The organism is Halorubrum californiense DSM 19288, assembly GCF_000336875.1.
In the GTDB taxonomy this organism is placed as follows: Archaea; Halobacteriota; Halobacteria; order Halobacteriales; family Haloferacaceae; genus Halorubrum; species Halorubrum californiense.
Genome location: NZ_AOJK01000040.1, coordinates 1 through 56621 on the forward strand (window position 1 = coordinate 1; position 56621 = coordinate 56621).

A 56621-nucleotide genomic window follows, 5' to 3' on the forward strand; every position below is an offset into this window, starting at 1 on the left:
CGACGACGAAAGTGCTGTCACCGTCATCTGGGCAAGTCCACTCCCGAGTGATATGGAGAAGTCACTGGAAGAGGTTCGACCTGATTTGGTCTCGACCGGATTTACTGGAAGTACGCTCGTTGATGGCCGGATAGACGACGAAGTTGACAAAAAGGAAGATCGAACAATCAATCCCGGAGAGAGTCTTCACATCGGCGCGGTCGTTGACACGCGCGAACGTACTATTGAAGAAGAGCCGATACCCGATCAATTGGATGGAACAGTTAGCATATTCGCAGACACAGAGAGTCCAAATGGCTGAGATTCTACTCTCATTAATTTACTCACAAACATATTCTATCGGAGAGTTCAGGGCTTGGCAGGAATGATCCAACTCTTGCGCTACATACAGTCTTTGTATCTCGCACAGCGTTCTTGACAAGTATGTATGTGATTGAGTGTGCCTATCGGTAAGTGAGTCACCTGTACTGANGCTACATACAGTCTTTGTATCTCGCACAGCGTTCTTGACAAGTATGTATGTGATTGAGTGTGCCTATCGGTAAGTGAGTCACCTGTACTGACCACATCCGATGAGAATGTACCACTTTCTAAGGATTTCAACAGAGCCGGCGGATTTTTGAGGTAAAAAACGAGTGATAAGTAGGTATCGCTCGCTGTCAGTCGCGCTTTCGTCTCACGCCAAGAACGAACAGGAGCAACGCAAGCAGTGACGCAACGTAGCCGAAGCCGGGCGTTGAGTTGTTGGTCCCGTCTGAACCGCCACCAATGGTCAACGTGGCGGTCTGACTGTCGTTCTCGGTGAAGACGCCGTGTTCGTACTCGTCCGTTTCGAGATTCAGCGTCTCAATATCGGCAAACTCAACGGTTGTGGTCTCGCCGGGCGCGAGGAGAACGCTCTGGTTGGCCATGACGGCTCCACCAATGCGGTACTCGACAGATTGTGTGCCCTCAGTGTCACCGACGTTCTCGATCGTTGCGGTGACTGTGAGCGCGTCGCCGGCCGAAATCGTGACGTCCTGCGGGTCTAACTCGGAGACGACGAACGACGGCGCGCCGGTGTCGCTGTCACCACCAGAGCCGTCGCCGCCGTCAGCTCCGCCGCCATCGGAGCCGTCACCACCGTCTGACCCGCCACCGTCTGACCCGCCGCCATCAGACCCGCCGCCATCAGACCCGCCACCGTCTGACCCGCCACCGGAACCACTGCCGCCAGCCCCGTCACCGCCGTCGGTCCCACCGTCCCCATCGCCCGGAGGCCCGTCGAACGTCTCGTCGGAGAATGTCAAGTTTAGTTCGATGACCCCGCTCTGACCGCTCAGTTCGTACGGACTGCCAACTGCTTCAGGACCGTCCGGGCTCGCTATCCGAAAGTGAATCTCATCACCGGCAGCGGAGTTCACGGTGAGTTTGTCATCGAAGGCGCCAGGTCCNGCTTCAGGACCGTCCGGGCTCGCTATCCGAAAGTGAATCTCATCACCGGCAGCGGAGTTCACGGTGAGTTTGTCATCGAAGGCGCCAGGTCCACCGTACTGCCCCGCTTCACTGATCGTCATCCTGTCTTCGACGCTCCCGTTGACGACTGCGTACACTTCTGTACCTGCCGGTGCGGGAGTGTCTGCGTTGTCTGTGATCTGGCCGTAGAAATTGACGGGCTCTCCGGGCGCGCTCTCCTGTGCGCTGACGACACCAGCACCAACACTACCAGAACAGAGCACCAGCGTTGTGATCAGTAGTACACCAAGTGTTTTCGACGCGTCATGAATGCGTGTAGAAGCCATGACAAGTTCTCGGTGATATGTTGCGTATCGCTGTCATATGAGTATTTTGTTGCTTGATCTATTGTGAACTAAACATGCGTTGGCTCTCCTATAGAGCGGCATGGAACACTCTACAGTTGTCTGTAGACTCGCCCGCAGACGCGAGTGAGCAGCCAGAGACTGTCTGGGGAGCCGGCCCGTCGTAGTTCCTCAGAGAACCTGAGACGCTTTGTTTCAGCGAGGGAGATTATCGAGATCAGAGCTCTTCGGTTGAATGACGCTGAGGTCTTGGGGGACAGCAAGAGCCTATATTTGTCTCGCGGTGAGAAGTACTGACATCCCCTGATGAAAGCGTATCCGTCACCGCCGCAGCTCGACGACGCCCCTGAAGCGTTGCTGTCGCGCGGACACCTCTGGCTCCGTGAGCACGTTGTCGGGCCGCAGGTGCGATTTACGATGGAGCCGTCTGGGCTGTTGATCTTTGGAGACCGAGAGCAGGTCTTCGACGATGTCCCTCCGGAATACCGGCATACCCTTCGACACATTCGAGCGGAGTTCGACCGCGACGCGTTTCACAGCGCTGTCGAGGACCCGTCAACGTACGTCTTCTTCGGCGTGGCACCGTGTCACGTCGGTGTTGCGTACGACTGGGAGCGACTGCCGCCGTTTCTTGGCCATGCCATCTGGAACGAAGCCAACGAGCGATTCATCCCTAGTGACAGGGCCGACAAAGTGTTTGAGCGCCTCAATCTCACGCCAGTGAACACGTTTCAAAAAGAGGTGAACGTCCGTGATTTCTCTCCCGAGCAGTTTGAGATGCCTGATTCGGCGTGGTATGACGGCCCGGCCGCAGGGGTTCGGATTGAGAACCGCAGTGGTGGGAGCGCACTCTTGACCGAGTTCACTGTTGGTGAACAACCGACTGAGCAACTCGCTCACGATGAGCCGTCAGCGGTTGCCAGCGAACTCGTGACCGACACACGGGTCAACCGAGCTGTCGAAGCTGTTGAAGCGGCAGGAAACACAGTCACGACTGCCGACGTTCAAGTTCGTATCTTCGAGATGATCGTCAGAGAGGAGTACGTCCGTCTTGACCAGAGTGGCATCGACGTAGAGACGCTGCGGTCCGCAGTCGGGTCGGTTGTCGCTCAGAGACTCCGTGACGACGTGGTGAACTCAGAGGATAGGTTTTGAAATCTGTGAGTACCGGTGACAGCAGTGGGTTTAATCGACGAAACCATATGACAGTCACTAAGACATGTAGATTATGCTGTGTTGAATAGCGATCTGATCGGCTAATATCGCGGAGTAGAAGGACGAAGCCGAGGAAATCGATTCTGTCCATGGAAGTCGATATCCTCGACTTCGTTGAGCAGTGTNGCCCGCTGGAAACACGTTGTGCTACACTGTTTTCGGCTCGAAGACGGCCACAGCTACCGTGAAACGCCGAATCGGCTGAAGTACATGGCCGAGGTTCGCAACGTCCTCGGGTTAAATCGAGACGATCTCCCAGACTACAGCACGATCTACAAATCGTTCGATCGGCTGGAAATGTGGGTGTGGCGGGCGCTGCTGCGCGTTTCCGCGCAGCAGCACCCGCAGTCTGGCCACGCCGCTCTCGACAGCACGTTCTTCGATCGGCGACGTGCGTCGTCGTACTTTCGCCAGCGGGCAGGCCGGACGATACAGACGCTGAAAGTGACGACATTAACTGATATGGAATCGCTTGCTGTTCTTGATATTCATATCGCAGCTTGGTGGAAGCATGACACGAAGACCGGACCGCAGGTCGTCCGCCGAAACGCGGACGACCTGCAGTCCGTCGCCGCCGACAACGGCTTCCAAGACTGGCATACCGAGTACGAAATCGCCGCACATGGCGTTGAGTACCTTGTTCATTACCGCGGGTCGTCAGCCAAAGCAGCCGCGAACAACGCGCTCAACCGAGCAAACGACTACTCTCAGCGCTGGATGGCGGAAACATCGTATTCGACAACGAAGCGCTCGCTCGGCGACGCCGTGCGAGCGCTGGGCTGGTATCGGCAGTTCCGGGAAATCGTCTTGATGTTCGCCATCACCAACATAGAACCACTGTGTGAACCGCTGTAACCGTGACTCAGCATCTATTCAACACAGCAGTTCCTTCAACTCTTGAGAGAAAGCTCTATCTTACGCTTAGTTCGACCGTAGCCATCACGCAGTATCCCGCCGTCCATGAATTAGGGTTAGCCGATCATGCTTGCCGTTGTGGCGAGTGTGAGTATGGGTCTGTCTGAGGTGGAGCTAAACTGACCAGCAATGTGCGATATATATTCACTCTATCGCAACTGCTAACGAGGCCTCATAATCTAAATTACAACTGAGTGGTTTCTACAATATTCCCACACCACTTCTACTTACTGAGAGTCTACATTCTTCTGATAGAGGTGATTTACGTGCTGACTCCGGAGGAACCCGTCTCGTTGTAAGTCTAATAGGTAATCCTCAGCCTCTTGAGGATCCTCTGGTATGCTATCTTCAATCTCGTTGAGATAATCTGATAGTTCGTATAATTCACCCACGCCCCAGTCAAGCGTTGAATCCACCTCGAGATACATATTATAACTGTCAAATGTGTGTCGGCGGACTGCTTTATTTATCCCGTTCTCGATAACCCATTGGACTAATGATTCGGCATCAGTTGTTCCATTTATAATTTGGGAATAGGTGAATGCGACAGAAATGATAGGATTTCATTATTGTGTGCCATGACGCGCTTTCGCACCATCACAGCTCTCAACAAAGTTGATGATGTGTTTCAGTTGTTGAATCGCAGCAATAATTCTTAGTGTTATAAGAACCGATCGCCGACGATGCGTGGGTCCCTCGTTAGCCGACTGGTACTAGCCCTCTTCGTTTTGAGTAGCACAGCCGCGGTCGTGGCAACCGCCACTGGCCCGGCTATCCAACTATCGTCAGTAACAGTAACACCAGACGATCCAACTACCGACGAACAAGTCACAATCGAAGCTACCATCTCAAATCTCGAAAATAGTGACTCTATTGTCGAGGTCACGGATCTCTATGTCCGATCGATAGGGACTACACAAGAGTTTGACCGCATCGAGAACATTGGATCAATCTCTCCTGGTGGGTCCCTATCTGTCCCAATCTCAGCAACGTTTGAGACACCTGGTCAAAAACAGCTGGCAGTCAACCTTGTTGTACGGGATACCAGTGGCGAGTATCACTCGTACACCTACCCAGTTTATATTGAGGTGTCTGAACCGAAGGTGAAAGCTGATCTGTCAGCGACAGTTTCACAAAACGATTCTGAGACGGTCGAGGTTTCGCTGACAAACTTTGGCAACACTAACCTCACCGATGTCGAGGTTACTGCCACAGCTAATGATAACGTCCTTGACCGCAACTTTGTCCGTGACGTGTCGCCTGAGTCCAACCGAGTTACCGCCTTCGACACGAGCGGCGTTGTATCAGATACGGTCGAGTTTACCGCGACGTATGACGCTGCTGGCGGCAATTACTCTACCTCGCTTGTCACCAACATCAACGAAGAGACTCAAGTTCCCGGTGAAATTCGACTCACCGCGGTTGAGGTCTCACGTGTCGGTTCCGGGGTAATGATCGAAGGTGACGCTGCGAATCTCGGCGGCACCGATGCTGATTCTGTACTCGTCCAGATCGACGATACTGCTGATGTCCAACCCGTGTCCCCGTCGGGTGAGTACTTCGTTGGTGGCGTTGAGGCCAGCGAGTTCGCCACATTTGAACTCACCGCAGAGACCGAGTCAAACGCTTCGTCGATTCCCGTCGCCATCACGTATATCGTTGATAACGAGCGTGTGACGACGACACAGAGGGTTGACTTGACGGCTGCCGCCATGTCTGCGGGCAGCAGCTCGGCGCCTGGTGACAGCGTTGCTTCCGGTGCCGACGCGTCCGGCCCCCGTTCCGGATCCGCTGGCTCCGGAGGACTTCCACTCCGGCTTATTGCTGGCGGTATCGCAGTTATCACCATTCTCCTCGCCGGTGTAGCCTACAGGTGGCGCAGCCGATGAGTGTCATTGTACTTGAGGATGCGATAAAGCGGTACCACACCGGCGGAGAAATCATTGAGGCGCTGGATAGTGTCAACTTCCGTGCTGACCGCGGCGAGATGGTTACAATCATCGGTCCCTCTGGCTCGGGCAAGAGTACGTTGCTGAATATGATTGGGTTGCTCGATACGCCGACAGCTGGACGTGTCCGGCTTAATGGGCGTGATGTCACAGACTTTTCTACGGATGAACTGACCGAAGAACGCCGATCTGACATCGGATTCGTCTTCCAAGATTATCACCTGCTTCCGATGCTCACAGCAACCGAAAACGTGGAACTGCCAACAATGTGGGACACCGAGGTTGATAGACGTGACCGGGCTGTTGAATTGCTCAACCGAGTTGGACTTAGTGACCGACTGACACACAAGCCTCCTCAACTGTCCGGTGGCCAACGCCAACGGGTCGCCATTGCGCGTGCACTAGTCAACGAACCGGACGTTCTTCTTGCGGACGAGCCGACTGGTAACCTCGATCAAGACACCGGTGCGACAATCTTAGATGAATTAACGAGGCTCAAAGAAAGCGAGAACATCGCTATTGTAGCAGTCACTCACGACGAGCAGTTAGTCGAGTACTCTGACCGGGTTGTTGAGTTGGTTGACGGGACTATCAATACATGAGCAGACGACATCCTCTACGACGATTTCCCAGCGCATTGATGGCATGGCGGAATCTTGGCCGTAATCGGGTTCGGACCGCTCTCGCGACACTCGGCATTCTGATTGGAGTCGTTGCGATCGCATCGTTAGGAATGGCTACGGCCGCAATCCAACAACAAGCTACCGCAAATCTTGAGGGGTTATCGAACGAGGTGACAGTCTCTGCAGGGCCGGACAACCCCAATGACGGAATCTCTGCCGACCAAGTAGACGATATTGAGCGGCTCGCAGGTGATGCGACGGTGGTACCCGAGCGGAGCAATGTGACAACACTCTCCGCTCGGAATGGAGCTGAAACACGCGTTAGCGTAACCGCATTAACGAAGGCAGATGCGATGTATAATGTCTCCCGAGGGAGCATCTCAAACCGCCTCCGGTCAGGGGCGTTACTCTCCCAGGCGGATGCCAGACGGCTTGGGATCGAGATTGGTGATCCGGTTACCTACGACGGGAAAATTTATCGCGTCCAAGGAATCCTCTCGTCATCCCAAGGTATCGGCGGTCAGCAGCGAGTACTCGTGCTACCGCTCTCGGCAATGGATAATCAGAATTATTATGATTCGGTAACTGTTTTGGCGGAACCTGGACAATCAGTGGAGGCTCTTACAGCCAACATCGAATCGTCATTCAATACTGCTGACGAGGATATCGTTCGTGTTCGCAACTTTGCGTTTGTACAGCAGAACGTTGGATCATTTCTGAGTACGCTCCGACTCGGGCTCCTTGGCATTGGGTCAATTTCGTTGGTGGTTGCGAGCGTCGCGATTCTCAATGTAATGCTGATGAGTACCGTCGAACGGCGGGGAGAAATTGGTGTTCTCAGAGCTGTCGGCATAACCCGTGGCGAAGTCCTTCGAATGATCCTCACTGAAGCGGTGTTCCTCGGGGTAATTGGCGGCGTGTTGGGAGTCGTCGTTTCCGCCGGTGTCGGAGTGATACTATTTGAATTCTTGCTGGGGAGCCCACTAAGCGCCTTCCGCTGGCAAAGTGTACAGTACCTCCTGTATGGGATGGTGTTTGCGGTTGCTGCAAGTTCGATTAGTGGGTTGTATCCAGCATGGAAAGCAGCAAATGAACGACCCGTTGAGGCACTTCGAGATTGATCTCACGTATTGAATCCCAACCTAATCGAGACTTCCATGGTCCGCTGAAAGTGGTCTAAACGACATCCGGAACCGTTCGGAACACTCGGAGGTCGTATTATATCACTACGCCGTGACCGACCAGAACGTGATACGCGACGGAACGGTGTTCGACGACGATCACCTCCCCTCCACCATTGTCGGCCGGAATCGACNGCGCTCGCACCGATTCAGGACGGCTTTCGCGCCGAGAACTGCTTCCTGTTCGGTCCCTCCGGCGTCGGGAAGACGACGGTCGCGAAGGCGGCCGTGCGCGAGCCCCGACGGGAAGTCCTCGAAGTCCCGTACGCCTACGTGAACTGCTGGCAGGACTACACGCGGAACGCAGTCCTCGAACAGATCTCCCGCGACCTCGTCGGCGCCGCGCTCCCGCGGNTACGTGAACTGCTGGCAGGACTACACGCGGAACGCAGTCCTCGAACAGATCTCCCGCGACCTCGTCGGCGCCGCGCTCCCGCGGTCCGCTTCGACGGGGCGACTCATCGATCGCATCACGACCGACCTCAACGGTCCCGGCGTGGTCATCCTCGACGAGGTCGACCAGCTGCGAGAGAACAAGGTCCTCTACGAACTCCACGAGATCCGCGGGCTCTCATGGATCGGCATCGCGAACCGAGAGGTCGACCTCCTCGCGGACCTCGACGAGCGAGTCACCTCACGGATCAGCGTCGCCTACCACGTGAACTTCGACTCCTACGGGGAAGACACAATCACGGAGATCCTCTCTCGACGGGCTCGCGAGGGGCTCGGTCCCGGCGCCGTCGATGAGGACGTGCTTCGACGCATCGCGCGCCTCTCCGAAGGAGACGCGCGGCAGGCGACCGCCGGGCTGCGGGTCGCGGCCCGAATGGCTTCTCGCGAGGGATTGTCCGCGATCCCGGGGCGACTCGTCGAGGACGCGGTCGCCGACGCGGAGCGNCTGCGGGTCGCGGCCCGAATGGCTTCTCGCGAGGGATTGTCCGCGATCCCGGGGCGACTCGTCGAGGACGCGGTCGCCGACGCGGAGCGTGAGGTGCGGCAGAAGACGATCTCGAAGCTGAACACGCACCGGCGGGCGCTGTACGAGGTCCTCGCCGAGGAAGACGGGCTCATACAGAAGGAGCTGTACGCGCGCTATCAGGAGACGCACGACGACCCCGTGACGCTGCGATACCTCCGGGAGAACCACCTACCGAAGCTGGAACACTACAACCTCGTCGACGTCGAGCAGGACCNCCTCCGGGAGAACCACCTACCGAAGCTGGAACACTACAACCTCGTCGACGTCGAGCAGGACCGCGGATCGAAGCGGTACCACCTCGTCGGCGTCGGTCACACTGCGCCGACGCCACAGTCCTGAATAGGCGCGTTCGTCGCCGCCTCCAACAGTAGTGTGTAAGCACACTAGGTTTATTGATGGTGATCTCGTACTTCCGAGCATGAGTAGCGAGAGCGTTGATTCCGAAAGCAAGGTCTCGGGAAACCAGGCGAATATTCCCGCGCACATCCGTCGAGAGATGGAGATCGACGACGGTGACAAGCTCCGCTGGCAGATCGAGGACGACGGGACGCTCCGCGTGCGGGTCGTCCAACAGCGCAGCGGGACGTTCAGCGACTTCGACGGGTACGACGGCGACCGGGAGACCGACGTCGAGAGCGAACACGACGCGTGGGGCGTCGACCCCGAGTAGATGCCCCGGGCACTCGTCGACACGAGCGTTCTCTTCGCGGCGGCGTACCGTCGAGACAGCGCGCACGAGGACGCACTCCCGATCCTCAGGGGGATCGATACCGCGAACCTCCCGGAAGCGGTGATTCTAGACTACGTACTCGCGGAGACGCTCAACGGCCTGACGACGCACGCGGGCCACGACGCCGCCGTCGACTTCCTCGGCCGAGTAGAGGAGAACACGCGGCTCCACGTCGAGTCGCTGACGGCGGACGCGTTCGCGACGGCGAAGGGCCTCTTCCGACAGCACGAGCGGTTCTCGTTCGTCGACGCCTGTATCGTCGCGTACATGCAGGTCGAGGGGCTCGGGTACCTCTACGCGTTCGACGACGATTTCGACGCCGCCGAGGACGTGTACCGCCTCGACGTCGCGACCGATCCGTACCAACCGGACTGAGCGAGACGCGGCCCGCGTTCGGGGAGATAGTCACGAGGAGCCGGCGAGTTCCGGTCCGGACGGGGTGGACCGTTCGGAACACCGTCCGGAACGGAGCGGTCCTCGCTGCGTCCCGCGATCGTAGCGCGTCAGGAACCATCCGGAACCCCCCGGGTCAGGCTAAACCACAGCCGACGACCAGCACAGGGTATGGCGTCGAAACAGCCGGCCCACGACGGTAGCGCACAGACGAAAGAATTCAATGTCGACCTCGTCGCCGAAAGCATCCGCGGCTACCGCAGTCCCCGTCACGCGCTCGCGGCGGTCAGCGTCGACGCGCCAGTCCGCCGCGCTCGACTTCTACGAGGACCGGGAGTACGAACGGACGGCGACGTCGACGGCGGGTGCGTACGAGCTGGTCCACTTCGAGAAGGATCTCTGAGCGCCGGTCGCCCGTAGCCAGCCATTTGTGAGCCGACCGAGAGGGTGGCGTATGGACCGATTGGTCTGCTACGACTGCGGCGAGACGGCCGCCGGCGGCGCGGCCCGCTGCGCGTGCGGCGAGCCGCTCTGGTTCGACACCGACGGCGGCGCGTTCTCGTGGCCCGACGCGAGCGGCGGCGACAACGACGACGCCGACGACGGCGTCCGGCTGGGACGAGACTCCCTCTGGCGCTACGAGTCTGTGCTCCCAGCGTCGGTGCCGACCGGATTCGCCGCCGCCGCCGGCGGTACGCCGCTGTTTCGTGCGCCGTCGATCGAACCGCCGGATGGCCCGGGGATCCATCTCAAGGTCGAGGGGACCAACCCGACGGGGAGTTTCAAAGACCGGGGAACGGCCGTCGGGATTGGTCGCCTCGACGGGCCGGTCGGGACCGTCTCGCACGGCAACATGGCGCTGAGCGTCGCCGCGCACGCCGCCGCGGCGGGCCGGGAAGCGGTCATCCTCGTGGCGGAGGACACCCCGGACTCGCGGCTCGCGATGATCGCCCAACACGACCCCCACCTGTTCCGGGTCCGCGGCGAGTACGGGAAGCTCTACGAGGACGCGCTCGAACGCGACCTCGGCGTCGCGTTCCTCAACTCCGACGCCCCGCTTCGGGTCGCCGGACAGAAGACGGTCGCGTACGAGATCTGCGAGGCGTTCGCCCCGGACGCCCCCGACGCGATCCTCTTGCCGGTCAGCAGCGGCGGGCAGGCGAGCGGGGTCTGGAAGGCGCTCCGAGAGCTTGACGCGGCGGGACTGCTCCCGTCGGTCCCGCGGATCTACCTCGCGCAGGCCGCTCGCTGTGACCCCATCGCGCGGGCGTACCGACGGGGGGACTCGCGCGTTGAGGCCGTCGAGGGCGAGCCGACGGCGGCCGTCTCGATCAACAACGCCGACCCGCCGAGCGGGAACCGGGCGCTGGCGGCCGCGCGAGCGACGGACGGCGGCGTCGTCTCCGTCTCGGAGGAGTCGATGCTGGCCGAGACGGACCGGCTCGCGGCCGACGCCGGGGTTTCCGTCGAGCCGTCGTGCGCCGTGGCTACGGCCGCCGTGCGCGACCTCGCCGCGTCTGGCGAGTTCGGCCCCGAGGACGACGTGGCCGTGATACTCACCGGATCGGGGTACAAGTACGGGCCGAGCGAGGTCGACGCCTCCTCTGTTCGGGAGGTCGACCGGACCGATGTCCCGGACGCGGTCCGCGAGGTAGTTCCGTGATCGGGCGGGCGTTTCGATGCTGCGCGGAAGGGCGGGTCGCGTTCAGTCCGCCTGCCGGTCGGCGGCGTCGTATCGCCGGACCAGCGCGCCGACGTACCAGAACTTCAGTCCCATCGCGAGCGTTCCGGCGAGGCCGGCCCGGACGGGTCGCCGGCGATACGCGGCGACGAACGCGTACACCGAGACGGGGACGTTGAGCAGATTGAGCCAGTTCGGGTACGAGTGGTCGAAGACGCCCGCCTTCCGTTCGCGCGTCCACCAGCGTTCGGCCAGTACCACGCGGGTCATCCACGCGTCGTCGTCGTCCGGCGGGGCGAACAGAATCGGGTTCACCGCGGTGAACAGGAGCGCGACGCCCGCGAGTCGCCACCTCCGGTGATAGACGGCGAAGAGGAGCGCCGGCAGCAGGGCCGTGCGACTCCAACCGCTCTTCGGATTGGAGTGGCGGCGCCAGAACCGCTCTTCGAAATCGTCCGGCAGGGTGGGGGTCATGTCTGAACGTCTATCTGAGTGATCAAATAGCTTCGTTCGAGTCAGGAGGTGTCGACGCATACTTTTCGGCGGCCGCGTGGACGCCGCGCTCGGCCTCGTGTGCGATCCCGACGAGGTCTCGACCCTCCTCGAATCTGAATAGATTCTCAGCCATTTTCGCGCTGTGGACACCGGATCGTCGAAGTTGTAGCTCTTCAGCGAGGTTCACGAATACGTCGCGGCGCCGAATCCGCTCACCCGAGTCCGTCGTGGCCATATCTGTAGCACTGGCAGCCAACGTTAAGAACGTGAGCCATGGCCATCGAGTGAAACTGGAAGTAAACAGGCAGGCGATTCGACAGTTGTGTCCAGACTGAGGGAAATCGAATCTTCGGCGAGAATCTGACCGAATAGTTCCTGTCCGAATTTTATTTTTCTCCGTGGAACCGTTTCGATGTTGGCTGACTTTCGCGTGATGACCCTCCTCAACGTCGTCCATACTTCACCGCTCACCAAATCGCACTAACCCCGAATCTCTCGTATCGAATTCCCGCAACGTTCCCGACCACAGCAGTTTACACGCAGGTCGCCGACGGCCGGGTATGGATCCCTTCGACAACGGGGGTAGCTGTACGAACGGCCACTACTTCGCGTCGCCGGAGCAGGCGGGCGACGGGACCTGCTACTGCCCGAAGTGTAACGCCAAGAACGTCGCGCCGGGGACGGACGGCGTCGAGGACGGCGGCCGCTGCCGCAAGGGTCACTACTTCGAGGCGCCGACGCGGCTGGGCCACGGGGCGTTCGCCTGCCCGGCCTGCGAGTCGACGGACATCGACCCGAGCGACGGCGGGTTCGCGGACGGCGGGCGCTGCGACAGCGGCCACGAGTTCCGCGTTCCGGACCGGACCGACGACGGCGTGTTCCGCTGCCGCGAGTGCGGCACCCTCGATCTGGAGCCGAACTGACCGCACGACGGCGCGAACGGTGCGAGGTTACGGGGCCGCCTGCTTCGTCGAGACCAGTTCGATCACGTCGCGGTGGGAGAGTTCTCTGTCGGTCCCGACCTGCCGGCCGCTCCGGCAGTCGGTGCCGTGGAGGAGCCCCTCGCCGATGTCCGAGTGGATGTGGTACGCGAAGTCCTCCGTGGTCGACCCCTCCGGGAGGATGAAGCAGTCGCGGAACACGCCCTTCTCGTCTTTGCTCCCGTTCGCGGAGCCGGGGAAGACGGCGATACAGCCCAACACGTCGAAGACTGCGGCTTCGAGCGCGCCCTGAACGCCGGTTCCCTCATACTCCTCGACGAACTCGCCGATCTGGTCGAGACCGGCCTTCTGCTCGCCGGAGACGTCGCCGACGACCTCGAAGTCGCTCTCGCCGGGCGTGTAGTCGACGACGCCCCCTTCGTCGGCGTTCTTCAGCGCCTTCTCCGCGTGAGCGCTCGCGGGCATGAACGAGAGGCGGTCGTAGTCGGGGTCGGTCGTGATCTCCTCCCAGTTGGCCTGCGCCTCGGGCGTGTCCATCTTGTTCGCGGCGATCACCATCGGCTTCGTCCGCTTCCGGATCTCGCGGGCTAACTCGATCCGGTCCGTCTCCTCCCACGTCTCCGGGTCGAGTTCGAGGTCCTGCGCGAGGATGGTCCGTTTCATCCGGTCCTTGTCGATGCCGAACGCCGACATCTGGTCGGCGAGCTCCTCCTCGATGGCCGCGTCGGCGCCGTGGTACCGCGTCTCGAACTTCTCCAGCCCCTTTTCCAGCACGTCGAGGTACCACGCGTCGAGCTCCTCCTCCAAGAAGTCGATGTCCTCGCGCGGGTCGTGGCCCTCGGTCGCCTCGCCCTCGATGTCCGTCTTCCCCGAGAAGTCGACGACGTGGATCAGCACGTCGGTCTCGTTGAGGTCGGTGAGGAACTGGTTGCCGAGCCCGCGCCCCTCGTGGGCGCCCGGGACGAGCCCGGCGACGTCGACCAGCTTCACGGGGACGAACCGCGTCCCCTCGCGGCAGACGCCGACGCTCGGCGTACACGTCTCGTCGAACTCGGGCGCGGCGCAGTCGACGCGGACGTACGCCTCGCCGACGGTCGGGTCGATGGTGGTGAACGGGTACGCGCCCTCCGGCACGTCGTTCATCGTCGCGGCGTTGAAGAACGTCGACTTCCCCACGGAGGGCTTGCCGACGAGACCGATCCGGTAGCTCATTACCAGTACTGCGCGATCCGCGGTGAAAAGCGATGCGAGACGCCGCGTGACGTGGGAAGCGGTGACGAGGGGCGAAAGCTCGGGGGCCGGTCAGGCGTCGCCCTCGGACTACCCGGAGGGCCAGTCAGGCGTCGCCGTCGGACTGCCCCGGCTCCCCGAGCGCCTCGATCGGGAGGACGTTCTGGAGCGCGGCGTGCGCGTCGGCGGCGCTCGCGAACGTCTCTTGGTCGACGTCGGCGAGGAGGTCGCCGAGGTCGGCGTCGCCGTCGGCGAACAGCACCGTCGTGCCCGCGAACGACTCGGCGAGCGCCTCGCGGTCGGCGGGGTACGCGTGGTCTTCGAGCGTCGGTTCGAGCCGTGAGAGGTTGATCTCTTCGGACATACCGTCCTACTGGCGGGACGAAGCATAAACGCGCGCTCGGCCCGGGCGCCGCCGGACGGCGGCGAGAAACCGGCAAGAACAAAGGGTTATCCGTCCCGAGAGTCATGATACACGTGAACATGCCCCTATACGACCGGATCCTGGTCCCGACCGACGGCTCCTCGGAGGGGGAGCTGGCGGTGTGTCACGCGCTCGACCTCGCCGCGGTCCACGGGGCCTCGGTCCGCGCGATCTACGTGGTCGACACCGCGCGGTACGCCGGGATGCCGATGGAGACGACGTGGGAGGGCGTCGGCGACCTGCTGTACGACGACGCGGAGACGGCGCTCGAAACGGTTGAGAAGCTGGCGGCGGACCGCGACGTCGACGTCGAGACCGCCGTCGTCGAGGGGTCGCCGAGCCGCGAGATCATCACCCACGCCGAGGAGGCGGACTGCGACCTCGCCGTGATGGGGACCCACGGGCGCGGCGGCATCGACCGACTGCTCCTCGGCAGCGTCGCCGAGAAGGTCGTCCGCGGCTCGTCGGTCCCGGTGTTGACGGTCCGGATCGGCGACGAGGAGGCCGCCGCGAGCGCGGCCGAGTCCGCGAGCGCGAGCGGCGCCGCGGGCGGCGAGGAGTCCGCGACGGCGGGCGGGACCGACGCCGACGGCCCGGTGTCCGACGCGACGGAGACCGGGTAGGCGGACGCTGCACTCCGGGCTCGACGGGCGGACTCACTCGGCCGGTCGGACTCACTCCGCGTCGCGGAGGTGTTCGCAGTCGCCCGCGTGGACGCGCCGCCGTCCCCCGTCGGTATCGATCAGGAGCGCGCCCGGATCCGCGACGTCGACCGCGGTCCCCTCCACCACGCCGTCTCCGGTATCGACGCGGACGCGTCGCCCGAGCGTGCTCGCCCGCTCGCGCCACGCCGAGAGGACTTCGTCGAGCGCCGCCGGCGACGCCGTCAGTTCCGCGTAGCGTTCGAGCAGCGTCGCGGCGAAGCGGCGCCGGTCGACCGGTGAGCCGCGCTCGGCCGACAGCGACGTCGCGCCCGCTGGCAGCGTCTCGGGGTCGAGGTTGGCGTTGACCCCGACGCCGACGACGAGCCAGCCGACGCGGTCGGCCTCGCCCTCCATCTCCGTGAGGATCCCCGCCAGCTTCCGGCCGCCGCGGCCGGTCGAGTCCGAGTCGTCCGCGCCCGCGGCGCTCTCCTCCGGCTCGACGAGCACGTCGTTCGGCCACTTGATCTTCGCGTCCACGCCCGCCTCGCGGGCGGCGTCGGTCGTCGCCACCGCGGCCGCGAGGGTGTACAGCGGCGCCCGCGCGGTCGGCACGTCGGGGCGGGTCAGCACCGACAGCCAGACGCCGCCGCTCGGCGCGACCCACTCGCGGTCGAGGCGACCTCGACTCCCGGTCTGCTCGTCGGCGACGACGGCGACATCGGTCTTCCCGTCCGCCGCGAGCTCGCGGGCCCGCTCGTTCGTCGAGGCGATCCGGTCGCGGTACTCCACCGAGTAGGGGGCGTCGAGCCCGAACGCGATCCCCGGTCCGGAGTAGCCCGGGTCGTCGGGGGCGACGTACCCCTCGGGCGTCGATTCGACGGCGAACCCCTCTTCGCGGAGCCCCTCGACGGCCTTCCAGACGGCCGCCCGCGAGACCCCGAGCGAGTCGGCGAGGGCGGGGCCGGAGACCGGGCCGTCGTCGGCAGCGAGGGCGTCCAGCAGCGCGCGCCGCGTGTCCATACCGTCCGTTCCGCCGTCCGGGCCGAAAGCCGTTCCGGGTCTCGATCCAGCCGTTCCCGGTCCCGGACGCTTTGTGTCCGGCGCGCGGAGAACCGCCGATGACAGACGACGGCGCGGGGGGCGGCGACGGCATGGGTGGCGGCGAGCGCGGGGACGACAGCGGCGAGCGTCCGAACGGCGACTCCGAGACGGTCCCGCTCGTCGTTATCGACGGCGACGAGCGCGTCGAACTCGACGTCGAACGCGGCCGCAACCTGCGTCGCGTCCTGCTCGACGCCGGGCTGTCGCCGTACGCGCCCGCGACCCGCCGACTGAACTGCGGCGGACGAGGGATCTGTGCCACCTGCGGCGTCCGCGTCCGCGAGGGACCGCCAGCGGAACACTGGCACGACCGCCTCGCCGACCGGTTCGGCTACCCGCGGCTCTCCTGTCAAATTCCGGTCGACCGCCCGATGACGGTCGGGCTCGTCGACAAGCGCGTGTGGGGCGGGCGTCGGTCCGACACGAGCGATAGCGGGAAGGACGGATGGCCAGATCGGAGTCGCTGAGCGCCGCGAACCGACTGCCCCCACACCTCGTTTCCGGTGAAACGACGAACGATACCGAGTCACACGAGACCGCGGGCCAACGAGCGATTCGGCGGCCGATCGCGGCACAAAAGCCAAGTCCGCGGGCCCGAACGGTCCGGTATGCAACCCTCCAAGGAGCGCGAGTCGTCCGACGACGACCCGATGGACGACCTCGACGACCTCCTCGACGACGACCTCGCGGGCGGCGAGGGGGCGTCAGACGCCGATTCCGGCGGCGCCGCGGCCGCGACGCCGAGCGCGGGGAGCGCCGAGAGCGCGGGCGGCTCCGGGCGGATCGGCGTCTCCGGTCGGTGGTTCTCCGGGAAGGCGTTCGCCCTCGCGCTCGTCACCGTCGCGGTCGGGGTGTTCGTCGGCGGCCTGATCCCGCTCATCGGCGGGACGGTCGGGACCGCGGGCGGCGTGTTCCTCGCCGCGTTCCTGCTCGGACTCGTCCTCTCGACGCGCCGGTACGTCGAGACGGGGATCGCCGGGGGCGCGGCGGGCGCGGTCATTATACTGACCAGTATTCCCGAAATAGCCTACCTTACGTCCGGGATCGACTACCTCCAACAGTGGGGTGGGCCGTTACTGGCCGTTGGCGGTGGGGCGGGGGTGGGGCTCGCGCTCGCGCTGCTCGGCCACTACTTCGGTCGTGACCTGCGCGCGGGGCTCAGTCAAGATATCGGCGAGTGAGGCGTCGCGGCCGACCGTATCGACCGCTTTAGTGCGCCCGGAGCGCGTCTTCGACGCCGACGTAGGCGGCGATCTCGTGGCGTTCGAGAACGAGGAAGCCGGCGAGGATCGCGACGAAGCCGAGGATCGCCTCCGCCTCGATCAGGCTACCGAGCAGGACCCAGCTCCCGACCGCGGCGACGACCGGCTCCGCGTAGCCGACGAGGTGGAGTTGGGTCGGTCCGACCTCGTCGAGCAGCGCGAAGTAGATCAGGAACGCGACGACGCCCGACAGCAGCGTGAGATACGACAGCGACGCGACCGACGTCGCGTTCCAGACGATCGCCGCGGGCGACTCGCCGAGCAGGGCGGCGCCCACGAACAGGAGCCCGGCGCCGGAGACCATCGCCCACCCCTGTAACGCGGCGATCGGGAGGTCGGTGCGGAGCGGGCGGAGCAGCACGGCGCCCAGCGAGAAGGCGACCGCGCCGGCGAACGCGAGCGCGACGCCGAAGAGCGCGGCGCTACCGAGCCCCGCCTCCATCGGGTCGGCGATCACGATCACGCCGAGAACGCCGAGGGCGAACCCGCCGATCTCGAGGGGACCGAGGCGCTCGTTCGGGAGGAGGACGGCGGCGAACGTCGCGGTCAACACCGGCGCGAGGCTCACGACCACAGCGGCGACCCCGCCCGAGATGCGGAGTTCCGCGACGTAGAGGAATCCGTGGTACGCGGCGATCACGAAGGCACCGGCGACGGCGACCCCGAGCCACTCGTCGCGGCCCCGGGGGACCGTCCTCCCGGAGGCGACCGCGGCGAAGCCTAACACGATGGCGCCGGCGACGACGTAGCGCACGCCGGCGAACAGCAGCGGCGGGAAGTAGTGTAACCCGGCCTCGATGGCGACGAAGGAGGTGCCCCACAGCGTCGCGAGGAGGACGAACGCCGCGAGGATCGATTCGGGAGTAGAGAGTAGGTTTCGCAGCTTCATTGGCTGTCTGTTCAAAATTATCTGAGATAGTTAAGCTCGTCTCTCGGATAGGCCGACATCGAAAACGAACAATCACACATACGAATTACGTGCGATACGGTCCCGAAACGAGCGCGAATCTTGAACTCGACTCCAACCGTATCGGTCGTAATATATAACAGACTATCACGGGAAGGGGGCGTATGGACGAGCGCGACGTGCGGCTGTTGAAGGCCATCTCCGATCTGGGCACCGGGAGTCCGGAGCGGCTCCACGAGGAGACGGGGATACCGGTGTCGACGATCCACTACCGACTGAACAACCTCCGCGAGGACGGCGTCATCGAGAACGACCTGTACGACCTCGACCACGAGGCGCTCGGGCTCGGCGTCACCGTCATCGTCGAGGTGCTCGCGAGCTACGAGGGCCCCTACGAGGAGTTCGCGGACGAGCTGTTGGCGGTGGAGGGCGTCACGGAGGCGTTCTTCACGATGGGGGAGACGGACTTCGTCGTCCTCGCGCGGCTCTCCTCGTCGGACACCGTCGAACGCCTCATCAGCGACTTCGAGGCGATCCCCGAGGTCGAGCGCACGAACTCGACGTTCACCATCGCGACGCTGCGCGACGAGCCGCGCGCGCCGGCGACGTACGACCTCGACACGCTGATCGAAGAACTGACCGACTGACCGGAGCTCACTCGGGCGTCAGCGAGGCGCCGACCGAGCGCTCGACGTACAACAGCAACACGAGCCCGAGTATCACGGTGCCGTAGGCGAGCGCGGCGAACAGCGCGTCCAGCGTCGACGAGTACTCGGTGGTGCGGAAGATGATCACCTTCCGGACCATCGCGATGACGCCGGTGTAGATCACCAGCCTGACGATCCGCCGGGTGTCGCTCTGCTCGATGTATGCGACGACCGTCTCGTACACCTCGACGATGATGAGAAGCAGGAGCCCCGTCTCGATGAACCCGATGACGACGTTCGGGTCCGTGATCTCTCCCGTCGGGACGGATTCCGCGATCTGGATCGCGAGGTCGACGACGCCGATGCCGAAGAGCAGGGCGAAAAGCGCGGCCGCGGCCAGTTCGACGCCGTGGATGAAGCGGTTCGTCACCTGAGAGACGCGGTCGCTACGCGTCTTCGCGACTGACGGGTTGGGCGTCCCGTCCGGCGAGGGCGGGTCGTCCGACGAGTCGGCCGGGGGCGAGTCTGCCATCTGGAGTCCCTCGTTGGGAGGGAGGGTCTCCCGACAGGTAAAAAGCGGGCCTAACCGACGCAGCGGTCGTTACGACCGCTTCCCGATCTCCTCGCGCAACACGTCTGAGACGACCTCGCCGTCGGCCTTCCCGCGGAGCGCGCCCATCGCCTCGCCCATCAGCCCGGAGAACGCGCCCATCCCCTCGGCCTCGATCTGATCGGCGTTGCGCTCGACGACCTCGACGACCGCCTCGCGCACTTCCGCCTCGCTCACACCCGAGAGCCCCGCCTCTTCGACGGCCTCGGCGGCGGACAGCGAGGGGTCCTCCGCGAGCGTCGTCAGCACCTCGGGGACGCCCTCCTTCGCGAGGTCGCCGTCCTCCACGAGGTCGAACAGGGCGAGGAAGTGGCCGTCCGTGAGGTTCTCGACGGGGGCGCCGTCGCGCCGGATCTCCGTCGTCGTCGACTCCAGCGTCGACGCCGCGAACGTGGGGTCGACGCCGCGCTCGACCGCCGCCTCGAACAGCGGGAACCGCTGGCCGAACGCGACTTGCTCGGCGAGGCCGGCGTCGAGCCCGAACTCGTCGGCGTACCGCGCCGCCTTCTCGTCGATCAGCTCGGGAGTGTCGACGTCGGAGGGGTCCGGTTCGACCGGCGGCACGTCCGTCTCTGGGTACATGCGCGCCGCGCCCGGGAGCGGCCGGAGGTAGCGCGTGGTCCCGTCGTCGTTCGCGCCGCGGGTCTCCTCGGGGACGCCCTCGATGGCGGTCTCGGCGCGCTCAGCGGCCGCCTCGATCGCGAGGTCGGCCGTCTCCGGGTCTGCCGCGACGATGGCGACCGCGTCGTCTTCGCCGACGCCGACCGCGTCGCGGAGGGCGTCGACCTCGGCCTCGGTCACACCGTACGCGGGCAGCTCGTCGGTGTGGAAGATGCCGCCCGCGCCGTGGCGCTTCGCGTGGTCGGAGAACTCTGTGCCGAGCCGGCGGTCCGCCTGAATTTCGCGGCCGACGAGGCCGTCGAAGCCGAACAGCGGGACCGCGGTCACCTTCCCGCCCGAGTCGAGCGCGCCGCGGATGACGCCCGACTCGGTGTCGGCGAAGGTGTCGGTCACGTCCGTCACGTCCCCGACGCTCGCGTCGCGCTCGCGGAGTTCGTCGCGAATCTTCAGGAGCTCGGCCTGTCGGCCGACCTCGCCGCGGACGATGTCCTCGATCCCCTGGAGGTCTTGGACGCCCTTCACCTCGACGCGCGCGCCGTCGGCGATGGAGACGTTCACGTCCTGCCGGATCGTGCCGAGCCCGCGCTTGACCGCGCCGGTCGAGCGGAGCAGCATCCCGATGCGCTCTGCGGCCTGCCGCGCGCCCTCGGGGCTGCGGATGTCCGGGCCCGTGCCGATCTCGACGAGGGGGACGCCGAGGCGGTCGAGCGAGTAGACGACGCCCTCGTCGGTCTCCTCGACGCGCTTCGCGGACTCCTCTTCGAGCATGAGGTCGACGACGGACACCGAGCCCGACTCGGTCTCGATCTCGCCGTCCTGTCCGAGCAGGATGGAGCGCTGGAAGCCGGAGGTGTTCGAGCCGTCGATCACGAGCTTCCGCATGACGTGGGCCTGATCGACGACGGAGAGGTCGAGCAGGTCGGCGATCTGGAGCGCCACCGAGAGCGCCTCGTCGTCGACCCGGCGCGGCGGCTCGTCGTCCTCCTCGACGAGGCAGGTCGTGTCGTACGCGAGGTAGGTGAACTCGCGGTCGACGCGGCTCTCCTCCATCGCGGCGTCGTCAAGCTCGCCCAACTCGCTCTTCGTCGGGTGGAGCTGCCGGGTGATCGACCGGTCGGACTCGTCCGGGTCGCGCTCGACGGTCGGGGAGTCGCAGAACAGCTTGGTCTCAGTGTCGAGCTGCTGGTGGATCTCCAGTCCGGCGACGAGCCCCAGCTCCTCGTAGTCGTACTCGGGGGTCGCGTCCGTACTCATTACGCCACACTCCGACGGCGCGCGACTAAAAGGGTGGCAGTTCGCGCGGGTGAGGGGAACGACAAGCACCAAACAGCCGATGCGGTGGCGCGTGCCTGCGAGCGGCCGCCCTCGGCGGCCGCGAGTCAGCACGCGCGAGGGAGTCGCGAGCGACCGAAGGAAGCGAGCGACGAGGCTGGGGAGGTGTGAGGCCGCGGTGCTGTTTGGGGTGGGACTCAAACGGGCAGTCGCGAGGCTGTCGCAGGCGACGCAAGCACCGCACGGAGCGAGTGAAACGAGCGACCGAGGAGCGCAGCGAGCGTGCGCCCGCCTCGCGACTGGGGCTTTGGAGACGTTTTCCATCGATCCGTGGTTCACGATTTACGAACGAGTAGCTGTGGCTCCGGAGGCAACCATCGCGCCACCAGGCAGATCTGAACAAAGTAAGTACTCGTCACGTAGTGGTCGAAAGGAATTGTGCGTGGGTGCTGTCGTGAACTGCCTCAGGGCTAACCCCAGAGGCTTCCCGTGGTTTAATTGGACACTCCCACGATACCATCGGTCTGATGACCTCGCATGGCGTCGTGGGTCACGGTTGGGGCGTCCACGGCCCCCGATGCCTGCCGTCGCACCTTCCTGACTTGGGGAAGGCTGTTGAGACCAGGCACATTCCAGTCTTGATGTTTCATAATGCCTTTCACGGCGATGTTGACGCTTGCACTTCGGTCGCTGTGGTCTTGATGTCCGCATGACCGACATTTGAACCGCTTCTTGTTGCGGTTCACTCGTTCGGCGTGACCACACATTGGGCACCGTTGACTCGTCTTGTACGGGTCAATCCATCCGGTTGGAATCCCCTCAAACGATGCCTTGTACGACGTGTAGTATTGGAGAGTGCGGAAGGGGAGATGGTGTAAGCGTCGGTTCATCCGCGTTCCGTAGTCGATACTGTCGCGCATCTCTTTGAGGTCTTCAAAGACGATACACGGCTTGTCGAACTGCCGGCTCCACTCCACAATATACCGAGACACCTTGTGGAGTCTGTCGCGGACGAACCGTTTCTCGCGTCCTTCCAGCGTGGCGTGAATGCTATCTTTTCCCGCGTTCTGGACACGCTTTCGCATCGTGAAGTAGCGGTGGCGCTCAAACTTGATCTCGGGAAAGTCAATAACCAACGTGTCTTCGACATCATCTTCGAAGAGCGCAGTGAGAGCCACGTTGTCTTCGTTCACGTCTACGCCAATAACCGTTCGTGAGTCCAGTTTGTCTCGAACGGTCTGCTCGGTGTTGGTGACGGTAACGTGTAATTCAGGGTTCTCGTTTTGAAACAGGACTTCCGCCGTCCCAATCTTCCAATCGTCGCTCGTGAGCGCGGTTTTAAGGATGTCGTAGTGAGCACTGTCACCACAGAGGACGCCTTTGACGTGCTTGTAGGGTTTTGCGCTAATGCGGAACGCTACGTCGCCATCCTCGGTGAGCGTCAGGTTGTACCCTTCCTCGTAGTTTGCTCGGAGCGGGTAGGTGCCATCTTTGGTGTGGCTTGGCCGACCGAAGTCGTCGTACTCGTAGTAGTTCTCCATCGCATCAAGTGCTTTGGCGACAACACGCTGTGTCGTGTTTCTGACAAGATCGACATCGGCCGCCACGCGGCCGGGAATCGTGTCCCAATCTACGCCTTCTTTGGCGAGTCGAATGGTTTCGTTGTACGCCGACCGTGCCCTACGGGTAGCGTCTTTGAGCAGACTCTCGTTGTTACTCTGGACATCGAGTTGGAAGTCCAGCGTTTTGACGAGAGCCTGTGTGTCGGTCATTCTTGATTATTGGGTTGGACATGACGGTAGTGAAGGAGGAGCGTACGGAGTACGCTGTCGAAACTCGTGTGCCCCTCCTCGTCCTTGAGTTCGTCAAGATCATCGTACACGGTGTTTGATACCTTAAGTTGCTTTGTCACGTCTGTTGATTGTTTTCCATACTCAAAAGTATACTGCTAGTAACTCACAAGTAACTTCAAAGAAGACATTTGAGTGGTAGCTACTCTGGTAGGTATGGGTGAGAAGCAGTCGAATCACTCGGAATACAGCCTCAAATACCACTTCGTGTAATGTCGTCAAGCGGAGATTGACTGCTTACAAATCACCGACCTGTAATATACGACGTGTCGTCATGCGACTTTTGCATGATTCGAGAAATTACTGGAAGCGAGTCTTCGTGGTGTGTATGACGGGTACGGCTATGAGAAGTGGTTCGGATATGCGTGGGACCGGATTTGAACCGGCGGACCTCTACAGGACAGCGCCCTCAACGCTGCGCCGTTGGCCTGGCTTGGCTACCCACGCTCGCGGTGTTCTGTCGCGTCTTCACGTACCCTTCCCCTAATTAAAAGCCCTTCCATTTGGCGGAACCGTGGCGAGGTTTCCCAGACCGGCGGGCAGGGGAGCGTCCCCGCGACTCGGCGACCGCGAGCGGCACGATTCGACCGCGTCCGGAATGCGTCGACCGCAACCGGCACGCGTTTGGGGGTCGCGTCCCATCCCACGGACATGTCCGACTGGGCCCGCGAGAACGTCTCCGTCCTGACCGCCGTCGCCTCCGGCGTCGCGCTCGCGCTCGTCTTCGCGGCGGTCGGCGGCGTCGTCCCGAGTTCGCTGCTGCCGCGCGCGAGCGACGCCGTCCTCGCCGCGATCCCGCACTTCAACGCCGCCGTCTCCGCGACGGCGATCGCCACGATCGTCCTCGGCTGGCGTGCGATCTCTCGGGGGAACGTCGAGCGCCACCGGAACTTCATGGTGACCTCGTTCGCGCTGTTCGCCGCGTTCCTCGGCGCGTACCTCTACCGACTGATCCACGTCGGCACCACCGAGTTCCCCGGCCCCGAGGTCGTCTACTCGTACGTCTATCTCCCGTTCCTCGCGATCCACATCCTGCTCGCGATCGTCTGCGTCCCCTTCGTCTTCCACGCGCTCTTCCTCGCGGCGACGCACCCGTACGCGGACCTCTATCAGACGCGGCACTCGCAGGTCGGGTTCGTCGGCGCAGTCCTCTGGCTCATCTCCTTCACGATGGGGATCGGCGTGTACCTCATGCTGTACCACGTGTACTGAGCGAAAAACGCCGACCGCAAAAAGGGGGCGTCGGCTACGCGTTCCGCCCCGCCTTCTGGTGGGCCGCGTAGAACAGCGGGACGAGCAGCGCGCCGGCGAACCCGAAGCCGAGCGCCAGCGTCCCGATGTCGCTCGCGGAGAGCCCGCTACCGCCGCCGGAGCCGCCAGACTCGCCGCCGATGAGGTCGTCGTCGACGGAGCCGACCGCGACCGCGCCCTTCATCCCGACGCTCTGGTGCGGCCCGCAGGCGTACCGGAACACGTCGCCGTCGGAGGCGTCCGCGAACGTGTACTCGAACGTCGTTCCCTCCTCGGCCACGGGCTCCCCGCTGGAGAAAACGTCGTTCTCCTCGACGACGTTGTGGCCGCCACCGGCGCCGGTCCACTCCCAGACCACTGTCGTCCCCGGGTCGACGAGGATCGCGGGCGGGTCAAAGAGGAGGCCGTTCTCGCCCGCCCCGACCGAGACGGTAACCTCGCTCTGTCCGCGGAGGTCGCGCGTCCCCTCGTAGTTGCCGACGTTCTCGAACCAGTCGCCGTAGCCGGCCGGGCCGCCGCTTCCCCCATCGCCGCCGTCGCCGCCCTCCGCCTGCGGGTCGACGAGGTCGTCGTCGACGGAGCCGACCGCGACGACCCCCTTCATGCCGACCGACTGATGCGGCCCGCAGTAGTAGTTGAACGAGTCGCCGTCGCCCGCGTCCTCGAAGGTGTGCTCGAAGGTGGTACCCTCCTCCGCGACCGCCGACCCGCTGTCGAAGGTGCCGTCGTCCGCGACGACGTTGTGACCGCCGCCGGCGCCGGTCCACTCCCAGACCACGGTCGCGCCGGGATCGATGAGGATCGCGGCCGGGCCGAACCGGAGGCCGTTCTCGCCCGCACCGACCTCGACGGTGACCTCGTCCTGTCCGCGGTAGTCGTGGGTACCGTCGTAGTTGCTGACGCCCTCCAGCCAGCCGTCGTACTGGGCGACGGCGGTCCCGCTTCCGGCCGCGACTCCCGCCGCGACCGCCGCTCCGGCGGCCCCGGCGCGGAAGAACCCGCGGCGGCTCATCGACGCGGCTCGGTCGCCGTCGGCTGAAACGTCGGCGTTCCGTGTCATGGCTCAACGTCTGACCGTGAGCATATTTAAGGCCCCGATACGTCCCGAGCGGTCGGACCGGGGTCGAACGTGTGCGGGTCTGCGGGGGATAGCGAAGGGAGTGCGCTCGACGGCCGCCTCAGTCGTCGGCGGGCGCGGGGTCGGAGACGGGCGCGTCGACGTCGCGGTCGGTCGCCTCCCCCTCGACATCGAAGGGGTACTCGCCGGTGACGCAGCCGAGACACAGGTCCGCGCGGCTCTCGCCGACGGCGTCGGCGACCGCGTCGATGGAGAGGTACGACAGCGAGTCCGCGCCGACCTCCTCGCGGATCTCCTCGGTCGAGGCGTCGGCGGCGATCAGCTCCTCGCGCGTCGCCATGTCGATGCCGAAGTAGCAGGGCGCGAGGATCGGCGGCGCGCCGATCCGGAGGTGGACCTCCTCGGCGCCCGCCTCGCGCACGAGCTCGACGAGCTGGGTCGAGGTCGTCCCGCGGACGATGGAGTCGTCGATAATGGTCACCGACTTCCCCTCCACCGTCGAGCGGATCGGGTTCAGCTTCAGCCGGACCGCGCGCTCGCGCTCGTCCTGCGTCGGCATGATGAACGTCCGCCCGACGTACCGGTTCTTCATCAGCCCCTCGGCGAACTCCACGCCGCCGTCGTCGGCCGCCCGCGGCTCGCCGTCGGCGGTGGTCTCGCCCGCGGCGTCCGCGTAGCCGGAGGCGAACGCGCGCCCCGAGTCGGGGACGGGCATGACCACGTCGGACTCGACGCCGGACTCCTCCCAGAGCTTCCGGCCGAGCGAGCGGCGCACCTCGTACACGAGGTTCTCGTCGATGACGGAGTCGGGCCGGGCGAAGTAGACGTGTTCGAAGAAGCAGTGGGCGGTCGACTCGCGCTCGACCAGCTGATACGTGTCGTACCCCGTGCCGTCGGGGTCGAGGACGACGAGTTCTCCGGGGCGGACGTCGCGGATAAGCTCCCCGTCGAGCGTGTCGATGGCGGCCGACTCGCTGGCGAGGACGTAGCCGCCGTCGATCTTTCCGAGACACAGCGGGCGATTCCCGAGCGGGTCGCGGACGCCCAGCACGGTGTCGTCGTGGGTGATCGCCAGCGAGTAGGAGCCGTGGATGCGGTTCATCGTGTGTTTGACCGCCCGCACGAGGTCCTCTTCGAGGAGATTGCGGGCGAGGTCGTGGGCGATCACCTCGGTGTCGCCGTCGGAGGTGAACGCGTGGCCGGCCGCGGCGAGTTCCTCGCGCACCTCGTCGGCGTTGACGAGGTTGCCGTTGTGCGAGAGCCCGAGCGAGCCGGACTTGAAGGAGACAGAGAACGGCTGCGCGCAGCTCTTGTCGAGGCTGCCGGCCGTCGGGTAGCGCACGTGCCCGATGCCGGTGCCGCCCGACAGCGACGCGAGGTCCCCCTCCTCGAACGCGTCGCCGACGAGGCCGCGCTCGACGTGGCTGTGCTGCTGGAACCCGTCGTGCGTGACGATCCCGGCCGACTCCTGGCCGCGGTGTTGGAGCGCGTACAGCGCGTAGTACAGCGGTCGCGCGGCCTCCCGGTCCTCGAGCGAGACGCCGACGACGCCGCACTTCTCTCGCGGTTCGTCGCCGCCGTAGTCCCCACCGGCGTTCATGTACGCGAGGGTCGGGCGGGCGGCGATAAAAATCCTCGTGTTCGTGGCGTATCAGTCCCCTTCTCGCCCCGATTTATGCGTGATCGTGGATATTAGTCGGTGCGTATCGCCGCGCGGTCACGCGGTCTCCTCGCCGCCGACGAACTCGTCCAGCCGCGCGAAGTACTCCTCGCGCGGGACCTGATACGCGCCCCGGTAGTCCACCTCGCCCGCCGCGAACCGCTCCGCGACGTCGACCGCGCCGGCCGCGCCCGCCTCGCGGCTCTCGTACGTCTCCGAGACCGCCTCGATCTCTGGCTCCAAGAAGCAGACGACGTGCCACTCCTCGGTCGCGTACTGGCCCGATCCGGGCCGAGCGTTCCGGGCGCCGTTCGTCAGGTAGATCGTCGGCAGACACTCGTTCGGGAGGTCGCCGCTCCCGAAGACGTCGGGGCGGTAGACGAGGATGGCCCGCCCGCTGGGCTCCTCGTTCCACACCCGCCACCCCTCCGGCAGCGATTCGAAGGCCATGCGCATCCTCCGTCTCGGAGGCTTGAAAACGTCGCGCTCGGGGGAGGAGAGTCGTTCCGCGGTCGACGGCGGGCCTCAATTGATGCCGGGTCTCAATCGACGGTGGGCCTCAGTCGACGATGTCCGACCCGCCCGGCGGGAGGAACTCCTGTAGCTGGTCGGCGCTCGCGACCTTGCGCACGAACGACTGGTCCGCGAACCGCTCTTTCAGGTTTCGGTAGGCCATCATCGCGGCGTCGTTCTGCGCGTACATTCCCGGTTCGAAGGTGATGTGGGCGGCCGCGCGGTCGACGATGGCCGACGGCGGCCCGCCGATGGCGCGGGTGATCGGCTCGCACTGGACGCCGACGGCGATCCGGCAGGGCACGTCCTCGAAGTAGGTGCGGTCGCCGCGGATCACGAAGCTCCCCTTCTCGATGTACTCGCCGCTCTCGGGGGTCTTCGACACCTGATCGGGCTCGACCATGTACGCGTCGCCCGCGCCGCGGCCGTCCTTCCAGTCCGACGAGTACGAGACCGCGAACTGCGCGGCCTCCCGGAGGGTCTCCTCGGAGAAGTCGACCGGGTCGGCCGACTCGGAGGGGCCCGACGCCTTCAGGATCGTCACCGGTCCCCCGTGCGCCTGCGTGTGGAAGAACCGGTCGTGTTTGCTCATGTACTTCTTCACCAGCTCCTCGTTCTGGTCGGCGTTGCGCCCGCCGATCACGAGGTAGCCCGTCGAGGTGCGGAACCAGCGGAACCGCTCGAACCAGTCGTCCGGGCTCCGGATCGGGATCGAGGACCGCGAGAGCCAGTCCGTCTCGTACTCTTCCTCGTCGTCCTCGCCCCCGTCGTCGCCACCGCTCCCGTCGTCGGCCGCCTGCTGCTCCTCCCACTCGGCTTTTCGCTCCTTGACGGCCTCCAGCTCCTCGCGGGTCGACTCGATCGCCTCCTTCGCGCCGGCCTTCTTCTCCTCGACGCGTTTGGCCTCCCGGTAGAGGCGGTCGGCGTTGACCTCCACGCCCTCGCTCGCGTCGAGTTCGACCGTCACCGTCCCCTCGCCGTCGCCCTCCTCGTCGAGTTCGACCGTCACCGTCCCCTCGCCGCCGTCGACGTCGACGACGGCCGCCGCAGCAGGAATTCCCCGCTCCGCGCCGGCGTCGAGCGTCGCCGCGATCTCGTCCCACGGCACCTCGTTCTCGCGGGCCTCCCGCACCGTCGAGAGCACCTCGTCGACGAGGTCGTAGTGCGCGTACAGCAGCTCCGCGCGCTCCCGCTCCGCCTGCGCCTGCTCCTCGAACCCCTCGATCGCGCCCAACTGCTGTTCGATGATCCGCTCCTGTTTGGCGATCTCCTCCTCGAAGTCGGGCCGCGAGGCCCCCGCGTCCGCGGGCGCTTCGCCCTCGTCGGTCTCCTCGTTCCCGAGCCGGTAGAAGTACTCGTCGACGGCAGCGTTGAACGTATCGAAGCCGACGCTCGGGAGGCCCTCGTGCTCCGCGAGCGGGAAGGGCGTCACGTCGACCACGCGGGGGTCGCGCTCGTCGGTTTCGTCGCCTCCGTCGCCCTCGACCGACTCCTCGTACACCCGGGGGTCGACGTCACCAGAGCGGAGCCGCTCGTCGAGTCGGGAGAGCGCGTCGTGGAGCGCGCCGAGCTGGTCGTCGGTCGCCTCCTCGATGGGGGTCTCCTTCGGCACGCCCGCCCGGGTACACACCTCCTCCGCGTAGAGCCCGCCGAGGTTCAGCTGGGTGGCGAGCGTCCGCACCACGTCGCTGTCCGACTCGCGCATGTGGCGGTCGAACCCGCCGCGGCTCACGGTGAGGGGGTTGAGCCGCGAGGCGGGGTACTCGTACTGCGAGCCGGGGGCGACGGTGCGGGACTTGAGCCGGACCGTCGACAGCGCGCCGATCACCTCGCCCGTCTCGTCGAGCGCGGCGACGTTCCCCTGCCCGAACAGCTCGGCGACGAGCGTGGTGTTCTGGTCCTCGCGCTCGAACTCGAAGGTGAGGATGCGGTCGAACTCGTACTGCTCGACGCCTGCGAAGTCGGCGCCCGACAGCCGGTTCCGGAGCATCTTCGCGAAGTTCGGCGGCCGGCCGGGCGCGTCCGCGACGTTGTCCGGGTCGGCGGCGTGCGCGCGCTTCACGTCGCCCACCTCGATCATCAGCTCGACGCGGCCGCGGTCGAAGTCGCGCAGCTTCAGCCGGAGCAGGTCGTCGTCGTAGAGGTACGCCTTGTCGACCTTCGCGCCCTCGTACCGATTCAGCTCGGTGACGAGCGCGGCGAGGTCGATGCTCGACAGCTCCCGCTTCTGGTCCATACTCGAAAGAGACCGGCGGGCCGGAAAAGGCGTGTCGTTGTGCGGACGGGCGGCCGCGGGACGTCACGCGGAACCGGTCAGATCCGCTTCGACACGTACGGCCCGTCCTGTCGGTAGCCGAGCTTGTTGCGGTAGTACTCGCGAGCGCCGATGCCGGAGATGACCGCGACCTTGTCGTAGCCGGCCTCGCGAGACAGTTCCTCCGCGCGTTCGAGGAGCTTCGTCCCGTACCCCTGATGCTGCCAGTCGCCGTCGCCGCCGATGCCGACCTCGTTGCCGTACACGTGGAGCTCGCGGACCAGCGCGGCGTCCTCGAGTTCGGGACGGATCGGGTCGCTCTCGGTGCCGGGCGCGCCCGGCTGGTCGGGCGCGAACGAGGGGAATCGGAGCCGACAGAAGCCGACGAGGAGGTCGCGGACGGGATCCTCGAAGGAGATGAAGTGTTCCGTGCCGCCGCCGGCCTCGTAGGTGAGGACGTCCATCTCGACGTCGTCCGGGTCCGGGTCGGCGTCGTTGTGCCCGACCTCCCGGGCGCGGATGTCCCGCTGGACGATCCCCTTCTCCTCGGCGCGCTGGGCCGCGAGCTGGCGGAGGTTCGACTTCTGCACGCCGGCGTCGATGAAGTCCGCGGGGATGTCTCGCTGGACGCGCTGGAGCCGCGTGTACTTCGGAATGTGGTCCATCACGTCGGCGACGAGGTCGGCCGCCTCCTCGCTGGTGAGCGGGTCGAAGTCGTCGCGCCGCCAGCGGTCGTACACGCGCGTCCCCTCGACGACGAGCGTGGGATATATCTTCAGGTAGTCGGGCCGCCAGTCGGGGTTCTCGAACAGCTGCCGGAAGTCCTCCAAGCACATCTCGCGGGTCATCCCCGGCTGCCCCGGCATCATGTGGAAGCCGATCTTGAACGCGGCGTCGCGCAGGCGGCGGTTGGCGTTCCGGCTCGCCTCGTTACCGTGGCCGCGGTGCATCTCGCGGTTGATCCGCTCGTAGGTGGTCTGGACGCCGACCTCCACCTTCGTCCCGCCCAGATCGAGCATCCGGTCGATCTGCTCGGGGTCGCACCAGTCTGGCTTCGTCTCGAAGGTGGTGCCGATGTTGCGGATCGGGTTCGTCTCGTTCTCGGCGATCACGTCTTCGAGGTACTCGAACTCGGTTTCTTCGGGGCTCGGAGCGAACGACTCGCCCTCGGCGGGCTCCGCCTCCTTGTCGAGGTCATAGTCGTTCATCGCCTGGAGCGCGCGCTTCACGAACCACTCCTGGTAGTCGTGCGAGCGCGCGGTCATCGTCCCGCCCATGAGGATGAGCTCCACCTTGTCGACCGGGTGGCCGATCTTTCGGAGCTGTTCGAGGCGGAGGGTGACCTGCCCGTACGGGTCGTAGTCGTTCTGTTCGCCGCGCGCGGCGGCGGGCTCGTGGCCCGTGTACGACTGCGCCGAGGAGAACTCGGAGGCCGGCCCGCCGGGACAGTAGAGGCACTTCCCGTGCGGGCACAGCTCCGGCGAGGTCATGATCGCCACGGGGGAGACGCCCGAGGCGGTCCGGACCGGTTTGCGCTGGACAACCTCGATCACGTCGTCCCGGTGCTCGGTAGGCGCGTGGTCGAGGATCTCGGTGTTCTTCGGCACCTTCGGGGAGCCGAACTCCGAGCAGGCGTCGAGCTTGGCGCGTTCGAGGTCGTCGCGCTCGATCTCGCCGTCGAGGATGCGCTCGACGAGGTGTTCACAGGTGCGGACGAACGCCTCGGGGAGATCGTCGCCGTCGCCCTCGCTACCGGCGGCCTCGTCGGACTCGGCGTCGCCCGCCGCGTCGGTACTCATTACGCTCCGATCGACGGGTTTCGGAGTTAAGCGTGTCGCACCCGGGAAACCGGCCGGTTTTAGGTCGCCACGCGCGTAGCCGCCGCCGTGCTACGGAAGGACCTCCTGCGCGTCTCCCGAGCGGGCGGCGGCTACCGCCCGCAGTTCACGGGGCGGGAACACCGCCCGCTCGCGGCCCGCGTCCTCGGGACGTTCGAGTCGCACGTGGGCGAGCGCCGCGGCGACCTCGACGACGCGCTGGCGGACCTGGAGGCCGACGCCGCGGGGCGGAACGGGGACTTCAAGCTGGTCCGCGGGCTCGCCGCCCTCGTCGAGCGCGAGTGCGAGTTCGAGACGCGCGCCGCGGTCCCGCCGCGTCGCGCCCGGCGGGCCGCGTTCGAGGCCGCGGAGGCGGTCGGCGTCGCGAGCGAGGCGGAACGAGAGACCGCGATAGATCGGGCGGCCGACGCGCTCGGGATCGACTCCGGGGACGTCGAGGCGTCGCTGTACGCCGACCGCGACGTCGAGCAGAGACTCGCCGACGCCGACGTGCGCTGGGACCCGAACGCCCTGCTGGAGCAGTACGACCTCTCCTTGGCCCAGACCGCTCTCTTCGACGCCACCGAGGTTCGGGTGCGGTCGAACGACCCGAAGCGGCTCGTCTCCGCCGTCAAGCGCCTCCGGCTGATGTACGAGTTGGAAAAGACGCCGGAGGGCCGCGAACTCGTCGTCACGGGCCCCGACGCGCTCTTCTCGCGCACTCGGCGGTACGGGACCGCGTTCGCCAGACTGCTCCGGACCGTCGCGGAGTCCGCCGACTGGGAGCTGACAGCGACGATAGACGACCGCGGCCGCGAGCGCACGATGCGCCTCTCCGACGGCGACGTGGCGGTGCCGGACGTGGAGCCGGTCGCGGAGCCCGACTTCGACAGCGGGGTCGAGGCCGACTTCGCCGGCCGGTTCCACGGGCTCGACCTCGACTGGACGCTCGTCCGCGAGCCGGAGCCGCTCGAAACCGGCGCGAGCGTCATGATCCCGGACTTCGCGTTCGACTACGACCACGCAGACTTCCGACTCTTCTTCGAGGTGATGGGTTTCTGGACGCCCGAGTACGTCGAAAAGAAGCTCGGACAGCTCGCCGACGTGGAGGACGTGGACCTCCTCGTCGCCGTCGACGAGAGCCTCGGCGTCGGCGAGGAGATAGCCGCGCGCGACCACCGCGTCGTCACCTACTCGGGGACGGTCCGCGTGAAAGACGTCGTCGACGTACTCCGCGAGTACGAGGCCGAGTTCGTCGCGGACGCGGCCGCGTCGCTCCCGGACGCCTTCGAACCGGCCGACGACGTGCTCACCCTGCGCGAGCTCGCGGACCGACACGGCGTGAGCGAGGCGGCCGTGGAGGACGGGGCGTTCCCCGACCACGAGCTCGTCGGCCGCACGCTCGTCAGGCCGTCGGTGTTGGCGCGGATCGACGACGAGGTCGACGACGGGGCGGCGCTGTCCGCGGCCGAGGCGACGCTGGACGAGTACGGCGTCGACGACGCGAGCGCGACCCTCTCGGCGCTCGGCTACCGGGTCGAGTGGGAGGGGCTCGGCGGCGGGACGGTGCGACGGAAGGAGTAGTCCGCGGTTCGCGAATTACTCGTCGGTGACATTGGAGATGGGTATATATATTGTACCCGAACATTTTCGCAACCGGGGATACCAATGGTCACGAACATCCAAACGCAGCTGTTGGGCAGAGACGTATCGTTCCCGGTCGAGGAGTCGCGCTTCGGCTATTGGCTCGTCGTCTTGCGCCTGATCGTCGGGTGGTGGTTCCTCCACGCGGGACTCGACAAGTTCCTCGCGTGGCCGTTCGACGCGAGCTGGTTCGTCGGCGGCGCGGCGGCGCAGACGAGCCTCGGCCCGGTGGTCACGCTGTTCTCCGACGGAATCTTGCTGTCGTTCACCAATATCATGGTTCCCTTGGGACAGACGCTGATCGGGCTGGGGCTGATCGTCGGCGCCCTGACGCGGCTGGCCGCGTTCTTCGGCGCGTTCCTGATGACGTTCTTCTACTTCATCAACGGCGAGACCGGCGGCTGGGCCCACGGCGTGATCACCGGGGACCTGCTCGGGCTGCTGATCTTCGCGATGATCGCGACGCTCGGGGCCGGGCGCGTGCTCGGCGTCGACGCCTACCTCGCGAAGACGTCGTTCGTCAGGGACCACCCGCGGCTGCGGTACTTCATCGGCTAACGAGGTGACAACACATGAGCCAACCCACTACAATGGAACGAGTCGGACTGTACGGCGGCGGCGCGCTCATCCTGATCGGCACGGTCGGGATGGGCCTGCTGGAGATAATCGCAGGAGCGCCGCACCCGGTGTCGGGAGAGGGACAGGTCGTCCACGAGACGCTGATAAGCCTCAGCGTTCGGTCGTACACCATCCTGTTGGGGCTGCTGCTGCTCGCGGCGTACGGCGTCACCAACCTCGTGACGAAACCGCCGGAAGACACGTCGATCTGACCCGCAGGGACCGTCGGAGCGCCGCCGGAACGCGGCGCTCCCACGACTGACATTTTACCGACCCCCGGGACGGCCGCTCACTCCACGACCGGCAGGTCCGCCCGGCTCCCCTTCGGGACCACCGAGCGCAGTTCGTCGTAGAGGTACAGCCCGACCCCGATCGGGACCGGCTCGCCGGCGACCTCGTGGGTCGCGATCAGGTAGCCCCAGTCGCCGTCCCACTCGGGGAGGTCCTGGTCTTCCCCCGCCGCGAACCGGGCCGCCTGCGCCGGGTCCAGTTCGATCACGTTCTCCGTCGCGTGACGGCCGAACCGCGAGGCCGCCCTGCCGGTCGGTTTCCAGTGCTCCTGACGCGTGCGCAGGAAGGTCATCCCGATCGCCTCCACCTCGCTGGGGTCGGTCGCCTCGCCGTTGAAGATCCAGATCTTCCCCGCGCCCTTCTCCCAGAAGGAGTACTCCGCGAACACCTCGGAGTCGATCCCGAACCGCTCTTCCCACCAGTCGAGGACTTCCTCGCGGCTCGCGCGCCCCTCCACCCCGCGGTCGGCCGGCGTCTCGGGGAGCCGGTCGAAGCGCTGGCCGTCGTTCGTGTGGGCCTCGCCCGTCCCCCCGTCGGTGCCGTCGCTCACGCGCCCCCCCCGCCGTCGGTCGCGGCGTCGCCGGTCTCGTCGCTCGCCGCGCCGCCGACCCGCAGTTTCGCACAGAAGAACCCGCCCGTGTCGTTGCGGTGCGGGTAGATACGCTTCGCGCGCGTCACCGACTCGTCGTACGTCTCCCCCTCCCACTCGGTCACGCCGGGATCGGTGTCGAGCGGCAGGTCGAATTCGACCAGTTCGCAGTCCTCGTTCGCGAGGACGTGGTCGAGGACCGCCTCGTTCTCCTCGGGCGCGAACGTACAGGTCGAGTAGACGACCACGCCGCCCGGGCGGGTCGCTTGGACGGCTCGCGCCAAGACGCCCTTCTGGATGCCCGCGACCGCGTGGACGTGGTCGAGCGTCCACTGGTCGAGGACGTCCGGGTTCTTGCGGCACGTGCCCTCACAGGAGCAGGGGGCGTCGACCAGCGCGCGGTCGAACTCGTCGAACGCCAGCGGCTTCGTCGAGAAGTTGCGCGCGTCCTGGTTCGTGACGATCGCGTTCGTGATCCCGAGGCGCTCGGCGTTGTGGCGGAGCGCGGAGAGGCGGCCGAGGTTGTTGTCGTTGGCGACGACCGTCCCCTCGTCGTCCATCGCGTCCGCGATCTGGGTCGTCTTGCTGCCGGGCGCCGCGCAGGCGTCCCAGACGCGCTCGCCGGGGCGCGGGGCGAGCGCGAGCGTCGGCAGCACGGACACCTCCTCCTGCCCGTGGGTCCAGCCGTGGACGTACGGCCAGTTGCCGCCGGGGTTCCCCTCGGGGAGCCGGAAGAGGCCGTCGTGCCAGTCGACGGGGTCGTAGGCGACGCCCCCCTCGTCGAACGCCTCGCGGACGCGGGCCGGCGTCGCGGCGATGCCGTTCGTGCGCACGACCGAGGGGAGTGGCCGGTCGCACGCCGCCCGGAACGCGTCGACGTCGTCGACGAGCGACTCGTATCGGTCGAGCGGATTCATGGCTCCCCTTTCGGGTCGGCCCGTTAGACCGTTTCGGGACGCGAGCGGCCTCCCGGGCGCCGCACCTTTAGGTCGGCCCCCGGCGTAGGAGCGCGCATGGCCCGCATCTCCGTCCTCGACGACGACGTCGCGCTGGACGAGCCGACGCTGATCGAGGGGTTCCCCGGCGTCGGCCTCGTCGGCAAGATCGCGACCGACCACCTGATCGACGCCCACGAGATGACCCACTACGCGAACGTCCACTGCGACGGACTGCCGCCGGTGACCGTCTATCGGGAGTCCGAGACGGCCGCGACGACGCCCGTGCGGCTGTATGCGGACACCGAGAACGACCTCGTCGCGCTCCGCAGCGACGTGCCCGTGAACCCGGGCGCGGCGACGGAGGTCGCGGCGTGTCTCGGCTCGTGGTTCGACGAGGCCGACCTGTTCCCGATCTTCCTGTCGGGGATCGGCCGCGAGAAGGACGAGGCGCCCCCGGAGCTGTACGGGATCGCGACCGGTGACGGCGGCGAGGCGCTCGGGCGCGCCGAAGTGTCCGAGCCGTCCGAGTCGGGCCTCGTCTCGGGTCCGACGGGAGCGATGCTCGCGGCCGCGCTGGAGGACGGCCGCGACGCGGTCGGGCTCGTCGTCGAGTCCGACCCGCAGTTCCCCGACCCCGAGGCGGCGCGAGTACTCATCGCCGACGGCATCGACGCGATCGCCGAGATCGAGACGCCGACCGACGGGCTCGTCGAGCAGGCGACGGAGATCCGGAGCGCGAAGCGGCAGCTCGCCGAGCAGATGCGACAGGCGACCGAGGAGAGCTCGCAGGCCGAACCGCTGAAGATGTTCCAGTAGGCTCGCGGCCCGGTCCGTCGCCCCCGGGCGGGCGCGCTAGCTGTCGGCCGACCCGCCCGCGCCGTCGCGCTCCAGTTCGTCGAGGATCGGCCGGTACTTCAGCTGGACCTCGTCCCACTCGCGGTCGGGGTCGGAGTCGGAGACGACGCCGACGCCCGCGAACAGCGTCGCGCGCCGGCGGCTCGCGACGGCCGAGCGGATCGCGACCGCGAACGCGCCGTTGCCCGCGGCGTCGATCCAGCCGACCGGCGCGGCGTACCAGCCGCGGTCGAACGGCTCCGTCTCGCGGATCGTCGCCAGCGCGCGGTCCGGCAGGAGCCCGCCGACCGCTGGGGTGGGATGGAGCGCCTCGACGAGTTCGAGGACGTGGCGGTCCGCGTCGAGCTCGGCGGTGATCGGCGTGTGGAGGTGTTGGACCGTCGCGAGCCGGCGAACGCGGCGGTCGGCGGCTGAGATGGAGGCCGCGAACGGTTCCAGCTGATCGCGGACGGTCTCCGCGACGAGCTCGTGTTCGTGGACGTTCTTCTCGTCGTCGAGCAGTTCCTCCGCGAGCCACTCGTCCTCGGACGGGGTCTCGCCGCGGCCGGTCGTGCCGGCGAGCGCGTCCGTCTCGACGGTCCGACCGCGCAGCGAGACCAGCCGCTCGGGCGTGGCGCCGAAGAAGGCGCTCTCGCCGGCGGCCGGCTCGAACCAGTAGCGGTGGCAGTCCGGGTATTTCTCGGCGAGGCGTTCGAGCGTCGGCGCCCGGGGGAAGTCGGCCGCGAGGTCGGCCTCCAGCGCCTGCGCTAACACCACCTTCTGAAGATCGCCGTCGCGGATCCGGTCGACCGCGGCACCGACGCTGTCGCGCCACGCCTCGCGGCTCGTCGTCCGGCGGCTCTCGCGGATTCCCGGGCGGGGCGGCCGAGAGCCGGCCGCGTCCCCGGAGTCGTGCCGGTCGAGTGTGTCGAACCGCTCGACCTCGCGCGCCAGTCGGTCCTCGACGGCGGACGCGTCGGCGTCGGCTCCGACCGCGTTGACGGTGAGCCACGCGCCGTTGTCCGCGACCGTCAGCTGGACCCGCGGCAACACGAACCGGGCCTCAGGGAACGGCCCCCACGGGTCCCCGTCGCAGGCGCCCTCGTGGAAGGCGAACCCCCCGAAGACGCGGGGTCGGGCCGCCTCGGTACCCGCGTGGACGTCGCCCGACTCGAACAGCTCCGTCGCCGCGTCGCGGATCGCCGCGAACCGGTCGTCGCCCTCGGCGGTGAGCGTCGCCGCCGCGCCGCCGCCGACCACCAGGGCGTCGTCGGGCGCACTCCACGTCGTGCGCGGCGACGGGAGCGCGTCGAACACCGCCGCGAACGCCGGCTCGTCGACCGCCGTGGTCCGGCTGACCAGCGGCGGCGACGACCGAGGGCGCGCCCGTTCCATGCGTATCGAGTCGGGGCCGTGGACCCTTTATCCTGACTATCGGGGCGGAGCGGACGGGGAAAATCAGCGCGGCGGTCCGGCGGTCAGCTGTAGCGCTCCTCGTTCCACGGGTTCGCCGTGTCGCTGTACCCCCGCTTCTCCCAGTAGCCGAGCTCGGGCTCGGTGAGGAACTCGACGCCCGAGACCCACTTCGCGCCCTTGTACGCGTACCTGTGCGGCGTGACGACCCGGATCGGCCCGCCGTGGTCGGCCGGGAGGTCGTCGCCGTCGAAGCCGTACGCGAGCTGGACGCCCGGCTTCGTACACTCGTCGAACGGGAGATCGGTGGTGTAGCCGTCGAGCGAGTGGAACATCACGTGTTCCGCGTCGTCCCGGACGCCCGCGAGCTCGGCTAGGTCCGCGAACTCGACGCCGGTGAACTCGCAGTCGAACTTGCTCCACCCCGTCACGCAGTGGAAGTCCTGCCGTTGGGTGACGGTCGGGAGGTCATGGAACTCGTCGAGCGAGAAGGAGCGCGGCTCATCGACGGCACCCCACACCTCGAGTTCGAACGTCTCCGGGTCCCAAGCGGGAGTTCCGCTCTTCGAGAGGACGGGGAACCCGTCGGTCTCGCGCTGCCCCGGCGGGAGCCGGTCGTCGCCGTACTCGCGGTAGAGGTCGGTGAGGTCCTCGACGGCGTCGACGCCGGATTCGGTCATGCGGCTCGGTTCGTCCCGGACCGACGTATGAATGTCGCTCTCGGAGACTGGCGGCCCGGGGCGACCGGAGACCAGCAGGACGGGCCGACTCTCGACGTTGGCGCCGTCGAGAGGAACGTCGATGGCGACCGGTTCGCGATTTCCAAATAGCAGCTCGAATCATCGAAAACGAATTTTTGTGTCATCGTTTTGCGTTTTCACATCCGCGGATCTCCGACGCCAATTTTATATACGCCATGCCACAAGAGCCGGACAGCAAATGCCCCGAGTGAAGATAACCGTGCCGGAGCATCTGGAGATGCAGATCGCCCAGATGGTCGAGGAGGGGGAGTTCCTCAACCGCGAGGAGGCGGTCGAGGAGCTGCTATCGACTGGCATCAAGGCGTACAAGACGAGCGGCCCGCGAGACGACGACGACTCCAACGGGTTCGAAGACGAGGGGATGATGGGCCACGAAGACGAGTACGTCTTCTGAGCGAACGACCGTTTTGCTGCGGCTCGGCGGCCCGGAACCGTGCGTACCGCCCTCAACAACCCTTATAGGGCCAACAACCCGTATCCGTGGGTATGCACAAGGACGAGCTGCTCGAACTTCACGAACAGATGGTGACGATCATGGAGCACTTCCGCGCGCAGGAGACCGTCGACGGCTCGCTGTTCGACCCCTACGACGAGCTCGAGGTCGACCCCTCGCACGTCCACAAGTCGAAGAGCGAGCACAAACACGCCGTGTTCGTCCTCGGCAACGCCCTCGCGAACGCGATGAGCGAGGACGAGTTCTCCCCCGCCGGCCGCGTCGGCAAGCGGATGGAGGAGCTCGCCGACGACGCCGAAAATAAGATCTGAGGCGGAGCGCTCCGACCGTCGACCGAGCCGCGCTCTCGCTTTCGCCCCCGACGCGTCGCTCCGGACCCCCGTATTGATGTGTTCGCGGCCCCGTCGAAGCAGACATGATCGCGGAGGCGCTGACGTCGGACGCCCTTCACCTCGCCGTCGGCGGCGTCGGTGTCGTCGTCGCGCTCGCCGCGGTGTACCTCGTGGACCGCCCGAGCGGCGGCTGGACGCGGGCGCTCCGCTCGCGGCTCCTCCTCGGCGTCCCGTGGGGAACGCTCGTCGTGATCGCCGGCGTGATCGGGGTGTACCTGTTCGTCCAGTCCGGGATCGATAACCCGTACCGACCGGTCGTGATCCCGTTCCGGTCGTGGTCGTACTTCTACCCGGAGGGGCTCCTCTGGTCCAGCTTCGCGCACTCCAGCCGCGGGCACATCACCGGGAACCTCCTCTCCGCGCTCGTCGCCGGCGGCCTCGCGGAGTACGCGTACGGCCACTTCCCCGAGGGACGCGACGTCGACGACGCGGACCGGATCGCCGTCCGCCTCCGGAAGCTGCCCGAGCGGATCAGCGCGCTCCCGAGCCGGGCGGCCGCCGTCGACTCCCCGGGTGAGAATCCCTACGTGCGGGCGTTCCTGATCGTCCCCGGCGCCGCGGTCGCGTTCGGGCTCTGCTCGGCGTTGTTCGCGCTGGGGCCGGTGATCGGCTTCTCCGTCGTCGTGTTCGGCTACTGGGGGTTCGCGCTCGTCTCTCGCCCCGTCGCGGCGGTCGTCGCGATGGCCGGGACGAGGTTCGTCGGCGTCCTCTACGACGCCCTCCGGGTCCCGGTGGCGTTCGCCGAGGCGTCTCCCTCCTACGGGGTGCCGGGATGGGCGAACGTCGCGATCCAGGGGCACGCGCTCGGGCTGATCGGCGGCGCGCTCGTCGCGGTCGTCCTCCTTCGCCGTCGCGCCCGGCGATCGAACGGTGAAGGGCCCGACCCGGACGCGGAGCCGGACGCGACTGCGGGACGGTGGCGGTACCACCCGGTTGCGACCCGGGCGAGCGAGGGGTCTCGGACGGACGCGACGGAGCGGTCCGCGCTGCTCGTCTTCGGCGCGCTGCTGCTGTTCGGCGCCTCGCGTCGGCTGTGGGCGGTGTACTGGTACCTCGGGAACGAGCGGTACGAGCTGTACCGCGCGGTCGGCGTCGGGCTGCTCGCGCTCCTCGCCGCCATCGTCACCGTCGCGGCCGTCTCGCGCGACGACCCCCTGTGGCCGACCCGGGCGGTCCCGGAGCCGGAGACGATCCGAGGGGGGATCCGGTCGGCGACGCCGGCGGCGGTCGGACTCCTCCTGCTCGTCGCGGCGCTGGCGGTCGTCGCCGGCCCGGGCGTCGTCCCGAACCTCGTCGCGGTCGACGACGGCGACCTCCCGGGGGACCCGATCGAGGTGGAGGGGTATCAGGTGACCTACGCCGAGAACGTGGAGAACCAGCTCGTGGGCGTCGTCGACGTGGAGGCGTTCGGGCGCTCGACGTCGGTCAACACCTCGGGGGTGATCGTCAGCGACCCGGACCGCGAGATATGGACGACCGCGGTCTCGAAGGGGAGCCTCGCGTTCTGGGGGTACCGCGCGGTCGACGTGGGGGGAACGGGCTGGCGCGAGACCGTCTGGGTCCAGCGGGTCGGCTGGGTCGCCGCGAACGGCGGCCCGGCGTACCGAGTCGACGCGGTCAGAAACGAGACCAGGCGGACGCTGTTCACCAGCGAACCCGCGCGGGCCGAGCCCCGGATCGACGGCCGCAGCGTCGTCGTCGCGGCCGCGCCCGACGGGTTCGAGCTGACGGTGGTCGGCGGGAGCGGCAACAACGTCACGGCCGCGCTCCCGGCCGCGAACGAGTCGGTGACGGTGCGAGGGCTCACGTTCGTTCGCGAGGGCGACGCCGTGTTCGCGGAGCGCGGCGAGACGCGGGTGCGGATCGCACAGCGGGAGCGCTACGAGGGGCGGCAGTAGTCGGGATCAGTCGGTGGACGAGCGCAGTTACGGCGCGTCACTCCCACTCGATCCGGTACACTTCGGTGTCGATCTCACGCGACTCGTCGGTGTGGTGATCGAACTGCGCGTCGATCCGGAACTCGGCCGCGAACGCGTGGGTCACCTCGCCGCCCTCGTCGGCGGCGAACGCCTCGACGAACTCCTGACTGCCGGCGTTGTGGACCGAGTAGGAGACGGCCGCGAGGTCGCTCGCGACGGCGAGGAACGCCCGGTCAGCGTTGCGGTTGCCGTCCTGCGCGCCGAACGGGGGATTCATCACGACCGTCGCGGGCTCAGCGACGGCGAGCGGCGGGCGCGTGGCGTCGCCGCGGACCCAGTGGACCGGCGCGCTGGCGGCGACGCGGCGCTCGTTGGCCCGGGCGGTCGCGAGCGCGCCGCCGTCGAGTTCGAGGCCGACGACGCGAGCGGGACCGCGCAGTGCGGCGGCGAGCGCGAGCATTCCCGTACCTGCCCCGAGGTCGATCACCGTCCGGCCGTCGACGTCGCCGTGGAGGTCCGCGAGGTGGACGACGTGGGCGGCCAGCTCCGGTGGCGTCGGGTACTGTTCGAGGGCCGCGTCGGGACGTTCGAAGCCGGCGACGACGCCGAGCTTCGTCGCGAGCGACCGCTTCGTCGCCATGGGTCAGGCGGTGCCGTCGTCCCCGACGCGCTCGAACTCGACCCCCTCGCGGTCGGCGCGCTCGGCGAGCGCCGCGAGCGCGGTACCGACCTCCTCGCACGCCTCGCCGTCGACGCTGACCTCGATCCGACCGGCGCCGAGGAACGACGCCGCGCGGACGAGGTCGCGCAGCCGGTCGGCCTCGCGCTGGCACGCGAGCGTGCTCTCGGCGTCGAAGTCCGCCTCGGTCGCGACCGCGGCGGGCTGGTAGCCGCGGGCCGCGAGCCCGCGCTTGAGGTCGCGGAGGTGTTCGGGGGCGGTGCTGTCGAGGTCCGCCGCGTCGATGACGACGGGGTCGACGTCGGCGGGACGACAGCCGCGCAGCGCGCGTTCGATGCCGGACGAGGCGGTAGTACTCATACGAACCCATTGGCAAGAGTTATACAAAAGTCTTTATAGATGTTTCATAGTAATATAAAGGGCGGTGCGCACGGCACACTCCGGCGGTGAGTCCGATCGCACGTCGGTGTGACTGCTGTCGGGATCGGCGGGTCAAAACGCCGTATTCCGACCTCGGATCACAGTCACGTTTCGTGCGTCGTGACGGGTAGCGTCGAGGGCGGGTCAAGACCGTCGACGAGCCGGCTTATATTCCCGATTCAATCGGTAGAAGGGCCTTGAAGCCCGAAAAACGGATATGAGATCGAAGCGAGAACGATCAGGATCGATGGTAGACGTGGACAAGGCTTAAATACGCAACTGACCACAAACCTTTTAATGGAACGTCCGAGCCGCCAGCGGCAACAGGAGCGGGACACGGAGCAGGAAACGGACGAATCGACGGTCTCCTGTCCGGAATGCGACTCGGAGAACATCGTCACCGACGCCGATCAAGAGCTCGTCTGCGAGGACTGCGGGCTCGTCTTGGACGAGCGGAACATCGACCGCGGGCCGGAGTGGCGCGCGTTCAACCACAACGAGCGGCAGTCGAAGTCGCGCGTCGGCGCCCCGATCACGGAGACGATGCACGACAAGGGGCTGACGACGACGATCGACTGGAAGGACAAGGACGCCTACGGGCGGTCGCTCTCCTCCGAGAAGCGGTCGCAGATGCACCGCCTGCGCAAGTGGCAAGAGCGGATCCGGACCAAGGACGCGGGCGAGCGCAACCTCCAGTTCGCGCTCTCGGAGATCGACCGCATGGCGTCGGCGCTCGGCGTCCCGCGGTCGGTACGCGAGGTCGCGTCCGTCATCTATCGACGCGCGCTCAACGAGGACCTGATCCGCGGCCGCTCAATCGAGGGCGTCTCCACCGCGGCCCTGTACGCCGCCTGCCGACAGGAGGGGATCCCCCGCAGCCTCGACGAGGTCGCGGACGTCTCGCGGGTCCCGCAGAAGGAGATCGGTCGGACCTACCGGTACATCTCCCAAGAGTTGGGGCTGGAGCTGAAGCCGGTCGACCCCAAGCAGTTCGTCCCGCGGTTCGCGTCCTCCCTCCAGCTCTCCGAAGAGGTCCAGTCGAAGGCGACCGAGATAATCGACGTCTCCGCCGAGCAGGGCCTCCTCTCCGGGAAGTCACCGACCGGCTTCGCGGCGGCGGCCATCTACGCGGCGTCGCTGCTCTGTAACGAGAAGAAGACCCAGCGCGAGGTCGCCGACGTCGCGCAGGTCACCGAGGTCACCATCCGGAACCGGTATCAGGAGCAGATCGAAGCGATGGGCTTCCGGTAGGACGAGCAGACGGTCGAGCGGCGGTGTCCGCTCCGTACCGGAGTTCGAGATAGTTGATCGGGTTTTTAATCGATACCCGCTGTACTACGGAGTGAGATGTACTCGGAGATCCTCGTTCCAACCGACGGCGGCCCGGCCTCGGAATCCGCGATCGAACACGCGATCGACCTCGCGGACCAGTACGGCGCTCGTCTCCACGCGCTGTACGTCGTCGACGGCGGGGCGTACTCCAGCCTGGAGGCGGGCGCGGAGATCGTCGTCGAGGCGCTCGAATCGGAGGGCGAGGAGGCGACGGGCCGCGTGGCGGACGCCGCCGCGGACACCGGCGTCGAGTGCGTGACCAGCGTGACGTCGGGAACGGCCTACCAGTCGATCCACGACTACGTCGACGAACACGCCATCGACGTCGTGGTGATGGGGACGCACGGCCGGAAGGGGCTCGACCGCTACCTGCTCGGGAGCGTCACCGAGCGGGTCGTCCGCACCTCGGACGTCCCGGTGTTGACCGTGCGACAGCCGACGGATGAGTAACCGCACCGTTCCCGGCGGACGCGGGTGACACCGATGCGGGACTGGCTGTCTCACCGCGTGGTCTCGTCGCCGAACGACACCGCCCTCGTCCGCGCCGAGGACGGCGAGGCGTGGAGCTACACCGACCTCGACCGACTCGTCGCCGAGACGGCGGGTCGGCTCGTCGCACACGGGCTCGGGGAGGGCGACCGGATCGGCGTGCTCACGCCCCCGTACGTGGGCACCGTCGGCCTCGTCCACGCGACGATGCGGATCGGGGCGACGTTCGTGCCGCTGAGTCAGGAGCTGACATCGCGCGAGATCGCGGCGCGGATCGACCGGACCGACCTCGACGCGGTCGTCTGCGCGGAGCCGACCGAGTCGACGGCGACGGACGCGGCGTCGCAGATCGAGGGCGTCCCCGTCTACTCCGTCGACGATCCGACGGGCGCGGACGTAACCGGGATCCACGACGTCGACCCGGCGTCGCTCGACCCCCCGGAGTGGGAGTTCGCGGACCCGCTCTGCGTGCTGTTTACTTCTGGGACCACCGGCGAACCCAAGCCCGTCCCACTGACCGCGGGCAACGTGTACAGCTCCGCGGTCGCCTCCGCGTTCCGCCTCGGCGTCGAGGCCGACGACCGATGGCTGGTGTCCCTGTCGCTCCACCACATGGGCGGGCTCGCGCCGGTGTACCGGTCGGTGCTGTACGGGACGACGCTCGTGTTGCGCGAGGGGTTCGACGCGGGCGGTACCGCCGACGACATCGACGCGTACGACGTGACCGGCGTCTCGCTCGTCCCGACGATGCTCCGGCGGATGCTCGACCGACGCGGGACGCTGTCGGACTCGCTCCGCGTGGTCCTGCTCGGGGGTGCGCCAGCGCCGGCGGAGCTGATAGAGCGGTGCCGCGACTACTCGGTCCCCGTCTACCCGACGTACGGGATGACGGAGGCCGCCTCGCAGATCACGACCGCGACGTCGCGACAGACCAGAGACCGGATCGGGACGGTCGGCAGGCCGCTCTTCGGCACCGACGTGACGGTCGTCGACGACGACGGCGACCCGGTCGAGCCGGGCGACACCGGCGAAATCGTCGTGAGGGGACCGACGATCACGCCGGGGTACCTCGCCGAGAACGGGAACGACTCCACGGAGGACGTCGACGACGCCCGCGCGTCTTCCTCCGACGCGGTCGACCTGAACGGGATCGATCCCGAGCGCCTCGATCGGTCCGACTTCGGCCCCCACGGACTCCACACGGGCGACGTCGGACGGTTCGACGAGGACGGCTACCTCCACGTGCTCAACCGCGTCGACGACCGAATCATCAGCGGCGGCGAGAACGTCGAGCCCGGGGAGGTGGCTGACGTGCTCCGTGAGTACGCCGAGGTCGACGACGTGGCGGTGGTCGGGCTCGACGACGAGGTGTGGGGCGAGCGCGTCGCGGCGCTCGTGGCCGTCGGCGACCGGCTCTCGTCGGTGTCGACCGATACCGCCGGCGACGACGGCCGGTTGGAGACGGACCTCTCGGAGACCGATTCCGGAGGGAGAGACCCCGAGGAAGACGGCGCTGAGGGGACCACCCCGGAGGACGAGACCGCGGATTCGGCGGTCGAGGCCGGCGGCGTCGGTCCCCCGCCGATCGACGAGGCGGCGTTCGTCGACTTCGCCCGCGACCGGCTCGCGCGGTTCAAGATCCCGAAGACGGTCGCCTACGTCGAGGAACTCCCCCGGACCGTCTCCGGAACGGTCGACAGGGAGGCGACGCGGACACTCCTCCGGGAGCACGGCGCGGACCCGCGGGAGAGCGTCGACGCGGACCTCGAAACGGCGGGATTCGAGCCAGCCGACCCGGCCGAACCGCCGGCCGAGTCCGAGTCGCAACCGGACGCGGAGATCCCAGACGCCGAGACGACGGGCGACGGCGGAGGCGGCTCGACCGGGAACGCCGACGCGGCCGACGCCGTTGCCGACGAGGTCACCGACGCAGACACCGACGAAGTCGACATCGTCGACGCCGACGAGGTGGCCTCGGAGTCGGGCGACGACGACGCGGACGGCGAGGACGGTGGGAGAGACGCGGACGGCGGGGGCGGTGGGGACGATGCGGACGATGGGGGCGACACGGACGCCTCCGACACCACAGATACCGCTGAGACCGACGATTCCGACGGCGACGGCGACGACGAGGAAGACGCCTGAGAGCCGATCCGCCGCCGCGAGCGACAGATAAATTTGCCCGACGTTCTTCGTTGTTCCACCGGAGTTTTGTCGGCAGGGTCCCGACCGTTGTTATGGAGCTGCTAGACGACAGCATCGTGCCGGAGCGCGCGCGAGACGTCAAACAGGAGGCCCGCGAGTTCGCCGACGAGTACATCGCCCCGAACGCCGAGTCGTACTACGAGACGGGCGACTACCCGTGGGAGGTGCTCGAAGCGGGGATGGACGCCGGGCTCGTCGCGCAGGACATCGGCGAGGAGTACGGCGGCAAGGGGTTCGACCTCGCGCAGGTGCTCGCCATCGCGGAGGAGTTCTACCGCGCGGACGCCGGCATCGCGCTCACCCTCCAGCTCGCCAGCTTCGGCGCGGAGATGGTCGAAGACTACGGAACTGACGAACAGAAGGAGGAGTACCTCCGCCCGGTCGCCGAGAACGACCAGATCTCCGGGCTCGCGGTCTCCGAGCCGCAGACCGGCTCGGACCTCGCGGGGATGACGACGAAGGCCGAGAAGGTGGAAGGGGGCTACGAGCTCACCGGCGAGAAGTACTGGGTCGGCAACGCGGTCGAGGCCGACTGGCTCACGGTGTACGCCAAGACCGGCGAGAGCGACGACCGCTACTCTAACTACACGCTATTCATCGTCGAGACGGACTCGGACGGCTACGAGGCCGAACACATCCCCGAGAAGATGGGGATGCGCGCGTCGAAGCAGGGACACATCGTCTTCGAGGACTGCTTCGTCCCCGAGGAGAACGTCGTCGGCAGCGAGGGCGGCGGCTTCTACGTCCTCGCGGACTTCTTCAACCACGGCCGGGTCATCGTCGGGGGGCACGGGCTCGGCCTCGCGGCCGCGGCCATCGAGGAGGCGGAGGCGTTCATCGACGAGCGCGAGGCGTTCGGCCGCACCATCGACGACTTCCAGGCCGTCCAGCACACCATCTCGGACATGCGGATCGGGTTCGAGTCGGCGCGCGCGCTGAACTGGCGCGCCTGCGAGAAGGTCGCGAACGGGAAAGACGCCGGCTACTGGGCCGCGCTGGCGAAGACGAAGTCGACGGAGGTCGCCACCGACTGCGCCGAGAAGGGGATGAAGCTCCACGGCGGCCGCTCGATTCTCACCGACCGCCGGATCGCCCGCGTCTACCGCGACGTGCGCATCCCGGTGATCTACGAGGGCGCGAACGACATCCAGCGCAACCTCATCTACCGGCAGTCGCGGTGAGCTGTTCCTGCCGGTAGGAGCCGGGGTTCAATTTTTCGATCAGATCCGCCGAGCCAGCGCCGCGAGCGCCTCGCTCCCGCCGGACGTGATGGGGTCCCCGTGACCGATACACGCGACCTCGAACGGCGGGGCGCGCTCGGCGAGACCCCGAATGCTGTCCAGCACTTCCCCCGTATCGTAGCTAATGAGCCACTCCGAGGGGTCGAGGTCGCCGTCGGACTCCGAGACGAGGTCGCCGAGCAGCGCGACGCCCAGCGCCTCGCTGACGTACGCGACGTGGCCCGGCGTGTGGCCGGGCGTGTGGTACGCCGTGAACGAGCCGACGGTCTCGCCGTCGCGGACGCCGACCACGTCGAGGTCGGGGCGGTCCGTGAGGAGCCCGCCGAGCCGCTGGATCAGTCCCTTGTGGTTCCGCAGCGGCGGTGATCGCGCTCCGCAGAGGAGCTGTGCGTCGAAGCCGTACGCGTACACGGGTGCGTCGAGGTCGGGCGTCAGCGACGCCAGCGTCCCGACGTGGTCGAGGTCGTAGTGGGTGAGGAGGACGCGCCCGACGTCCGCGACCGCGACGCCGGCGTCCTCGAACTCGCTCCGGATCGCGTCCGCGTCCCACGGCGTCCCGGCGTCGACGAGCGTCGGCACGTCGTCGACGACGAGGTAGGCGTTGGCCGCGCGAAGCTCGAACCGCCAGACGCCGTCCGCGATTTCGGTCGCCATGGCCGCGAGTACGGGGTACGGCGGGATGAACGCTGTCGTGGCGGAAACGCGGACGCGGGGAGGCGAGGACGACCCGCGGGGGCGTCTCGCGCCAGCGCCGCCGACCGACCCCTGTCGGCGACGCGGCCGACGAAAACGCCAAGACGCCAGGGCGACACCTCGGAGTATGCGACTGGAGGACTACTGGGGAATCGGGCCCAAGACGAGCGAGCGGCTCGTCGAGGCGCTCGGGACCGAGCGGGCGGTCGAGGCGATAGAGTCGGCCGACGTCCGCGCGCTCGTCGACGCCGGGCTCCACCGCGGCCGCGCGACCCGCATCCTCCGCCGGGCGAACGGGGAGGCCGGGATGGACGTGCTCGCGACGGGCGACGCACGGTCGGTGTACGACGACCTCCTCACGCTCGCCGCCGACGCGGCGCTGACCGCGCACGCGGCCGATCGGATCCGGGTGTTGACCCCGCTCCTCGACCGCGACGCCGTCGAGGCGCGGCTCGACCGAGTGGTCGCCACCCGCGACGCGTGGGCCCGGCTCGACGAGGCAGACCGCGAAGCCGTCGAAGAGGCGTTCGCCGCGTACGACGAGGCCGACGGCTCCGACCTCGCCGTGGTCGAGACCGCGGTCGCGCTCCGCGAGGCGGGGCTGACGGACGGGCCCTTCGCCGACATCGGCGCGCTCGACGGCGACCGGCTGCGCGACGCGGCCGACGCGCTCGCCGACGTGCGCGGGTCGATCGACCCCGCCGGCGGACTCGACGGCGACGACATCGCGATCGCGTCCGGGGCCGACGCGGAGTTGGACCGACTGCGCGATCGGCTCGCCGCCGCGCGCGACCTCGCCGACTCCGCGTTCGACGTGCTCGAATCGGTCCGCGACGGGAGCCTCCGCGACTTCGAGGCGCTGGAGGCGGCGACGATAGAGCACGTCGCGCGCGAGACGGGCGTCGAGCCCGCGACGGTCCGGTCCGCGGCGCCCGACGAGGCGCTCGACGCCGCCGACTTCGTCTCGGGGACGCTCCGAGACCTCGTGGTCGAACTCGAATCGGCGGTCGAGGAGCGCGAGGCCGCGGTCGCGGCCGACATCCGCGAGCGGTTGGGCGACGACGCCGTGGCGTCGGAAGGGGCGAACGGCGAAACGGACGAATCCGACGACGGTGAGGACGCGGCCGGCGGGGGCGAAGAAACGATTGTCGCCCGCGCCGCGTCGGCCGTTTCGGACGCCGCGTTCCTGCTGTCGCTGGGACGGTTCGCGGTCGAGAACGGCCACGTCCGGCCGACCCTCGTCGACGACGGCATCGCGGTGCGCGGCGCGCGGAACCCCTTCCTCGGCGGCGACGTCCAGCCGGTCTCCTACGGCGTCGGCTCCCACTCGCTCGCGGACGACCCGGGGGTCGCGAGCGCGGACGCGCCGCCGACCGGCGACCGCGTGAGCGTCCTCACCGGGGCGAACTCCGGCGGGAAGACGACGCTCTTGGAGACGCTCTGCGCGGTGGCGCTGCTCGCGTCGATGGGGCTCCCAGTGCCCGCCGACGCGGCCGAGGTCGGGACGTTCGACCGGATCGTCTTCCACCGCCGGCACGCCTCGTTCAACGCCGGCGTGCTGGAGTCGACGCTGAAGTCGGTGGTCCCGCCGCTCGTCGCGGACGGCCGCACGCTCATGCTCGTCGACGAGTTCGAGGCGATCACCGAGCCGGGCCGCGCAGCCGACCTCCTGAACGGGCTCGTGACGCTGACGGTCGACCGCGGCGCGCTCGGCGTCTACGTCACGCACCTCGCCGAGGACCTGAGCCCGCTGCCCGACGCCGCGCGGATCGACGGCATCTTCGCCGAGGGGCTGACGAACGACCTCGAACTCCGCGTCGACTACCAGCCGCGGTTCGAGACGGTCGGGAAGTCCACGCCGGAGTTCATCGTCTCGCGGCTGGTGGCGAACGCGGGCGACCGCGGCGTCCGCGCCGGCTTCGAACACCTCGCGGGCGCGGTCGGGGAAGAGGCGGTCCAGCGAACCCTCTCCGACGCCGAGTGGGCGGGGAACGATGACTGAGGAGTCGACGGACGACGCGGCCGGGCCCGACCGGATCCGGTCGATCGCGGTCCACCGCGAGGACGTGGCGAACGCGCTCGAAGCCTCGCTCCGGAGCGAGCGCGAAGTCGTCCTCCGCGCGACGCCGCCCTTCTCGGGGCGGATGCGCGCCCGCCTCCACGCGCTCGACGCGGGCGGAAACGAGAGCGGGGACGGGGACGGCGACGGCGGTTCCGACGACGCACCCGCGCCGCTTCACATCGATCCCCGAGACCTCGTCGCAGACGTGCCGCCGTACCCGGAGGTCGACGACACGGCCGCCGAACTTCCCGACGCCGACCTCGAAACGCGGCGCGAGCGACACGCCGCGAACGTCGAGGCGTGGCGCGAGACCGTTCGCGAGCGCGTCGGCTCGACGGTCGAGGTCGAGGTCGACGGCGAGATCCGCACCGTCGACGTGAACGCGCTGGGGTAAGGGGACCGTTTCTCGGCGGGGACCGCCGATCGGTCGAGCTACAGCCGTAGCCGCTCGACCGACGTGCCGGCGGCCTCGAACGCCTCGTCCGTCGCGGCCGCGACCACGACGGTGTCCGCGTCGGTGGCGGCGTCGAGGTCGACCTCGAACGCGCCGTCGGCGTCGGGCGTCACGAGCCGCGAGGTCTTTCGGGTGTGGACCGCGACGGACTCGGCGTCCGTCTCGCCCGCGACGACGACCGCGTCCTCGACGAACTCGGCGGTGGCGGTCAGGTCCGGCCCCTCGGGACGGTCGCGCTCGACGTAGCGGTCGCGGACGACCGTGGGCGTCTCGACGGGTTCGCCCGCGTCGACGCCGTGCGCCAGCCGGACGAAGCCGGCCATCGACCACGCGAGGGGGGTCGCCCCCCCGGTGCCCTCGCCGAACTCCCAGCCGTACTTCGTCGGGTGTTCGCGGTCCCACACCTGCTCGGGGAGCATCAGTCCGGAGTTGCCGAACCCGGCCATCGTCTCCAGCAGGGTCTCGGGTTCGAGCGCGTCCTCGTCGGTGCCGCCGAAGGCGTCGGGGCCGTCGGCGCGGGCGCGGAGCTCGTACTCGCCGCGCTCGCCGGTGAAGATGGGCCAGAGGCGCCCGCGGCCGTCGCCGGTGCCGGCCCACGGCGCGCCGGGGTCGCCGACGGCTATCTCGCCGTACGCGTCGCCGACGTAGCGGTACCAGGCGGCGCCGTGCGGCGTGTCCACCCGGATCGAGTCGTCGACGACGGAGACGGAGTTGCGGACGACCGGGTCGTCGGCCGGCTTGATCCCCAGCCGGACGAGTTCGAGGAAGCCGCCGTCGATTATCTCCCGCTCGTCGTAGGTGGGGCCGTCGTTGGCGATGGTGCGCGGGCGACCGGACTCGGGGTCGCCGTCGGCCGTGATCCGGAGGTAGTACGGCGTCTCCTCGTGGCGGTCGGTCCCCGTCGCGGTCGCGCACCACTCCTCGACGCGCGCGGTCCAGTCGTCCGCGAGCGCCAGCCACGCGAGCGCGTCCGCGCGGAGGGAGTCGGGCGACCGAGCGGCGTCACTTCCGGATTCGCCGCCGTCGCGCCGGTCGGCCTCCGCGAGCGCGAGCGCCGCGCCACAGACCAGGCCGGCGACCTCGGCCGCGATGCTCGACGGCGAGTAGCCGGCCTCCTCCTCCCAGCGCTCCTGCGCGGTCTCGGGGCCGTTCTCGGCGATGTAATCGAGCGAGCGGGCGACTTGGTCGTAGGTGTAGCCGGCGTCGTCGAGGGTCACGCCGCGCTCGTACAGCTGCCACGCCATCACCGAGGGGAACCCGATGTTGTCCATCTGCTCGCCGCCCCACCGGGTCCGCCCGTCGATGTAGGTGTTCTGCGGGAGGAACCCGTCGTCGTCCTGCTGGGTGTTGTACAGGTACGCGAGAGCGTCCGCGCCGCGTTCGAGCTCGTCCATCTCGATCAGCGCCGTGAACACCTGATAGAGGTCGCGCGACCAGACGAAGTTGTAGCCGTAGCCGCGGTCCTCAGCGGCGTACTCGGTCTCGCCCCACGGGACAGAGGGGCTCGCGATCCCGGCGCCGTCGTGGGCCTTGTCCTCGACGGCCGCCAGCGTCATCAGCGCGAAGCGGTACTGCGCCGCGAGGTCGGGGTCGCCGGCGACCGAGTCCGGAAGCTCGCGGTCCGCGAGCCACGCGCGCCACGTCTCGGCGTACGCCTCCGCGGCGTCGTCGAAGCCGCGCGCGAGCGCCCCCTCCGCCTCGCCGAGGGCGGCGGCGGTGTCCGACTCCTCGGCGAACCCGAGCGCGACCGTGTCCGCGACGGTCTCGCCGCTGCCGACGAGACCGGCGAGGACGACGTTCCCAGTCGCCTCCGACGACTCCTCGCCGCGCTCGCCGTCGCCGAACAGGGTGTCGGTGCCGTCGCCGTCGGCCGTGAGCGCGCTCGCCCAGTCGAACCCGTCGCCACTCGCCAGCGCGAGCGCGGGGGCGAACGGCTCCCCCTCGTCGTCGACGAGCTTGCCGGGGTCGCGGTCCGGATCGTCCTTGCGCGCGAGGAGGTGCGCCCCCGCGTCGCCCGAGACCCGCTCGGCGCGGTCGTCGGTTCCGACGTTGGCGATCGTGGCGTCGACGAGCGCGTACACGTCGTACTCGCGGACCCCGTCGAACCGGACGTCGGCGAGGATCGCGGTCCCGTCGGTGTCGACCGCGTACTCGACTTCGAGCGTCCAGCTGTGACCGTGCCCGTCGCCGGTCTCGCGGATCGTCTGGACGTACGCGAGCGCGTCGTCGGCCGCCGGCTCAGTCGTCCGCTCGATCGTCTCCGTCGTCGTGACGTGGCCCGTCTCGTCGAACGTCCGGATCGCGTACTCGGAGTCGGGGTCGGCGACGAGGAAGTCGAACGTCCGGACGTTCATCGCGTCGATCCGGGGGAACCGCGCCTCGGTGAGCGCCCCCTCGGTGAGCGTGAACCACACCGGCACCGGCTCGTCGGCCTCGTAGTCGGCGGGCGTGCCGACGCCGAACTTCCGGCCGGTCGTCCAGTGGGGCGCGGCCTCGGGGCCGGTCTCCCGGTCGTGCGGGACCGGGAGTTCGCCGTGACTCGCCAGCGTCACCGTCGCGTCGATCCGGAGCGCGTGCGACCACGCGATCGGCGTCGCGCTGTCGAGGTCGCCGTCGTCGAACGCCTGCTCCGCGAACAGCCCCGCCTCATTGACGAAGGGGCCGTCCGGCTCACAGATCGCGTAGAGGTCGCGCGCGTCGTCGAACAGGGGGTCCGCGGTCCCGCCGCGGTCCTCGACGACGCCGGCGAGCGTCGCCGCCGCGGTCGCGCCCCACAGCGTCGCGATCGACCACACCTTCGCGGCGCCCTGTTCGGCGGTGCGCCAGTCGTCTCCGGTGAACCTGATCAGCCCCTCCACGTCGGCCGTCTCGCGCCGGAGCGCGTCTATCGACCGCCGGACGTGAGTGTTGACGCGGTCGAGGAAGCGGTCGAACTCGCTCGTCGCGACGGAGTCGACCGACCCCGTGGAGCCCGAGCCGTCGGTGGCGGCCGCGCCGTCGTCGGTCTCGCCGTCGCCAGCCGCGGATTCGTCGTCGAGCAGGGCGGCGTACTCGGCGGCCGCGGTCGCGAGCGCGAAGGTGCTCGCGTCGGCGCGGGCGTCCTGCCCCTCCTCGCTGGCGCGCTGGAGGAACCGCTCCGTCTCGGGGTTCCAGCGGTCGTCGAGCCCCGACAGCGCCGCGTCCGCGGCGTGGGCGGCGTCGGCTCGAAGCCCTTCGTCGACCGGCGCGCGCGCCACCGCGGCGAACGCCCGGAGGTACTCGGCGCCGGTGTGGGTGAACCGGCCGAGCGCGTTCTCCCAGCAGTTCTGACAGCGGCGCGGGAGCCCGTCGTCCTCGGTGGTTCCGAGGAGGAAGTCGACGGCGTCGGCGATCGTCTCGTCGATCCGGTCGCGCCACTCGCTCGGGAGGTCCGCCTCGCGGCGGAGGGTCGCGAGGAACGCGACGACCGTGGCGGGCTGGTCGAGCTGGTCGTTCGGGCCGGGCGTCGCGTTCGCGCCCTCGATGCGGGCGTTCGCCCAGCCGGGGGCGACCTTCCCGGAGTCGGCCCACACGCGGTGGGGCCACGAGCCGTCGGCGTCCTGCGTCCGGCAGAAGAAGCTCGCGGCCGCGAGCAGCTCCTCGTCGGCGTCGAGGCCGAGCACGTCGCTCGCGTCGAGCAGCGCGGTCGAGACGGTCGCCTCGTCGCGGAACCACGTGTAGCCGTAGCCGCCGGAGGTGGAGTAGAACGGGTCGAACTCGGGGGCGGCGATCCGACCGCCGGACTCCGCGGTGAGCAGGTCGAGCGCGCGCAGGTCGCTCGCGATCACCGAGCGGCGCGGGGCGTCCTCGGGCACGTCGGGTCCGCGCCCGTCCGCGGCCTCGCGGAGGTCGTCGGCGTCGGGGTAGGCGGTGGCGATGTTCGACACCGCCTCGATCCGACGCTGGCGGTCGATCCCGTCGGTGAGCGCGTCCTTCGCGTCGTCGCCGGTGTCGCGCGCGGCCCGGCGGTCGACGACGGCGCGGCCGGCGAGCGTGACGCGCTCCGTGCGCCCGTCGCGCTCGAACGGCGCGCGGACGACGACGTCCGGGGTGAGCCGCGAGTCCTCGCGCCGGTCGATCTCGCCCCGGTGCGGGAAGCCGTCGTCCTCCTCGCCGAGCAGCTCGGGGATCGTCCGCAGCCGCTGGCCGTGCGCGTTCGAGAGGCCGGTCGAGGCGGTGAGGAAGTCGTGTTCGGACCGGTGGTACACCTCGACGACGCCGCCGTCGGCGGGGCCGGCGCCGCCGTGGACCATGTTACCGACGCGGCCCTCGACCATGTCCGGCGAGAACGCGTAGGCGGCGACGAGTTCGGCGTCGGCCGGCGGCGAGCCGCGGAGCTCGACGTGCGTGAGGTGCGTGTCGCTCACGACGAGGTCGAACTGGTGAATGGTGTAGCGGCCGGCGTCGTACTCGGTCTCGACGAGCGGGGTGTCGCCGTCGTAGTGCTGACGGGTCGTCTCGAGGTCGTCGAACCAGCGGACGCCGCGCCCGGCGGTGATCCCCATCCGGAGGCGGTCGGCGCCGCCGACTTCGGAGAGGGAGTACGAACAGTCGTGGACGGTCCCGTCCGGCCCCACGTGGACCAGTCGGCCGTCGTCGCCGGTGAACGCGCCGGCGGTCATCGAGTGTTCCGCCGGGTAGCGCTCCCCGCGCCGACGTTCGTGCTCCGTAAGGGCGGTACGCAGTCGCATACCCGCCCTGCGCCGGCCGGAGTAAAAGCCTTGACGACCGCGGCCGGTATCCGAGCGCGGGCTTCGCGGCGCAAATACCGCCGAAACAAGAGCAACACCGAAGGCCCCGGGCGTCGATGGGCGTCACATGCACCACCCCGGACCCCCGCGCTTCCTCGCGACCGGCGAGCGGACGGAACTGGCGCCGCGAGACCCGAACCCGGACGCGACCTACAACTGGCGCGTCGCCGACGCCCCGCCCGGCAGCGAGGCGACCGTCGGCGACGACCCCGTGACCGAGTTCACGCCCGACGTGCCGGGGCGGTACCTCCTCGGTCTCGACGCGCCGGACGGCGACCACCTGCTCACGGTCCGCGCGTTCCCCGCGAGCTACGAGGGCGTCGACGTCGCGGGCGGGAGCGGCACCGCGATCCGCGACCGCGACGCCGACGACGAGCCGATC

Annotated in this window: 53 protein-coding genes, 1 tRNA gene and 2 pseudogenes (1 of these 56 running past the window's edge); 32 read left to right on the plus strand and 24 right to left on the minus strand. The window is 67.6% G+C overall.

The genetic code is table 11. The features are described 5' to 3' along the window. Positions 1–301 (plus strand): annotated as a pseudogene (locus C463_RS18575) (hypothetical protein); the annotation flags it as partial. Positions 302–659: 358 nt separating this feature from the next. Here the strand turns inward: C463_RS18575 and C463_RS20055 are convergent. Beyond that, positions 660–1781 (minus strand): CARDB domain-containing protein, encoded by a 1122-nt coding sequence (locus tag C463_RS20055; RefSeq protein WP_160163101.1) that lies wholly within the window; start codon positions 1779–1781, stop codon positions 660–662. 435 nt (positions 1782–2216) lie between these two features. Between C463_RS20055 and C463_RS08220 the strand changes: the two genes are divergently transcribed. The 11 genes and pseudogenes from C463_RS08220 to C463_RS08265 all read left to right on the plus strand — a co-directional run bounded on the left by C463_RS08220 (position 2217) and on the right by C463_RS08265 (position 11447). Beyond that, positions 2217–2954, plus strand: coding sequence for a hypothetical protein (locus C463_RS08220; RefSeq protein ID WP_049905715.1), 738 nt, complete (start codon positions 2217–2219; stop codon positions 2952–2954). 149 nt (positions 2955–3103) lie between these two features. Then, positions 3104–3869: pseudogene (locus C463_RS08225) on the plus strand (IS5 family transposase). Positions 3870–4678: 809 nt separating this feature from the next. Then, positions 4679–5818 carry a hypothetical protein gene (locus tag C463_RS08235; RefSeq protein WP_239638867.1) on the plus strand — a complete coding sequence of 380 codons (1140 nt, stop codon included), beginning with the start codon at positions 4679–4681 and terminating at the stop codon, positions 5816–5818. Further along, a complete protein-coding gene (locus C463_RS08240; protein ID WP_049905717.1) occupies positions 5815–6480 on the plus strand; it encodes an ABC transporter ATP-binding protein in 666 nt (221 codons plus the stop codon). The genes C463_RS08235 and C463_RS08240 overlap by 4 nt, the downstream gene beginning before the upstream one ends. Further along, on the plus strand, positions 6477–7622 hold the full coding sequence (locus tag C463_RS17640; RefSeq protein WP_008442698.1) for an ABC transporter permease: 1146 nt from the start codon (positions 6477–6479) through the stop codon (positions 7620–7622). The genes C463_RS08240 and C463_RS17640 overlap by 4 nt, the downstream gene beginning before the upstream one ends. Before the next feature lie 240 nt (positions 7623–7862). Further along, positions 7863–8429 carry an AAA family ATPase gene (locus C463_RS20135; RefSeq protein ID WP_394295262.1) on the plus strand — a complete coding sequence of 189 codons (567 nt, stop codon included), beginning with the start codon at positions 7863–7865 and terminating at the stop codon, positions 8427–8429. 4 nt (positions 8430–8433) lie between these two features. Then, the gene (locus C463_RS20140) at positions 8434–9000 is read left to right on the plus strand and encodes a hypothetical protein (RefSeq protein WP_394295263.1); all 567 of its coding nucleotides are present in this window, start codon (positions 8434–8436) and stop codon (positions 8998–9000) included. A gap of 79 nt (positions 9001–9079) precedes the next feature. Beyond that, positions 9080–9331, plus strand: a complete 252-nt coding sequence (locus tag C463_RS08250) for an AbrB/MazE/SpoVT family DNA-binding domain-containing protein (RefSeq protein ID WP_008442702.1) — start codon at positions 9080–9082, stop codon at positions 9329–9331. After that, on the plus strand, positions 9332–9766 hold the full coding sequence (locus C463_RS08255; protein ID WP_008442705.1) for a PIN domain-containing protein: 435 nt from the start codon (positions 9332–9334) through the stop codon (positions 9764–9766). A gap of 241 nt (positions 9767–10007) precedes the next feature. Next, entirely contained in the window at positions 10008–10187 is a 180-nt protein-coding gene (locus C463_RS08260; RefSeq protein ID WP_049905710.1) for a hypothetical protein, read from the plus strand. 51 nt (positions 10188–10238) lie between these two features. After that, positions 10239–11447, plus strand: coding sequence for a threonine synthase (locus C463_RS08265; RefSeq protein ID WP_008442707.1), 1209 nt, complete (start codon positions 10239–10241; stop codon positions 11445–11447). 42 nt (positions 11448–11489) lie between these two features. Here C463_RS08265 and C463_RS08270 read toward each other — a convergent pair whose 3' ends face one another. Further along, entirely contained in the window at positions 11490–11939 is a 450-nt protein-coding gene (locus C463_RS08270) for a DUF6653 family protein (RefSeq protein WP_008442709.1), read from the minus strand. Between the two features lie 22 nt (positions 11940–11961). Continuing rightward, positions 11962–12195, minus strand: coding sequence for a hypothetical protein (locus C463_RS08275; protein WP_049905711.1), 234 nt, complete (start codon positions 12193–12195; stop codon positions 11962–11964). Between the two features lie 325 nt (positions 12196–12520). On the opposite strand from C463_RS08275, the gene C463_RS08280 reads away from it, so the two are divergent. Beyond that, complete coding sequence (locus C463_RS08280) at positions 12521–12883, plus strand: hypothetical protein (RefSeq protein ID WP_008442711.1); 363 nt, start codon at positions 12521–12523, stop codon at positions 12881–12883. A 27-nt stretch (positions 12884–12910) separates the two neighbouring features. Here C463_RS08280 and C463_RS08285 read toward each other — a convergent pair whose 3' ends face one another. Then, a complete protein-coding gene (locus C463_RS08285; RefSeq protein WP_008442713.1) occupies positions 12911–14113 on the minus strand; it encodes a redox-regulated ATPase YchF in 1203 nt (400 codons plus the stop codon). Positions 14114–14237: 124 nt separating this feature from the next. Beyond that, positions 14238–14495, minus strand: coding sequence for a DUF5789 family protein (locus tag C463_RS08290; RefSeq protein WP_008442714.1), 258 nt, complete (start codon positions 14493–14495; stop codon positions 14238–14240). Positions 14496–14614: 119 nt separating this feature from the next. Between C463_RS08290 and C463_RS08295 the strand changes: the two genes are divergently transcribed. Then, a complete protein-coding gene (locus C463_RS08295; protein ID WP_049905718.1) occupies positions 14615–15178 on the plus strand; it encodes a universal stress protein in 564 nt (187 codons plus the stop codon). 51 nt (positions 15179–15229) lie between these two features. Here the strand turns inward: C463_RS08295 and C463_RS08300 are convergent, their stop codons facing one another. Then, the gene (locus tag C463_RS08300; RefSeq protein ID WP_008442719.1) at positions 15230–16219 is read right to left on the minus strand and encodes a biotin--[acetyl-CoA-carboxylase] ligase; all 990 of its coding nucleotides are present in this window, start codon (positions 16217–16219) and stop codon (positions 15230–15232) included. Between the two features lie 98 nt (positions 16220–16317). Between C463_RS08300 and C463_RS08305 the strand changes: the two genes are divergently transcribed. Beyond that, positions 16318–16767 carry a 2Fe-2S iron-sulfur cluster-binding protein gene (locus C463_RS08305; protein ID WP_008442721.1) on the plus strand — a complete coding sequence of 150 codons (450 nt, stop codon included), beginning with the start codon at positions 16318–16320 and terminating at the stop codon, positions 16765–16767. A 141-nt stretch (positions 16768–16908) separates the two neighbouring features. Next, entirely contained in the window at positions 16909–17481 is a 573-nt protein-coding gene (locus C463_RS08310; protein ID WP_008442723.1) for a hypothetical protein, read from the plus strand. Between the two features lie 28 nt (positions 17482–17509). On the opposite strand, the gene C463_RS08315 is transcribed toward C463_RS08310, so the two are convergent. Continuing rightward, entirely contained in the window at positions 17510–18451 is a 942-nt protein-coding gene (locus C463_RS08315; RefSeq protein WP_008442725.1) for a DMT family transporter, read from the minus strand. A 182-nt stretch (positions 18452–18633) separates the two neighbouring features. Here C463_RS08315 and C463_RS08320 point away from each other — a divergent pair, with 182 nt between their 5' ends. Next, positions 18634–19116 (plus strand): Lrp/AsnC family transcriptional regulator, encoded by a 483-nt coding sequence (locus C463_RS08320; protein WP_008442727.1) that lies wholly within the window; start codon positions 18634–18636, stop codon positions 19114–19116. A gap of 7 nt (positions 19117–19123) precedes the next feature. On the opposite strand, the gene C463_RS08325 is transcribed toward C463_RS08320, so the two are convergent. The 4 genes from C463_RS08325 to C463_RS08340 all read right to left on the minus strand — a co-directional run bounded on the left by C463_RS08325 (position 19124) and on the right by C463_RS08340 (position 23916). Continuing rightward, positions 19124–19648 (minus strand): phosphate-starvation-inducible PsiE family protein, encoded by a 525-nt coding sequence (locus C463_RS08325; protein WP_008442728.1) that lies wholly within the window; start codon positions 19646–19648, stop codon positions 19124–19126. A gap of 69 nt (positions 19649–19717) precedes the next feature. Continuing rightward, complete coding sequence (gatE, locus tag C463_RS08330) at positions 19718–21601, minus strand: Glu-tRNA(Gln) amidotransferase subunit GatE (RefSeq protein WP_008442729.1); 1884 nt, start codon at positions 21599–21601, stop codon at positions 19718–19720. Positions 21602–22113: 512 nt separating this feature from the next. Continuing rightward, positions 22114–23391, minus strand: coding sequence for an RNA-guided endonuclease TnpB family protein (locus C463_RS08335; RefSeq protein WP_008442730.1), 1278 nt, complete (start codon positions 23389–23391; stop codon positions 22114–22116). Positions 23392–23831: 440 nt separating this feature from the next. Continuing rightward, positions 23832–23916 (minus strand) — tRNA-Leu (locus C463_RS08340). Positions 23917–24120: 204 nt separating this feature from the next. Here C463_RS08340 and C463_RS08345 point away from each other — a divergent pair. Beyond that, positions 24121–24681, plus strand: coding sequence for a DUF420 domain-containing protein (locus C463_RS08345; RefSeq protein WP_008442731.1), 561 nt, complete (start codon positions 24121–24123; stop codon positions 24679–24681). A gap of 34 nt (positions 24682–24715) precedes the next feature. Here the strand turns inward: C463_RS08345 and C463_RS08350 are convergent, their stop codons facing one another. From C463_RS08350 to C463_RS08370, 5 genes are all read right to left on the minus strand, one after another. Then, positions 24716–25780 carry a halocyanin domain-containing protein gene (locus tag C463_RS08350; RefSeq protein ID WP_008442732.1) on the minus strand — a complete coding sequence of 355 codons (1065 nt, stop codon included), beginning with the start codon at positions 25778–25780 and terminating at the stop codon, positions 24716–24718. 118 nt (positions 25781–25898) lie between these two features. Then, positions 25899–27398 carry an amidophosphoribosyltransferase gene (gene purF, locus C463_RS08355; RefSeq protein WP_008442733.1) on the minus strand — a complete coding sequence of 500 codons (1500 nt, stop codon included), beginning with the start codon at positions 27396–27398 and terminating at the stop codon, positions 25899–25901. 117 nt (positions 27399–27515) lie between these two features. After that, complete coding sequence (locus C463_RS08360; RefSeq protein WP_008442735.1) at positions 27516–27908, minus strand: DUF5820 family protein; 393 nt, start codon at positions 27906–27908, stop codon at positions 27516–27518. A gap of 109 nt (positions 27909–28017) precedes the next feature. Continuing rightward, positions 28018–30207: a ribosome rescue protein RqcH gene (gene rqcH, locus C463_RS08365; protein ID WP_008442737.1), complete on the minus strand. Its 2190-nt coding sequence runs from the start codon at positions 30205–30207 to the stop codon at positions 28018–28020. Between the two features lie 77 nt (positions 30208–30284). Then, entirely contained in the window at positions 30285–32024 is a 1740-nt protein-coding gene (locus C463_RS08370; RefSeq protein ID WP_008442738.1) for a tRNA uridine(34) 5-carboxymethylaminomethyl modification radical SAM/GNAT enzyme Elp3, read from the minus strand. An 87-nt stretch (positions 32025–32111) separates the two neighbouring features. On the opposite strand from C463_RS08370, the gene C463_RS08375 reads away from it, so the two are divergent. The 3 genes from C463_RS08375 to C463_RS08385 all read left to right on the plus strand — a co-directional run bounded on the left by C463_RS08375 (position 32112) and on the right by C463_RS08385 (position 34516). Then, positions 32112–33626 carry a DUF790 family protein gene (locus tag C463_RS08375; RefSeq protein ID WP_008442740.1) on the plus strand — a complete coding sequence of 505 codons (1515 nt, stop codon included), beginning with the start codon at positions 32112–32114 and terminating at the stop codon, positions 33624–33626. Positions 33627–33710: 84 nt separating this feature from the next. Continuing rightward, a complete protein-coding gene (locus C463_RS08380; RefSeq protein WP_008442741.1) occupies positions 33711–34244 on the plus strand; it encodes a DoxX family protein in 534 nt (177 codons plus the stop codon). Positions 34245–34258: 14 nt separating this feature from the next. After that, a complete protein-coding gene (locus tag C463_RS08385; RefSeq protein WP_239638869.1) occupies positions 34259–34516 on the plus strand; it encodes a hypothetical protein in 258 nt (85 codons plus the stop codon). Between the two features lie 77 nt (positions 34517–34593). Here C463_RS08385 and C463_RS08390 read toward each other — a convergent pair whose 3' ends face one another. Together C463_RS08390 and C463_RS08395 are read right to left on the minus strand one after the other, a co-directional pair. Further along, positions 34594–35145 (minus strand): DUF7122 family protein, encoded by a 552-nt coding sequence (locus tag C463_RS08390; RefSeq protein ID WP_008442743.1) that lies wholly within the window; start codon positions 35143–35145, stop codon positions 34594–34596. Continuing rightward, positions 35142–36101, minus strand: a complete 960-nt coding sequence (locus C463_RS08395; protein ID WP_008442744.1) for an RsmB/NOP family class I SAM-dependent RNA methyltransferase — start codon at positions 36099–36101, stop codon at positions 35142–35144. Before C463_RS08395 ends, C463_RS08390 begins: the two co-directional genes overlap by 4 nt. A gap of 96 nt (positions 36102–36197) precedes the next feature. Here C463_RS08395 and C463_RS08400 point away from each other — a divergent pair, with 96 nt between their 5' ends. Continuing rightward, entirely contained in the window at positions 36198–36938 is a 741-nt protein-coding gene (locus tag C463_RS08400; protein ID WP_008442745.1) for a proteasome assembly chaperone family protein, read from the plus strand. 36 nt (positions 36939–36974) lie between these two features. Here C463_RS08400 and C463_RS08405 read toward each other — a convergent pair whose 3' ends face one another. Further along, positions 36975–38351 carry an isochorismate synthase gene (locus C463_RS08405; RefSeq protein WP_008442747.1) on the minus strand — a complete coding sequence of 459 codons (1377 nt, stop codon included), beginning with the start codon at positions 38349–38351 and terminating at the stop codon, positions 36975–36977. 83 nt (positions 38352–38434) lie between these two features. Further along, a complete protein-coding gene (locus C463_RS08410; protein ID WP_008442748.1) occupies positions 38435–39049 on the minus strand; it encodes a sulfite oxidase-like oxidoreductase in 615 nt (204 codons plus the stop codon). Between the two features lie 259 nt (positions 39050–39308). Here C463_RS08410 and C463_RS08415 point away from each other — a divergent pair, with 259 nt between their 5' ends. The 3 genes from C463_RS08415 (at position 39309) to C463_RS08425 (ending at position 41874) form a co-directional block, all read left to right on the plus strand. Continuing rightward, a complete protein-coding gene (locus tag C463_RS08415; RefSeq protein WP_004598554.1) occupies positions 39309–39524 on the plus strand; it encodes a ribbon-helix-helix domain-containing protein in 216 nt (71 codons plus the stop codon). A gap of 92 nt (positions 39525–39616) precedes the next feature. Continuing rightward, a complete protein-coding gene (locus C463_RS08420) occupies positions 39617–39895 on the plus strand; it encodes a UPF0058 family protein (protein WP_008442749.1) in 279 nt (92 codons plus the stop codon). A gap of 104 nt (positions 39896–39999) precedes the next feature. Then, positions 40000–41874: a rhomboid family intramembrane serine protease gene (locus tag C463_RS08425; protein ID WP_008442750.1), complete on the plus strand. Its 1875-nt coding sequence runs from the start codon at positions 40000–40002 to the stop codon at positions 41872–41874. A 37-nt stretch (positions 41875–41911) separates the two neighbouring features. On the opposite strand, the gene C463_RS08430 is transcribed toward C463_RS08425, so the two are convergent. Both C463_RS08430 and C463_RS08435 read right to left on the minus strand, forming a co-directional pair. Continuing rightward, entirely contained in the window at positions 41912–42535 is a 624-nt protein-coding gene (locus C463_RS08430) for an METTL5 family protein (protein WP_008442751.1), read from the minus strand. 3 nt (positions 42536–42538) lie between these two features. Next, complete coding sequence (locus C463_RS08435; RefSeq protein ID WP_008442752.1) at positions 42539–42934, minus strand: hypothetical protein; 396 nt, start codon at positions 42932–42934, stop codon at positions 42539–42541. A gap of 357 nt (positions 42935–43291) precedes the next feature. Between C463_RS08435 and C463_RS08440 the strand changes: the two genes are divergently transcribed. The 4 genes from C463_RS08440 (at position 43292) to C463_RS08455 (ending at position 48201) form a co-directional block, all read left to right on the plus strand. Then, on the plus strand, positions 43292–44245 hold the full coding sequence (locus tag C463_RS08440) for a transcription initiation factor IIB (protein WP_004598548.1): 954 nt from the start codon (positions 43292–43294) through the stop codon (positions 44243–44245). Positions 44246–44341: 96 nt separating this feature from the next. Further along, entirely contained in the window at positions 44342–44776 is a 435-nt protein-coding gene (locus tag C463_RS08445) for a universal stress protein (RefSeq protein WP_008442753.1), read from the plus strand. A gap of 33 nt (positions 44777–44809) precedes the next feature. After that, positions 44810–46960, plus strand: coding sequence for a class I adenylate-forming enzyme family protein (locus C463_RS08450; RefSeq protein WP_008442754.1), 2151 nt, complete (start codon positions 44810–44812; stop codon positions 46958–46960). A gap of 92 nt (positions 46961–47052) precedes the next feature. After that, positions 47053–48201 (plus strand): acyl-CoA dehydrogenase family protein, encoded by a 1149-nt coding sequence (locus tag C463_RS08455; protein ID WP_008442755.1) that lies wholly within the window; start codon positions 47053–47055, stop codon positions 48199–48201. A gap of 39 nt (positions 48202–48240) precedes the next feature. On the opposite strand, the gene C463_RS08460 is transcribed toward C463_RS08455, so the two are convergent. After that, positions 48241–48915: an MBL fold metallo-hydrolase gene (locus C463_RS08460; protein ID WP_008442756.1), complete on the minus strand. Its 675-nt coding sequence runs from the start codon at positions 48913–48915 to the stop codon at positions 48241–48243. A gap of 166 nt (positions 48916–49081) precedes the next feature. On the opposite strand from C463_RS08460, the gene C463_RS08465 reads away from it, so the two are divergent. Both C463_RS08465 and C463_RS08470 read left to right on the plus strand, forming a co-directional pair. Next, complete coding sequence (locus C463_RS08465; RefSeq protein ID WP_008442757.1) at positions 49082–50956, plus strand: MutS-related protein; 1875 nt, start codon at positions 49082–49084, stop codon at positions 50954–50956. Continuing rightward, positions 50949–51410 carry a hypothetical protein gene (locus tag C463_RS08470; protein ID WP_008442758.1) on the plus strand — a complete coding sequence of 154 codons (462 nt, stop codon included), beginning with the start codon at positions 50949–50951 and terminating at the stop codon, positions 51408–51410. Before C463_RS08465 ends, C463_RS08470 begins: the two co-directional genes overlap by 8 nt. A 38-nt stretch (positions 51411–51448) precedes the next feature. Here the strand turns inward: C463_RS08470 and C463_RS08475 are convergent, their stop codons facing one another. Next, positions 51449–56179, minus strand: coding sequence for a glycoside hydrolase family 15 protein (locus C463_RS08475; RefSeq protein WP_008442759.1), 4731 nt, complete (start codon positions 56177–56179; stop codon positions 51449–51451). 127 nt (positions 56180–56306) lie between these two features. Between C463_RS08475 and malA the strand changes: the two genes are divergently transcribed. Continuing rightward, positions 56307–56621: the beginning of an alpha-amylase MalA gene (gene malA / locus C463_RS08480; protein WP_008442760.1), read on the plus strand. It continues 1779 nt past the right edge of the window; 315 of the gene's 2094 nt are visible here — the first part of the coding sequence; it begins with the start codon at positions 56307–56309; its stop codon lies beyond the right edge, outside the window.

Bases quoted from the DNA above. Each gene is read 5' to 3' on its own strand.
- C463_RS08220 (WP_049905715.1), top strand. From the start codon at position 2,217: ATGGAGCCGTCTGGGCTGTTGATCTTTGGAGACCGAGAGCAGGTCTTC.
- C463_RS08240 (WP_049905717.1), top strand. From the start codon at position 5,815: ATGAGTGTCATTGTACTTGAGGATGCGATAAAGCGGTACCACACCGGC.
- C463_RS17640 (WP_008442698.1), top strand. From the start codon at position 6,477: ATGAGCAGACGACATCCTCTACGACGATTTCCCAGCGCATTGATGGCA.
- C463_RS08250 (WP_008442702.1), top strand. From the start codon at position 9,080: ATGAGTAGCGAGAGCGTTGATTCCGAAAGCAAGGTCTCGGGAAACCAG.
- C463_RS08255 (WP_008442705.1), top strand. From the start codon at position 9,332: ATGCCCCGGGCACTCGTCGACACGAGCGTTCTCTTCGCGGCGGCGTAC.
- C463_RS08260 (WP_049905710.1), top strand. From the start codon at position 10,008: ATGTCGACCTCGTCGCCGAAAGCATCCGCGGCTACCGCAGTCCCCGTC.
- C463_RS08265 (WP_008442707.1), top strand. From the start codon at position 10,239: ATGGACCGATTGGTCTGCTACGACTGCGGCGAGACGGCCGCCGGCGGC.
- C463_RS08270 (WP_008442709.1), bottom strand. From the start codon at position 11,939: ATGACCCCCACCCTGCCGGACGATTTCGAAGAGCGGTTCTGGCGCCGC.
- C463_RS08275 (WP_049905711.1), bottom strand. From the start codon at position 12,195: ATGGCCACGACGGACTCGGGTGAGCGGATTCGGCGCCGCGACGTATTC.
- C463_RS08280 (WP_008442711.1), top strand. From the start codon at position 12,521: ATGGATCCCTTCGACAACGGGGGTAGCTGTACGAACGGCCACTACTTC.
- C463_RS08285 (WP_008442713.1), bottom strand. From the start codon at position 14,113: ATGAGCTACCGGATCGGTCTCGTCGGCAAGCCCTCCGTGGGGAAGTCG.
- C463_RS08290 (WP_008442714.1), bottom strand. From the start codon at position 14,495: ATGTCCGAAGAGATCAACCTCTCACGGCTCGAACCGACGCTCGAAGAC.
- C463_RS08295 (WP_049905718.1), top strand. From the start codon at position 14,615: ATGCCCCTATACGACCGGATCCTGGTCCCGACCGACGGCTCCTCGGAG.
- C463_RS08300 (WP_008442719.1), bottom strand. From the start codon at position 16,219: ATGGACACGCGGCGCGCGCTGCTGGACGCCCTCGCTGCCGACGACGGC.
- C463_RS08305 (WP_008442721.1), top strand. From the start codon at position 16,318: ATGACAGACGACGGCGCGGGGGGCGGCGACGGCATGGGTGGCGGCGAG.
- C463_RS08310 (WP_008442723.1), top strand. From the start codon at position 16,909: ATGCAACCCTCCAAGGAGCGCGAGTCGTCCGACGACGACCCGATGGAC.
- C463_RS08315 (WP_008442725.1), bottom strand. From the start codon at position 18,451: ATGAAGCTGCGAAACCTACTCTCTACTCCCGAATCGATCCTCGCGGCG.
- C463_RS08320 (WP_008442727.1), top strand. From the start codon at position 18,634: ATGGACGAGCGCGACGTGCGGCTGTTGAAGGCCATCTCCGATCTGGGC.
- C463_RS08325 (WP_008442728.1), bottom strand. From the start codon at position 19,648: ATGGCAGACTCGCCCCCGGCCGACTCGTCGGACGACCCGCCCTCGCCG.
- gatE (WP_008442729.1), bottom strand. From the start codon at position 21,601: ATGAGTACGGACGCGACCCCCGAGTACGACTACGAGGAGCTGGGGCTC.
- C463_RS08335 (WP_008442730.1), bottom strand. From the start codon at position 23,391: ATGACCGACACACAGGCTCTCGTCAAAACGCTGGACTTCCAACTCGAT.
- C463_RS08345 (WP_008442731.1), top strand. From the start codon at position 24,121: ATGTCCGACTGGGCCCGCGAGAACGTCTCCGTCCTGACCGCCGTCGCC.
- C463_RS08350 (WP_008442732.1), bottom strand. From the start codon at position 25,780: ATGACACGGAACGCCGACGTTTCAGCCGACGGCGACCGAGCCGCGTCG.
- purF (WP_008442733.1), bottom strand. From the start codon at position 27,398: ATGAACGCCGGTGGGGACTACGGCGGCGACGAACCGCGAGAGAAGTGC.
- C463_RS08360 (WP_008442735.1), bottom strand. From the start codon at position 27,908: ATGGCCTTCGAATCGCTGCCGGAGGGGTGGCGGGTGTGGAACGAGGAG.
- rqcH (WP_008442737.1), bottom strand. From the start codon at position 30,207: ATGGACCAGAAGCGGGAGCTGTCGAGCATCGACCTCGCCGCGCTCGTC.
- C463_RS08370 (WP_008442738.1), bottom strand. From the start codon at position 32,024: ATGAGTACCGACGCGGCGGGCGACGCCGAGTCCGACGAGGCCGCCGGT.
- C463_RS08380 (WP_008442741.1), top strand. From the start codon at position 33,711: ATGGTCACGAACATCCAAACGCAGCTGTTGGGCAGAGACGTATCGTTC.
- C463_RS08385 (WP_239638869.1), top strand. From the start codon at position 34,259: ATGAGCCAACCCACTACAATGGAACGAGTCGGACTGTACGGCGGCGGC.
- C463_RS08395 (WP_008442744.1), bottom strand. From the start codon at position 36,101: ATGAATCCGCTCGACCGATACGAGTCGCTCGTCGACGACGTCGACGCG.
- C463_RS08400 (WP_008442745.1), top strand. From the start codon at position 36,198: ATGGCCCGCATCTCCGTCCTCGACGACGACGTCGCGCTGGACGAGCCG.
- C463_RS08405 (WP_008442747.1), bottom strand. From the start codon at position 38,351: ATGGAACGGGCGCGCCCTCGGTCGTCGCCGCCGCTGGTCAGCCGGACC.
- C463_RS08410 (WP_008442748.1), bottom strand. From the start codon at position 39,049: ATGACCGAATCCGGCGTCGACGCCGTCGAGGACCTCACCGACCTCTAC.
- C463_RS08415 (WP_004598554.1), top strand. From the start codon at position 39,309: ATGCCCCGAGTGAAGATAACCGTGCCGGAGCATCTGGAGATGCAGATC.
- C463_RS08420 (WP_008442749.1), top strand. From the start codon at position 39,617: ATGCACAAGGACGAGCTGCTCGAACTTCACGAACAGATGGTGACGATC.
- C463_RS08425 (WP_008442750.1), top strand. From the start codon at position 40,000: ATGATCGCGGAGGCGCTGACGTCGGACGCCCTTCACCTCGCCGTCGGC.
- C463_RS08430 (WP_008442751.1), bottom strand. From the start codon at position 42,535: ATGGCGACGAAGCGGTCGCTCGCGACGAAGCTCGGCGTCGTCGCCGGC.
- C463_RS08435 (WP_008442752.1), bottom strand. From the start codon at position 42,934: ATGAGTACTACCGCCTCGTCCGGCATCGAACGCGCGCTGCGCGGCTGT.
- C463_RS08440 (WP_004598548.1), top strand. From the start codon at position 43,292: ATGGAACGTCCGAGCCGCCAGCGGCAACAGGAGCGGGACACGGAGCAG.
- C463_RS08445 (WP_008442753.1), top strand. From the start codon at position 44,342: ATGTACTCGGAGATCCTCGTTCCAACCGACGGCGGCCCGGCCTCGGAA.
- C463_RS08450 (WP_008442754.1), top strand. From the start codon at position 44,810: ATGCGGGACTGGCTGTCTCACCGCGTGGTCTCGTCGCCGAACGACACC.
- C463_RS08455 (WP_008442755.1), top strand. From the start codon at position 47,053: ATGGAGCTGCTAGACGACAGCATCGTGCCGGAGCGCGCGCGAGACGTC.
- C463_RS08460 (WP_008442756.1), bottom strand. From the start codon at position 48,915: ATGGCGACCGAAATCGCGGACGGCGTCTGGCGGTTCGAGCTTCGCGCG.
- C463_RS08465 (WP_008442757.1), top strand. From the start codon at position 49,082: ATGCGACTGGAGGACTACTGGGGAATCGGGCCCAAGACGAGCGAGCGG.
- C463_RS08470 (WP_008442758.1), top strand. From the start codon at position 50,949: ATGACTGAGGAGTCGACGGACGACGCGGCCGGGCCCGACCGGATCCGG.
- C463_RS08475 (WP_008442759.1), bottom strand. From the start codon at position 56,179: ATGCGACTGCGTACCGCCCTTACGGAGCACGAACGTCGGCGCGGGGAG.